The 57,671-nt window shown below is 48.9% G+C and carries 47 protein-coding genes (1 of these 47 only partly in view); 30 read left to right on the top strand and 17 right to left on the bottom strand.

Going from position 1 to position 57,671, the window contains the following annotated elements; translation table 11 throughout:
* Positions 1–135 precede the first annotated feature (135 nt).
* From IPF95_17500 to IPF95_17485, 4 genes are all read left to right on the top strand, one after another.
* Complete coding sequence (locus IPF95_17500; GenBank protein MBK6476479.1) at positions 136–1,917, top strand: tetratricopeptide repeat protein; 1,782 nt, start codon at positions 136–138, stop codon at positions 1,915–1,917.
* Between the two features lie 165 nt (positions 1,918–2,082).
* Positions 2,083–3,624 carry an aryl-sulfate sulfotransferase gene (locus IPF95_17495; protein ID MBK6476478.1) on the top strand — a complete coding sequence of 514 codons (1,542 nt, stop codon included), beginning with the start codon at positions 2,083–2,085 and terminating at the stop codon, positions 3,622–3,624.
* Position 3,625: 1 nt separating this feature from the next.
* A complete protein-coding gene (locus IPF95_17490; protein MBK6476477.1) occupies positions 3,626–5,899 on the top strand; it encodes a CotH kinase family protein in 2,274 nt (757 codons plus the stop codon).
* Positions 5,896–7,113: a T9SS type A sorting domain-containing protein gene (locus IPF95_17485; protein ID MBK6476476.1), complete on the top strand. Its 1,218-nt coding sequence runs from the start codon at positions 5,896–5,898 to the stop codon at positions 7,111–7,113. The genes IPF95_17490 and IPF95_17485 overlap by 4 nt, the downstream gene beginning before the upstream one ends.
* A gap of 18 nt (positions 7,114–7,131) precedes the next feature.
* Here the strand turns inward: IPF95_17485 and IPF95_17480 are convergent, their stop codons facing one another.
* On the bottom strand, positions 7,132–7,461 hold the full coding sequence (locus IPF95_17480) for a hypothetical protein (GenBank protein MBK6476475.1): 330 nt from the start codon (positions 7,459–7,461) through the stop codon (positions 7,132–7,134).
* Positions 7,458–7,811, bottom strand: a complete 354-nt coding sequence (gene ytxJ, locus IPF95_17475; protein MBK6476474.1) for a bacillithiol system redox-active protein YtxJ — start codon at positions 7,809–7,811, stop codon at positions 7,458–7,460. Before ytxJ ends, IPF95_17480 begins: the two co-directional genes overlap by 4 nt.
* A gap of 311 nt (positions 7,812–8,122) precedes the next feature.
* Here ytxJ and IPF95_17470 point away from each other — a divergent pair, with 311 nt between their 5' ends.
* Together IPF95_17470 and IPF95_17465 are read left to right on the top strand one after the other, a co-directional pair.
* Positions 8,123–10,402, top strand: coding sequence for an AAA family ATPase (locus IPF95_17470; GenBank protein ID MBK6476473.1), 2,280 nt, complete (start codon positions 8,123–8,125; stop codon positions 10,400–10,402).
* A gap of 262 nt (positions 10,403–10,664) precedes the next feature.
* Positions 10,665–10,856 carry a cold-shock protein gene (locus IPF95_17465; GenBank protein MBK6476472.1) on the top strand — a complete coding sequence of 64 codons (192 nt, stop codon included), beginning with the start codon at positions 10,665–10,667 and terminating at the stop codon, positions 10,854–10,856.
* Positions 10,857–11,470: 614 nt separating this feature from the next.
* Here the strand turns inward: IPF95_17465 and IPF95_17460 are convergent.
* Together IPF95_17460 and IPF95_17455 are read right to left on the bottom strand one after the other, a co-directional pair.
* Complete coding sequence (locus IPF95_17460; protein MBK6476471.1) at positions 11,471–13,051, bottom strand: DUF1501 domain-containing protein; 1,581 nt, start codon at positions 13,049–13,051, stop codon at positions 11,471–11,473.
* Between the two features lie 8 nt (positions 13,052–13,059).
* Positions 13,060–14,715, bottom strand: a complete 1,656-nt coding sequence (locus tag IPF95_17455; protein MBK6476470.1) for a DUF1800 domain-containing protein — start codon at positions 14,713–14,715, stop codon at positions 13,060–13,062.
* A 153-nt stretch (positions 14,716–14,868) separates the two neighbouring features.
* Between IPF95_17455 and xth the strand changes: the two genes are divergently transcribed.
* From xth to IPF95_17440, 3 genes are all read left to right on the top strand, one after another.
* A complete protein-coding gene (gene xth, locus IPF95_17450; protein MBK6476469.1) occupies positions 14,869–15,633 on the top strand; it encodes an exodeoxyribonuclease III in 765 nt (254 codons plus the stop codon).
* A gap of 48 nt (positions 15,634–15,681) precedes the next feature.
* Positions 15,682–16,101 (top strand): DUF4260 domain-containing protein, encoded by a 420-nt coding sequence (locus IPF95_17445; GenBank protein MBK6476468.1) that lies wholly within the window; start codon positions 15,682–15,684, stop codon positions 16,099–16,101.
* A gap of 125 nt (positions 16,102–16,226) precedes the next feature.
* Entirely contained in the window at positions 16,227–16,802 is a 576-nt protein-coding gene (locus IPF95_17440; GenBank protein MBK6476467.1) for an aminodeoxychorismate/anthranilate synthase component II, read from the top strand.
* Positions 16,803–16,824: 22 nt separating this feature from the next.
* Here IPF95_17440 and IPF95_17435 read toward each other — a convergent pair whose 3' ends face one another.
* A complete protein-coding gene (locus tag IPF95_17435; GenBank protein MBK6476466.1) occupies positions 16,825–19,293 on the bottom strand; it encodes an LPS-assembly protein LptD in 2,469 nt (822 codons plus the stop codon).
* A 169-nt stretch (positions 19,294–19,462) separates the two neighbouring features.
* Between IPF95_17435 and IPF95_17430 the strand changes: the two genes are divergently transcribed.
* The 8 genes from IPF95_17430 to IPF95_17395 all read left to right on the top strand — a co-directional run bounded on the left by IPF95_17430 (position 19,463) and on the right by IPF95_17395 (position 28,496).
* Positions 19,463–20,623: an N-acetylmuramoyl-L-alanine amidase gene (locus IPF95_17430; GenBank protein MBK6476465.1), complete on the top strand. Its 1,161-nt coding sequence runs from the start codon at positions 19,463–19,465 to the stop codon at positions 20,621–20,623.
* A gap of 18 nt (positions 20,624–20,641) precedes the next feature.
* The gene (locus tag IPF95_17425; GenBank protein ID MBK6476464.1) at positions 20,642–21,670 is read left to right on the top strand and encodes an MCE family protein; all 1,029 of its coding nucleotides are present in this window, start codon (positions 20,642–20,644) and stop codon (positions 21,668–21,670) included.
* A complete protein-coding gene (locus IPF95_17420; GenBank protein MBK6476463.1) occupies positions 21,667–22,992 on the top strand; it encodes a (Fe-S)-binding protein in 1,326 nt (441 codons plus the stop codon). The genes IPF95_17425 and IPF95_17420 overlap by 4 nt, the downstream gene beginning before the upstream one ends.
* A gap of 48 nt (positions 22,993–23,040) precedes the next feature.
* Complete coding sequence (locus IPF95_17415; protein MBK6476462.1) at positions 23,041–23,805, top strand: (Fe-S)-binding protein; 765 nt, start codon at positions 23,041–23,043, stop codon at positions 23,803–23,805.
* A gap of 203 nt (positions 23,806–24,008) precedes the next feature.
* Entirely contained in the window at positions 24,009–24,518 is a 510-nt protein-coding gene (locus tag IPF95_17410) for a hypothetical protein (GenBank protein ID MBK6476461.1), read from the top strand.
* Between the two features lie 221 nt (positions 24,519–24,739).
* Positions 24,740–25,147 carry a hypothetical protein gene (locus IPF95_17405; protein MBK6476460.1) on the top strand — a complete coding sequence of 136 codons (408 nt, stop codon included), beginning with the start codon at positions 24,740–24,742 and terminating at the stop codon, positions 25,145–25,147.
* Positions 25,144–26,340 (top strand): hypothetical protein, encoded by a 1,197-nt coding sequence (locus IPF95_17400; GenBank protein ID MBK6476459.1) that lies wholly within the window; start codon positions 25,144–25,146, stop codon positions 26,338–26,340. The genes IPF95_17405 and IPF95_17400 overlap by 4 nt, the downstream gene beginning before the upstream one ends.
* Positions 26,337–28,496 (top strand): right-handed parallel beta-helix repeat-containing protein, encoded by a 2,160-nt coding sequence (locus tag IPF95_17395; protein MBK6476458.1) that lies wholly within the window; start codon positions 26,337–26,339, stop codon positions 28,494–28,496. The genes IPF95_17400 and IPF95_17395 overlap by 4 nt, the downstream gene beginning before the upstream one ends.
* Here IPF95_17395 and IPF95_17390 read toward each other — a convergent pair.
* From IPF95_17390 to IPF95_17365, 6 genes are all read right to left on the bottom strand, one after another.
* Positions 28,490–30,007, bottom strand: a complete 1,518-nt coding sequence (locus tag IPF95_17390) for a hypothetical protein (protein ID MBK6476457.1) — start codon at positions 30,005–30,007, stop codon at positions 28,490–28,492. The genes IPF95_17395 and IPF95_17390 overlap by 7 nt on opposite strands.
* 133 nt (positions 30,008–30,140) lie before the next feature.
* Complete coding sequence (locus tag IPF95_17385; protein ID MBK6476456.1) at positions 30,141–30,689, bottom strand: DUF4924 family protein; 549 nt, start codon at positions 30,687–30,689, stop codon at positions 30,141–30,143.
* Between the two features lie 102 nt (positions 30,690–30,791).
* Entirely contained in the window at positions 30,792–31,448 is a 657-nt protein-coding gene (locus tag IPF95_17380; protein MBK6476455.1) for an OmpH family outer membrane protein, read from the bottom strand.
* A 63-nt stretch (positions 31,449–31,511) separates the two neighbouring features.
* Positions 31,512–33,620: a T9SS type A sorting domain-containing protein gene (locus IPF95_17375; protein ID MBK6476454.1), complete on the bottom strand. Its 2,109-nt coding sequence runs from the start codon at positions 33,618–33,620 to the stop codon at positions 31,512–31,514.
* A gap of 148 nt (positions 33,621–33,768) precedes the next feature.
* Entirely contained in the window at positions 33,769–34,503 is a 735-nt protein-coding gene (locus tag IPF95_17370) for a response regulator transcription factor (GenBank protein ID MBK6476453.1), read from the bottom strand.
* Between the two features lie 98 nt (positions 34,504–34,601).
* Complete coding sequence (locus tag IPF95_17365) at positions 34,602–35,696, bottom strand: histidine kinase (GenBank protein MBK6476452.1); 1,095 nt, start codon at positions 35,694–35,696, stop codon at positions 34,602–34,604.
* Positions 35,697–35,831: 135 nt separating this feature from the next.
* Between IPF95_17365 and IPF95_17360 the strand changes: the two genes are divergently transcribed.
* The 3 genes from IPF95_17360 to IPF95_17350 all read left to right on the top strand — a co-directional run bounded on the left by IPF95_17360 (position 35,832) and on the right by IPF95_17350 (position 39,848).
* Positions 35,832–36,407 (top strand): DUF479 domain-containing protein, encoded by a 576-nt coding sequence (locus IPF95_17360; protein ID MBK6476451.1) that lies wholly within the window; start codon positions 35,832–35,834, stop codon positions 36,405–36,407.
* Positions 36,408–36,412: 5 nt separating this feature from the next.
* On the top strand, positions 36,413–37,984 hold the full coding sequence (locus tag IPF95_17355) for a transglycosylase SLT domain-containing protein (protein MBK6476450.1): 1,572 nt from the start codon (positions 36,413–36,415) through the stop codon (positions 37,982–37,984).
* 91 nt (positions 37,985–38,075) lie between these two features.
* Positions 38,076–39,848, top strand: coding sequence for an agmatine deiminase family protein (locus tag IPF95_17350; protein MBK6476449.1), 1,773 nt, complete (start codon positions 38,076–38,078; stop codon positions 39,846–39,848).
* A 32-nt stretch (positions 39,849–39,880) separates the two neighbouring features.
* Here the strand turns inward: IPF95_17350 and IPF95_17345 are convergent, their stop codons facing one another.
* Positions 39,881–42,049: a T9SS type A sorting domain-containing protein gene (locus tag IPF95_17345; GenBank protein ID MBK6476448.1), complete on the bottom strand. Its 2,169-nt coding sequence runs from the start codon at positions 42,047–42,049 to the stop codon at positions 39,881–39,883.
* A 156-nt stretch (positions 42,050–42,205) separates the two neighbouring features.
* On the opposite strand from IPF95_17345, the gene IPF95_17340 reads away from it, so the two are divergent.
* From IPF95_17340 to IPF95_17330, 3 genes are all read left to right on the top strand, one after another.
* Positions 42,206–43,537: a SprB repeat-containing protein gene (locus IPF95_17340; protein ID MBK6476447.1), complete on the top strand. Its 1,332-nt coding sequence runs from the start codon at positions 42,206–42,208 to the stop codon at positions 43,535–43,537.
* On the top strand, positions 43,537–46,584 hold the full coding sequence (locus IPF95_17335) for a T9SS type A sorting domain-containing protein (protein MBK6476446.1): 3,048 nt from the start codon (positions 43,537–43,539) through the stop codon (positions 46,582–46,584). The genes IPF95_17340 and IPF95_17335 overlap by 1 nt, the downstream gene beginning before the upstream one ends.
* A 423-nt stretch (positions 46,585–47,007) precedes the next feature.
* The gene (locus tag IPF95_17330) at positions 47,008–48,117 is read left to right on the top strand and encodes a T9SS type A sorting domain-containing protein (GenBank protein ID MBK6476445.1); all 1,110 of its coding nucleotides are present in this window, start codon (positions 47,008–47,010) and stop codon (positions 48,115–48,117) included.
* Positions 48,118–48,140: 23 nt separating this feature from the next.
* Here IPF95_17330 and IPF95_17325 read toward each other — a convergent pair whose 3' ends face one another.
* Together IPF95_17325 and IPF95_17320 are read right to left on the bottom strand one after the other, a co-directional pair.
* Positions 48,141–48,908 carry a PorT family protein gene (locus tag IPF95_17325; protein ID MBK6476444.1) on the bottom strand — a complete coding sequence of 256 codons (768 nt, stop codon included), beginning with the start codon at positions 48,906–48,908 and terminating at the stop codon, positions 48,141–48,143.
* Positions 48,909–49,057: 149 nt separating this feature from the next.
* Positions 49,058–49,645 carry a nitroreductase gene (locus tag IPF95_17320; GenBank protein MBK6476443.1) on the bottom strand — a complete coding sequence of 196 codons (588 nt, stop codon included), beginning with the start codon at positions 49,643–49,645 and terminating at the stop codon, positions 49,058–49,060.
* 171 nt (positions 49,646–49,816) lie between these two features.
* Here IPF95_17320 and IPF95_17315 point away from each other — a divergent pair, with 171 nt between their 5' ends.
* Entirely contained in the window at positions 49,817–50,830 is a 1,014-nt protein-coding gene (locus IPF95_17315) for a T9SS type A sorting domain-containing protein (GenBank protein ID MBK6476442.1), read from the top strand.
* 87 nt (positions 50,831–50,917) lie between these two features.
* Here IPF95_17315 and IPF95_17310 read toward each other — a convergent pair whose 3' ends face one another.
* Positions 50,918–51,325: a hypothetical protein gene (locus IPF95_17310; GenBank protein MBK6476441.1), complete on the bottom strand. Its 408-nt coding sequence runs from the start codon at positions 51,323–51,325 to the stop codon at positions 50,918–50,920.
* 123 nt (positions 51,326–51,448) lie between these two features.
* On the opposite strand from IPF95_17310, the gene IPF95_17305 reads away from it, so the two are divergent.
* Positions 51,449–52,483, top strand: coding sequence for a tetratricopeptide repeat protein (locus tag IPF95_17305; protein MBK6476440.1), 1,035 nt, complete (start codon positions 51,449–51,451; stop codon positions 52,481–52,483).
* 9 nt (positions 52,484–52,492) lie between these two features.
* A complete protein-coding gene (locus IPF95_17300) occupies positions 52,493–53,374 on the top strand; it encodes an SDR family oxidoreductase (protein MBK6476439.1) in 882 nt (293 codons plus the stop codon).
* A gap of 11 nt (positions 53,375–53,385) precedes the next feature.
* On the opposite strand, the gene IPF95_17295 is transcribed toward IPF95_17300, so the two are convergent.
* Positions 53,386–54,228 (bottom strand): hypothetical protein, encoded by an 843-nt coding sequence (locus IPF95_17295; GenBank protein MBK6476438.1) that lies wholly within the window; start codon positions 54,226–54,228, stop codon positions 53,386–53,388.
* A 232-nt stretch (positions 54,229–54,460) separates the two neighbouring features.
* On the opposite strand from IPF95_17295, the gene IPF95_17290 reads away from it, so the two are divergent.
* Positions 54,461–55,258 (top strand): hypothetical protein, encoded by a 798-nt coding sequence (locus tag IPF95_17290; protein MBK6476437.1) that lies wholly within the window; start codon positions 54,461–54,463, stop codon positions 55,256–55,258.
* Between the two features lie 3 nt (positions 55,259–55,261).
* Here the strand turns inward: IPF95_17290 and IPF95_17285 are convergent, their stop codons facing one another.
* The gene (locus tag IPF95_17285) at positions 55,262–55,654 is read right to left on the bottom strand and encodes a DUF1987 domain-containing protein (GenBank protein MBK6476436.1); all 393 of its coding nucleotides are present in this window, start codon (positions 55,652–55,654) and stop codon (positions 55,262–55,264) included.
* Between the two features lie 118 nt (positions 55,655–55,772).
* Between IPF95_17285 and IPF95_17280 the strand changes: the two genes are divergently transcribed.
* The 3 genes from IPF95_17280 to IPF95_17270 all read left to right on the top strand — a co-directional run.
* Entirely contained in the window at positions 55,773–56,573 is an 801-nt protein-coding gene (locus tag IPF95_17280; GenBank protein MBK6476435.1) for a universal stress protein, read from the top strand.
* Positions 56,574–56,724: 151 nt separating this feature from the next.
* The gene (locus IPF95_17275) at positions 56,725–57,072 is read left to right on the top strand and encodes a DUF1883 domain-containing protein (protein MBK6476434.1); all 348 of its coding nucleotides are present in this window, start codon (positions 56,725–56,727) and stop codon (positions 57,070–57,072) included.
* Between the two features lie 61 nt (positions 57,073–57,133).
* Positions 57,134–57,671, top strand: the 5' portion of a protein-coding gene (locus IPF95_17270) for a hypothetical protein (GenBank protein MBK6476433.1). The gene runs 155 nt beyond the window's last position; only the first 538 of its 693 coding nucleotides appear in the window; the start codon lies at positions 57,134–57,136; its stop codon lies off the right edge, out of view.

The raw sequence follows: 57,671 nt of genomic DNA, 5'->3' as shown, positions 1-57,671 counted from the left end.
AGATCGGAGCATAGTATCTTTCGCATTATGAATTACGCACATCGGCTCGTTCTGTCGTTGTCATTCTCTGCGTCCGTTAGAACATTTTTCTTGATCCTTGCGTGTTGCAGTTATCTGTTCTCTATGGGGCAGAAAATGCCACGTCCTTTTGATGTCATCTTGGATCAAGTGTTCGAAGCGCGTTCTGATGATCGGATCAATGACGCATTGGTGCTGATCGATTCGGCTCGGGTTATGGCCACGACGCATGGAGACAAGGGAGATCTAAGTCGCGTAATGATCCAGGATGCGTTCATCAAGCATATGCTTGGGGAATACAACACTGCGCTTTCAATACTCTTTGCAGCCGAGGACATTCGTAAGGAACAAGGTGATCAACAAGGTCTCGCTGAAGTGTATAACAATATTGGTGCGGTCTATCAACTTCAGAAGAGCTATAACAAAGCGGAAGAGTATTACCGAAGAAGTGTTGAAGTTTACGCGAAATTGCAGGATCAACAGATGTTAGCTAGATCCTATAACAATTTCGGCGCTCTATATAGTGATATGAATGAACCTGAAAAGGCACTCATTCAGCACCGGCGTTCATTGGCGATCTGGACAAGTCTGAATTCGGATGTATGGATGGGAGTGAGTTATATGCACATGGGTAATTGCATGGAGCAGATGGACCAATTGGACTCAGCTCGTTTTTATTTTCAGAAAAGTTTGAAGGCGATCAAGGGACAATCGAGCAAATACATGGAGGGCATAGTGTCGATCGACCTTGGGAATAATTCTCGAATGACAGGGCGGTACAAGGAAGCCTTACAGTGGTGTAAGGATGCATTGGATATCGCTGATGAGATGGACGTGGTCCCCATGCAACAAGGAGCTTGTGAATGTCTGTATCAGGTCCAAGAATCCTTGGGCAATGGGAACATGGCTCTGTCCTATTATAAGCGATACATTCTACTTCGTGATTCCATATTCGGGCAGGAGAATGTCAAGGAAATGACGCGGATCGAATTGACACATGCTTTTGCACAGGAACATTTAGCTGATAGTTTAGCCCAAGTGCAACGATTGGTCGAACTTGAACTTAGGCGACAGGAAGAAGTGGCGAAGGAGCGCGAACACCGGAATATTGCTTTTTTCGTTGGTATAGGTGTCTTTGCATTGGCCATCGGATTGTGGAGCCGATTACGCTATATCAATAGATCGCGGAGAGCCATACAATTGGAACGGGACCGATCCGATGACCTGTTGCTCAATATCCTACCTGAAGCGGTTGCCCAGGAACTGAAGGATAATGGTGTTGCCGATGCAAAGCTCATGGAGCAGGTCAGTGTGATCTTCACGGATTTTGCAGGGTTTACTCAATATGCGGAACGATTGAGCCCAAAGGCAATGGTCAAGGACATTCACGAATGTTTCAGTGCGTTCGATCACATCATGGAAAAGCACGGTGTTGAAAAGATCAAGACCATAGGTGATGCGTACATGGCCGCCGGCGGTTTACCCACCTCTAATGTTACTCATGCTAAAGATGTGGTCGAAGCAGCGTTTGAGATCAGGGATTTCATTGCTGAAGGGAAGGCGCGAAAGATCGAAGCGGGTCTACCCTATTTCGAGATCAGGATCGGTATCCACAGCGGGCCGGTGGTTGCGGGGATCGTGGGCGTAAGGAAATTCGCGTATGACATTTGGGGCGATACCGTGAATACAGCGAACCGTATGGAGTCAGCCGGTTCGGTCGGCTGCGTTAATATCAGTGGAACCACGTACGAATTGTTGAAGGATAAGCCGGATCTACGGTTTACTTCACGTGGAAGAATTGAAGCGAAAGGCAAAGGAGAAATGGAGATGTATTTCGTGGATAGTATTACCACCGATCGCTATAGGGCAGCGAGGTATGACGAACTTCGGACCCGTTGAGGGATTCTTCCAGTGAAGGTCGTCCAAGAAACCTGCTATGACCTTTAAGAGCGAATTACATTGCCGACCCTTAAAAGCACTTGGCCAATTACGTTGCACCCTTAAACCTATGTTCATAAGCGTTGTCTGAACGTTAATGATCCAGCCCACATCCGTAGATAGACAATGAAGAAAACACGTTACTCGATTTTCGGTGATAAGCACTCAATCCTGTCGCGAGCTGCTTTGTTCTTCATCGGCTCCTTAGCAATGTTCGCAACCCAAGCGCAATTCGACGGGTATGCACTGTATAACAACCAGAACGCGAGCACGGCCTATTTGATCGATGCGAGCGGTGCCATTGCGCATAGTTGGTCGTTGCCTTCGAATGCGAACTATGCGATGGCGATCAAGCCGAACGGGAATTTGGTGAGAGGAGCTGTGAACGTTGGAAATCAGTTGAATGGCGCGGCCGTGGGAGGTAAGGTCCAAGAGTTCACGCCAGCTGGTGCGCTCGTTTGGGAATTCGTTTATTCCACTTCGAGCTATGTTTCGCACCACGATATTTGCTTGATGCCCAATGGCAATGTATTGCTAACGGCTTGGTTCGTTCAGACCAATGCGCAACTACAAGCACTCGGTTATACTGGCACCTCAGCGAAATGGCCTACCCGTATCATTGAGGTACAGCAAAATGGCAGTGGAGGTGAAGTGGTGTGGGAATGGAACATGCTTGATCGTTTCATCCAATACGTTGATGCGAGCAAACCGAACTACATGCCTATTGCGGAGCATCCGGAACGCATGAACATTAACGTAGCGATACAAGGTGGCGGCGGCCCAGGTGGTGGTGGTGATTGGTTCCATTCGAACGGTATCGATTACAATGAGGGGTTGGATCAGATCGCATTCAGTTCCCGTTATGCGAGTGAGATCTTCGTTATTGATCATAGCACCACAACCGCGGAAGCAGCAGGTCATTCCGCTGGGAATGCAGGAAAGGGCGGCGACTTCCTATTCCGATGGGGAAAACCAGCGAACTATGGCACTATGGGCACACAGACCATTGCAGGAGCGGTGCATGATGTACGATGGATCAAGGACGGTCGTCCCAATGCTGGGTATCTGCAATTCGTGAACAACGTAGGGGGACCAAGTGGGAACACGGTAATTGATGCCATCGACCCACCATTGAACGGTTACAACTATGACCGCACTCCAAATACGGCCTTTGGGCCAACGGTTTACGATTGGAGGCATGTGTGTCTTGCTAATTCATCGGGGCAAAGCGCATCGGACCGAATGCCGAACGGGAATATTTTCGTCGCACTATCGGATGAATACATGTATGAGGTTGACGAAAGCGGTACCATCGTTTGGCAATACAATGCTAGCCCGCCAAAAGCCTTCCGGTATTTGTGTGCTGATCCTGGTATCATAGCCATTTTGGGTACGAATGTCTGCACCCTTACTACGGAAGTGAATGAGATCGGATCCGAAATCCTTGAGGTGTATCCGAATCCATCCAATGGTGCTTTTTTACTGAGTGGAGTTGATGCTTCACAAGTCGCTTCGATCGCGGTTGTTGATGGCATAGGTCGTTCGGTACGCTCAGTCCGGAACACACTTCTAGTTGATCTCAGCGATCAAGCGGAAGGGATCTACCACATGCAAGTGACGCTGGGTTCTGGCCAACGGATCATGGAACGCATCGTAGTTCAGCGCTAACGTGATACGGCACATTGCCATAGCCTTGGCACTATTCGGTTCGTATTGTACCGGTGGGGTTCTTCACGCGCAAACAGGACTATATGATCTTGGTTCCGTGCGAGAGGTACGTCTGTATTTCGCCGAACCGGATTGGAACGATCTCTTGGATACGCTGTACCTGGCCGGTGATGAACGACTACAGGGTGATCTCATCATTGATGGAACCTCGATACCCGATGTCGGTGTGCGTTACAAAGGGTTCAGCTCCTACAGTTCCTCGCGTGAGAAGAACCCATTCAATATTAAACTGGACCATGTCCATGCGGGGCAGAACTACCAAGGCTATGAAAAGCTGAAGCTGAGCAATGTGATCCAGGATCCGTCCTTCTTGCGTGAGGTGCTTTCTTATGAGATCGTACGGAAGTACATGCCCGCATCTCAGGCCAATTATGCCAATGTGTACGTTAACGATATCCTGATCGGCCTGTACGCGAACGTTGAGGATGTGAGCAAGGAGTTCGTGGATTCTCATTTTGGATCCCGTGGTAATCCGTTCGTGAAGGGGAATCCGACTACCGTTGATCTCAATGGTGAAAATTCGAATCTGAGCAATTCTCCGGGCACCGACATAGCCGATTATTATGACCTCTATTCGTTGGAGTCCGATGAAGGGTGGGATGAGTTGTACACGTTGATCGATGTGCTGAATAATGATCCGGAGAACGTGGAGGAGATCCTGAATGTGGATCGCACGCTTTGGATGCACGCGTTCAATTATGCGTTGATCAATTTTGATAGTTACGTTGGATATGCGCAGAACTACTACCTGTACATGGATGATAACGCGCGTTGGAATCCGATACTCTGGGACATGAACATGTCGTTCGCAAGTTTTCGATTGACCGATGCCTCGACCCATTGGAATGGATTCAGCATTGCCCAGGCCATAACGATCGATCCGTTGGAGCACCTCAATAGCGTATCGGTCCAACCAAGACCGCTGATGCGGAATTTGTTCCAGAACCCGACTTACCAGAGAATGTACCTGGCGCATATGCGTACCATCGTGGATGAGAATTTCGCGGATCACAGTTATTACAGCAGGGCTGAGGGTCTACGGGACATAATTGCCCCTTACGTTCTGGCCGATACCAATAAATTCTATAGCTACCAGGCGTTCCTTGATAACTTGGATGAGACTTTCGTTGACCTGATCGATTACCCCGGGATCGCTGAATTGATCGATCAACGCACGGTCTATCTGTATGACTATCCGGGATTCACGAACCAACCGGTAGTCAGTGACGTTGCACATTTTCCGGTGGAGATCGCAGTTGGAGAGGAGGTCGCCATTACCGCTACCATCGTTGGTTCGGACAGTGCCTTTCTTGCTTATCGGACTTCCGAGAACGGACTGTTCGAGCACATTGAACTGAAGGATGACGGATTGAACGCCGATGGTTCAGCGGGTGATGGTGTTTTCGGAACACTGTTAACTGCAAGTTCCAGTTTGATCCAGTTCTACATCTATGCAGAGAATGCAACAGCTGGCGTTTTTGAGCCTGTGCGGGCGGCAAATGAATTCCATTCGATATTCACACAGATCAACCCAGGAGATCTGGTGATCAATGAATTCATGGCGCTCAATGGCGGGACTGTAGTTGACGAGAATGGAGATCCTGATGATTGGATCGAACTATACAATAGAAGCACATTCGCATTGTCCACTGCAGGGCTGTACGTCAGTGATGACGCATCGGATCCGACGAAATGGGCAATGCCAACACGCGTAGTTCAGCCGAATGAATACCTGATCATCTGGGCCGATGGTCAACCGGATCAAGGAGATGATCATGCCGATTTCAAGTTGGAAGCGACAGGAGAGACGGTGATGTTGTCCTATGCGGATTCGACCGTCATCGACCAGGTCAACTTTGGTAACCAGTATGAAATATCCTCAACAGGGCGGTTCCCTAATGGTTCAGGGGTGTTTCGCGAGCTTTATCCAACGTTCAACGCATGGAACTCACAAGAAGGGATCGATGATCTCGATCGCTTTCTTCGGCTATTCCCGAATCCCACCAATGGTGACATTACATTGATATTGGATGAGGATGATCCCTATGAAATGGTGATCTTTTCTCCTGATGGAAAACGGATCACACCGGACTTTGCACTGATCGGTGATCATGCGGTTCGCATCGGAACGCTTGGTCTAACACCCGGTGCTTATGTCCTTGAAGTACGCACATCGAATAGAACCTCACATCAAACCTTTATCTTGTCAGAATGAAGAGCGCTATCTCCTTACTAACACTATGTCTTTGTGCGTCACTAACCGCGCAAACAATTACGAACTACAACACGATTACGGGTCTGCCATCGAATGATCTACGCGATGTCGCGATCGATATTTCAGGGAATGTCTGGTTGGCCAGTCAAGCTGGTGTTATCAAATTCGATGGTATTATCGCCGAGAACCATACACCGATAACGCATCCTGGTCTGGTCAGTAGCAATGTGATGGCGATCGCGGTCATGGACAATGGTGATGTTTGGGCAGGAACCGACAATGGTGTGAGTGTATTTGACGGGATTGCCTACACCACGTATTCCACAGCCGATGGACTGAGCGATAACCAGGTCACCAATATCAAGCAGGCTCCGAACGGTGATGTGTGGTTGGCAACGATCAATGGGGCTACACTTTACAGCAATGGTGTTTTTACAGCATTCGGTAGTCCTGATATTCCGTTCGGTGGAACAACATACATCGCATTCGCTGATGATGGTGACGTCTGGTTAGGAACAGGACTTGCAGGCATTAAGGTCTATGATGGTAGCTCCTTCACATCGATCGTTGAAGCGGATGGATTGATCAATAATAAGATACGGTCCATTGCGATCGATGGCGCACAGAACAAGTGGGTGGCAACGGCAAAGGGTATCTCAACATTCGATGCCAATGACCAACATACCGGAAACCATACGCGCCCGTTCATCCTACCCGCACCTGATACGTTGAATCCTGTTACGGATGTGGTTCTGGATCCACAAGGTCTTGTCTGGGCAGGTGTGTACGTGGATTACCTCGTGACCGAAGGTGGCGTTTCCATGTACGACGGGAACAACTGGGTACAATTTGAACTTTCCAATGGGTTGGTAGGCCCCAATGTGCGTCGGCTTGCAGTGGATGCTAATGATGCCGTTTGGGTTACGACAAGTTCGGGTTTGAGCAAGATCACCGGAGTACAGATCGGCATAGACGAAGATCATTCTAGTTTCGAATTCGCACTCTATCCGAACCCTGCGAACACCGAGTTGAATATCGTATTGACCTCATCGTTTCAGGATCAAGCCCAGTACCAATTATTTGACGCGCAATTGCGACTGGTTGGTAGCGGATCCGCTCGGAACGGTAAGGTTTTGATCGATGTATCCGGTTTCGATCCCGGCATGTATATCGCAAAGGTGGGCAGTGCGACCCGAAAGTTCGTGTTGCAGTAAAAGCGTTGTGATAGGTGTTCAACGTTTCCGCAATACTCCTTTCCCTTCCCATGCAGCTATGCTTTGGGCATCCCCCAAGCGGAAGAACACGGGGATCTTCAGACGTTTTTCGAATTGCACATCCAGTTTACAGAAGAGTCCTAAGGCGTTATGATCATAGCTCGAAGGAATACGGGGTAGGGTGGTAGCCCCAAAATGTCCTGACTCATTTAAGCGTTGATCGTGCTGCAAAAGTGAGAACCGTTCGGTGTCGGTAGGTGAAGCCGAAAAGTTGAACTGAGCATTAGCTACACCGGTTGCCGACACCAGAGCGGAGCAGTATATGATGCGGACCAAACTGTTGTTCATTGCGTTTTTGGTACTTGTAACGCAGCGATGATATTTTCATAACCGATCCCGAAATGTGCATTGACCTGAACGCATTTCCCATTGCGGATCACTAATGCCTGCGGCGATTCATGCTCTATTCCGTATCGTTCTGCTATCGCGTTGGAGATCGGTCGGTAACGTAAGAGGTCGAGAAAATAGATGGCATGTGCTGTATCATCATCACCGGTCCATGCACGCTCCAGCCGTCCAAGCGCTGCACTACTAATGCTACAACGCGTACTGTGTTTAAAAATGAGTACAGGCTTCTCTTTCGAAGCTTCATCCATCGTGTTGAGTTGGTCAATATCGGTAAGTGGGATCCAGTTCATTTTGGAGTTCAGGCAATGAGCTTGTAAGATAACAAAGTTCTTTGGAGCCTTATTGTCGCGAGCGTGCTGAAGTACTTACACTTTGCTAACTATGGTCAGCCCATCTGCTGATCAAACCTATCTTACCCGCTTCGCCAGTGACGACTATTTCGTCAATGCCAACTGGAGCCGTTCTTCACACGTAATACTTTATGACCTTGGAAATTGGGAAAGTAACCTTGACCGCTAACCTGCGGACCCTTGCTTCGTTTCCATCGGATAATGCGATCTTGCAGCCTGCAATGGAACGTTTGGAACACGAGGAAACCGAAATGGCCACAATGGCTGCGCGTTTTGTCAATAGCACTTCGCGCCACGTATTCCTTACAGGTAAGGCCGGAACTGGTAAAACTACTTTTCTACATCGCCTTGCACAGAGCACGCACAAGCGGTATGTGATCCTTGCACCCACCGGAATTGCGGCGCTGAATGCGAAAGGCGTTACGATCCACTCTCAATTCCTACTTCCCTTCGGCACCTACATTCCCGAACGGAACTTGCCAGCGGATATACCGGCGTACGGCAATTTCCACGACCGTGATACGCTTACGAAAAGACATCCGCTCAATGCCATCCGCCGCAATGTGCTGCGCAGCATCGACTTACTGATCATTGATGAAGTGAGCATGCTCCGTGCGGACCTGTTGGACGCTATCGATCACAGGATGCGCAGTGTTCGGGGTGTTTACGATCGCAGTTTCGGTGGGGTACAAGTGCTGTTGATCGGTGATCTGCATCAGTTGCCACCTGTAGTGAAGGATACGGAGTGGAGCATACTTCGCAAATATTATGCGAACGCTCATTTCTTTGAGTCACGTGTGATCAAGGAAGCGGGTTATGCGCATATCGAACTGGACAAGATCTTCCGGCAACAGGATGGTGAGTTCATCGATATCCTGAACAATTTGCGTAACAACACGGTAACCGCAAAAGATGTGGAAACCTTGAATGCGCATTACAAAGCCAATATCCCCAAGAGCGAGCAAGACGGCGTAATAACGCTCACCACCCACAACCGGATCGCTGATGAATTGAATAATGAGGCATTGGCTGCTTTGCCAGGAAAGTCACACGTTTTCAGCGCCGATGTGGAAGGGAAATTTCCGGAAAGCATGTTTCCGGTGCTGACTGAATTGGAATTGAAAGTGGGGGCGCAGATAATGTTCATTCGGAACGATATGGAGAAGGTATACTTCAATGGAAAGTTGGCCAAGGTCACGGACATAACGGAGGAAGGGATAGAGGTGGAGATGCTCGATAACGGACTGTCCTACACGTTGAAGAAAGAGGTCTGGGAGAATAGACGGTACGTCGTGAATGCGAGATCGAAGCAGCAAGAAGAAGAGATCGAAGGCACCTTCGAGCAATACCCGGTCAAGTTGGCTTGGGCAATTACAGTGCACAAAAGTCAAGGACTGACATTCGATAAAGCGATCATTGATGTGGGCAATGCATTCGCTCCAGGGCAAGTGTATGTTGCGCTATCGAGATTGCGTTCATTGAAAGGGCTAACGTTACGCACCCGAATAGATCCTTCCGTTGTTTCTACGGATAGGGATGTAATGGCCTTCAGTGAACGGCAACACACGCAGCAACCATTATCGCAACAATTGAAGGAGCAACAACGCCATTACCTACAAGCTGTATTGATCAGCACATTTGATCTTGGCGATATCATGGTGAAGGTCGGTTTTGTGCAAAAGGACCACTCGGATGTGGACGAGTTCGAGGACGCCAGCATGAAGACCGCACTGGCTCGATTCAAGCTGAAGTTGGAAACCGAAGTTCAGAACACCCGCACATTCCAGAATCAATTAGTGCGGTTGTTACACAGCGATGACCATGAAGCACTCCTCGGAAGGATCGAAAAAGGTGGTGCCTATTACTCGGCCATATTAAAGGAGAGCATAAAGGATCTTCTACAGCATCTGGCCCAAGTGGAAATGGTGAGCAGGAGCAAAGGGTATGCGGATGATCTGCGTGAGATCGATACCCTATTGGCGAAGAAGTTGCAAATGATCGTTAAAGTGGGATATATCACAACATGCATCCTGAATGGAGAAAGCATACAACGTAAGCCGGAATTGCAACAGGATCTTGCTGATCAGCGCACGAGCTTGGTTAACGAAATTGCCGAATGGGCGGAATCCAATAAGCCAACGACCTCTAATAAGACCGGCCGCAAACGTGTCCGGAAAAGTGCCGAAGGGGTATTCGCAAAAAAAGGATCGAGATCCAAAGTTCTGAAAGGGGGGACGTACAAGGCAAGTTATGCCCTCTTCAAAGCCGGGAAGAGTATTGCCGAGGTTGCTGCCGAACGAAAATTAACGGAAAGCACCATAGAAGGACATGCAGCAAAAGGGATCGCCGCTGGTGAAGTAGAGATCGGTGCTGTATTGGATGATGCCACGCGCAATGTTATCGCCACTTACATAAATGCGAACCCTGAACATGCTAGCAGCGAGATCTTCAATCATTTCGGAGGAAAGCATGGGTATGGAAAGCTGAAGATGGTTCAGGCATGGCTCCATCTGGATAAAGGCGATGCCTAGTGGACCGCCCGATCTTGGACGGTCTTATCTTGTTATCTGATTCACTTTCAGTCAGTTGACGGATCTGCAGTAGATCCGATCCTATCCTGGTCGAGTGAATTTATATCCGAATGTTAGGGCTAAATGGACCTAAGAACCACGTTGGATAGGGGTATGACTGAGGTCGCCGGAATGGTGATCACTGGAAATTTGCTGGTCAAATGTCGGTTGCATTGTTCAAACTACCTATCTTGCGCTCTCATTAACAACACAGTACAGTAAAATGCCAAGTGGTAAAGTAAAATTCTTCAACACGGAGAAAGGTTTTGGATTCATCACACCTGACGAAGGAGGAAAGGACGTTTTCGTCCACAAAACCGGAACTCGTGAAGCGCTCTGGGAGGGCGACTCTGTTTCTTATGAAGTAGAGGAAAGCCCTAAGGGCCTGAATGCAGTGAACGTACAGAAGGCGTAAGCCCAACAGACGATCCAATTTAACGAAGCCCCGACCTAGGTCGGGGCTTCGTTGCGTTCAGGGGTTTCGCAATTGGGATGGTTAGTTCATGAATGAAATATCGAACGACTTCATTGATGTTTAGCGCGGAAGCCTTCGTACACATTAAATGCACAGAACCTGAAAAGATGACCTAACTGGGTGTAGCCTGGAGCTATGCTTCAACTGAGCGTAGCCTGTGGCTACGCTCTCATGCAGTAAACATCGTAGCCTTTGGCTACGCTAAGAAACGTAGCCTTTTATGGCTCAGCGCGCGAACTGCCATGTTTTTAGCGGCTGTTGGCACCAGTGCTTTTTTATTTCACTTTACTGATCTTGATCGTCTACCTAACTTGGCGTAGCCTGTAGCTAAGCTTCAACTGGGCGAGCCTGTGGCTACGCTCTCATGCAGAAAAAATTGTAGCCTGTGGCTATGATCAACTGAGCATAGCTTGTGGTTACAATCACAAGCTCAAGCTGTGCGTAGCCTGTGGTCCAACTAAGCGTAGCCTGTGGCTACGCTCTCATGTAAATTACATCGTAGCCTTTGGCTACGCTTAATGCTTTTCGATACTGTTGCTACGAACAAACCAACCTCACCGCACCTTCAGCATATTCTTCACTTGCTGGAGACCTTCGTTCTGGAAACGTGCATAGTACACACCGGATGGTAGTTCGCCAAGATCCACATCAGCAGTGTAGGAACCAGGGGCCATCACACTGTTCAATACGGTTCTCATGAGTTTGCCTTGCTCATCAAATACTTGGATCAGCACACGGCCGCCATTGCTTGTATAGCTCAACGTAGTACGCTCTACAAATGGATTCGGGTACACGCTTAGAAGGCTGTTGCCAGCACGTTGGTTGGCCTCATGTACGCTGGTACCAAGACATCCTGCGGGATCAATGATCGAAAGCGGCTGGTACGTATCCAGTAATACCTGATCAACCTCGCTCGGTTCCAAACAGAACCAATCCGTTAGTACGGAAGCATAGACCGAACGGAAATCATACTGCATCGCCAGGTTGGTTTGATACGTACTGTTCACAGGGATATCCGGATTGGTTCCTGTCATTCCGGGAACCACTTTGGTACCGAACATGAACATGGGCAACGCGCTACCATGGTCCGTACCACCGGACGCATTGTCCACGATCCTTCGACCGAATTCGCTGAAGGTCATGCCAAGCACGCGGTCTTCAAGGCCAAGTAGGTTAAGGTCATCCTGGAATGCGTGGATCGAATCACTTACACCTTGTAAAAGCTCAGCATGGTTACCGGTAGTGTGGTCACTTGCTACCACTTGTTCCGCATGTGTATCGAACCCGCCTACGCTTACCCAGTAGATCTTTGTCTTCAGGCCACCGCAGATCAACTGAGCAACGATCTTCAATGCTTGGGCCAATCGAGCACCCGGTTCCGTGCCGGTAGGATAGAGGGTGCTCTGATTGCACCCCGCCGCAGCGGCTGCATTGATCACATCACCATAAAGATCCGTTTGCCGTTGCACATTTCGAACGAAGCCAAGTTTATCTCCAGTGCAATCAGCAGATAGTGGATCATTGAAAATGTTGCCGGTCAGATCAACGGTATCATCTGTATTGTTGATGGCAACACCCATGCTAACGCCCATGTTCTGTAAGCCGAGACTTACCGGACCACCGACACGGATCGCGAGCGGATCGGGCATGTCGTCATTCGGATAACCGGCTGGATAGTTAGGATACTCGATGTTCAAGTAGCGTCCTGTCCATCCGGAATTGAGTTGTTGGTCCGAGTTGGCCCCGGTCTCCCAAATATCCGTTGAGCGGAAGTGCGAATAATTCGGATCCGGATAACTCACACCTTGTATGATGCCGAGTTTGCCGTCTTCCCAGAGATCACGCATTCCACCCATTGCTGGGTGCAGACCAGTACCACTAAGACCGGTAAGCGGTAGTACTTGTGTTTCAGGTATCAGTACGTTGGTCCTGAATTGGCTGAGTACGTCGTATTGATCCAAGGGGATCACGGTATTGAGACCATCGTTGCCACCGATCATTTGTACAATGACCAACACACGGTCTTCCAGAGCGCGTGATTTCAGAGCCTGCATCAATGGACTGCTGAAGCCCCGTACGCTAAGGCCACCCAAAGTTACCAAGGACGAGTTCCGGAGGAAATTTCTTCTGTTCATGGCAATTCTTAATGAAGGTGGATCTCAGCGGCCTGTGCCATTTCTCCATACATCCAAAGAAGTATGGTCGGTACAAGTTGTGCGGTCATATTTGTCGTGTTCGGGTCAGCGGCGTAGAGATCGTATGCATCACTCCAGTATATATCTGACTGTTGCCCCAAAAGCAAGTAATTGGTTTTCAATTGGTCTTTTACCGATTGTGAAATAGGGACGTTGTATAGCAGGTCAACGGTCTCCGATACGAGTACATTCGGGTCACTGGGATTGCTGAATTGAGCAACCACCGCCATGAAGTCCACTTTATGCGTCAAATTCTGGCTAACCGGCTGATACATGACGTCGTCCGTGATGAAACCGGAATATAGAATGCCTAGGAGTGTGTTGACCCGTGTAGGGAACGTCGCAGTATCCATCCACAGATTATCATATTGAGGATACTGGTAATATGCGGGCCACCCAGCTACATTCGGCGGATTGAAAAGGTTCTGTCCTGCATAGTCGACCAGGTAATATACATCTCGCCATGCTGCATATTGCGCCTCGAACTGTGCAGGGGTCGGCAATGGCATATCCAACATGCGGACCGCACCTACTACAAGATCAACCGGACTCTTGATCATGCAAGCTTGCACTTCAACACTGTAGAAGTGAGCACTTGTCAATAATGCATGCATAACGATCCTGATCTGGTCCGGAGCACTGGCGTTCGCGCGGAACAACTCAGCAAGTGGCACAATAACATCTGCTTCGATGGTCGGTGTGATCTCCCCGTGAACGAAGAAGCGATAGATCTCCCTGCATATGGACAATGAGACCTCGTCCTTTGTGAAGATCATATCCAACAGCGCATTCATTTCCGAAGGCCCAGCGGTTGGTCCGGTTTGCCCTTGGATCAAGGTATTATTGAAGAACCCACTGAATGTTTTGTCCGTGGTGTCATGATTCACTGCGTAGAAAGTTGTTTCCGGAATTATTGGCTGCCCCCCTTGCTGTAACAATAAGCTCCAACCGGTCAGCACCCGTGCAGCAGCTTGCACATCCGCTTCGGTATACCCACTACCTTCCCCTAGGGTGAATAGTTCCATGACCTCACGGGCAAAATTCTCATCCGGAGCCGCAACTGTGTTCAAATAACCATTCAGGTAAACAAGCATAGCACCACTGGTGGAAACACCGTACATCATCTCCCGGAAGTTGCCCATGCAGTTGTCACGCAGTAATTGATCGTAAGTGTAAAGGAGTTCGGGGATGAAAACCTCGAATGCCTGATTAGGCATGTGGTTGAACCAGAACAAGGTCAATTTCTCACGTAAATTCCGTTCCTGCTCAACGAATAATCCTGTTCGCCAAAAAATAAGATTTGCAATACGGTTCGTGGCGATGTCAGCGTCTTCAAAATCACGAATGGTGTTGATCCAAGTAGCTCCGAATGGTACATCAGGATCTACCAATGAAGGGTCCGGCGTTGCTCCATTCAGACCCCAATAGGTCTTGATAGGAGGGGTCGTGTTATTCGTGAACGTCAGTAGCTCTTGAACTGTTTGTTCCAATGAGTAACCGCTAAAGTGGGCAAGATCCGCATTAGAACAACCAAAAAGCGAGCGCCGAAGCAAATGCCGCAGCTGTGGAGTTCCGAAAGGGCCAGCGTAAGGTTCTAATGGCATGGTAAGGTTGTTCTGGGTATGACGTAAGGAACATGTAAAGGTTTATCGATCAATGTGAAAATGCAAGTATTTAAGACGAACATTTCAATGTGAACGGCAAATTTGTGGTATAAGAAACTGCTCCTTGTACTCGAATAACGAGATTTGTACACCATGAAACTGATCTCATTCAATGTGAACGGCATCCGTGCCAGTGTAAAAAAAGGGCTTGTCGATTCGTTGAGAACGATGGATGCGGACATCTATTGTTTCCAAGAGACCAAGGCTACACCGGATCAAGTAGGAACAGCGCTACAGGATCTGGTGGGCTACCATGTTCATGCACATGGAGCAGCGAAATTGGGATACAGCGGTACCGCGATCGCAAGCAAGGTGAAACCGGTTAAAGTTGAGTACGGTATACCCAACGGTGAAGAGCACAATTCCGAAGGAAGGGTCATTACAGCAACCTTCAAGGACTTCATAGTAGTGAACACGTACGTACCTAATTCCGGGCAAGAACTGAAGCGGTTGACCTATCGAACGGAATGGGATGTAACATTACGCGCCTATTTAGTGGAGCTATCCGCACAACAACTCCCGGTCATTTTTACCGGCGATCTCAATGTAGCTCACCAGCCCATCGACATTGCGCGACCTAAAGAGAACTACAATAAAACCGCAGGTTACACACAGAAAGAGATCGACGGGATGTCTGCATTGCTTGCAACCGGATATGTGGACACCTTCCGTAAAAAGCATCCTGAACTAGTTAAGTACAGTTGGTGGAGCCAGCGCTTCGGAATGCGAGCAAAAAATGTGGGATGGCGGATCGATTACGTGCTTGTAAGTCCAGGATTCGAGAAAAAGATCAAGGACGCATTCATCTTGAATGAGGTCATGGGCAGTGATCATTGTCCTGTAGGGATCGAATGGTAGCGGCCCTTTGGGAATGAAAAATGATCAATGAAAAATGTAGAAGTTAGAATGAAGAACCTACTTCGGCTTGAAGAGCTTGCGCAGTTCATTGTTTGCATCCTTGCCTTGTTCTTTTTCGACGTTCCTTGGTGGTGCTATTTACTACTGCTCTTTGGTCCAGATGTGAGTATGATCGGTTATTTAGTGAATTCGAAAGTAGGAGCGACCTCATACAATTTACTACATCATAAAGGAATCGCTGTGCTTATAGCTGCGCTTTCATGGATAACTGCATTGCTTAGTGTACATGCCATTGAAGGCGAGGGACTCGCGTTGGTTCTCTATGTCTCTGCGATCATACTATACGGCCACGCTAGCATGGATCGCATTTTCGGTTACGGCCTCAAATTCGGAGATAGTTTTCATCACACGCATTTGGGCTGGATCGGTAAAGCAGCTCGTATTCAGAAAGAACAAGAAATTACATAAAAGACCCTTGCACGAGCAGAAGAGAGAAGGCAATATCAATCACCTCAATCGACCAACAACTGTTTCTGCGTTGATCAATTCTTTCAGTGTCATCTGTGTTCTATTCATCCATCACGTGTCCCCCAATGCGGCTCCTCCTTTTAGACAACTACGACAGCTTTACTTGGAACCTGCACCATTTGTTGGAGCCGTTCGCGCAAGTCGATGTGGTACGCAATGATGCGATCACGGTGAATGAAGCATCTCAGTACGATCGGATAGTGCTTTCTCCGGGACCTGGATTACCGAATGAAGCGGGTATCATGATGGAGCTTCTGGATAAGCTCATGCCATCGCATTCAATACTCGGGGTCTGTTTGGGTATGCAGGGTATCGCAGAGCAATGCGGAGGCACCTTGTACAATCAGCAACGTGTGATGCACGGCGTAGCGGTAAATTGTGAAGTGATCGATCCTACCGATGCGCTCTTCGAAGGAATGCCATCTCAATTTGAAGTGGGTCTTTATCACAGTTGGGCAGTAGATCCAATTGTACTACCCGGGGCGCTTCGGGTAACGGCCAAGAGCAATAGTGGGGTGGTGATGGCGTTGCGTCATGTGCAGTACGACACTTGCGGCGTGCAATTCCATCCAGAGAGCGTGCTTACACCAAATGGTGATAGGATGATCGAGAACTGGGTAAAAAGCTCAGGAAAAAAATGAACTGGTCACCAAGCCGGAGAGATCAATAGAGCAAATTCCTGTTGTTTCCATAAGGCTTACGCAATTCATATTTCAGATCTCGCAGAACACTTGCTTTAACGTTGATACGGAAGCTGAAGCTCTTCCGAACTCCAAGAGGTATGATGTTGAAGTTGAATTCCCAGCAATGGAGATCCCAGTAGAGGTTCAATGAGGTTGGTGTAATTTCTTGTGCTACCAGATCATAACCACTACTGATCCCGAGTTTCCAATATTTCAGGATGTTCACGTCGCCATTGAAGAGCACGCTCTGACGTTCACTGTCCGTACTTGTCCCGCCTGCATAGGACCGTGTAATGTCATAACTATAATTCACACCCAACCTCCACGGCAGACTGAAGTTGATCTTTGCTCCTTTGGACGGGTCGCTGTCCTCTACGACCTGCGCATCGTTCGTATCGCTTGTGCTGCTCACGGTCTTACCATATTTCTTACTTTTCAATTCAAAACCCAAAGCCACGTTGGTATAGGTCATGCGTGCCAAACGACCGGTAACGGAGCGCTCACTGCGTTCGATACGCTGGCCTAACGTGTCCACGGCATAAGGGTCCCAAAGACTCACCACATTCACGTTGACAATGTTGAACAACTGTGTGCGCGCGGCAAGGTTTACCGGCGACCAACGCAAACTGTCCTTAAGGATGTCATAGCTCGATGTGATCCCGATATAATCGAAGAGCTTGATCTTTTTGAATACGGTACTGTCCAACCCCGAGTTCTTTATGTCGCGCACTTTGGCCTCGAGGTTCTGGATCACACCGAGGTTTACTGATCCACTTGCACCTGCAGCGGGCTTGCCATATATCCCAATGTCCATTGGTGAATAATTCGAAAGCGCACCGTTCACACCGAATGGTCCTTCGATCTGCGTGCTTTGGTCGGGTCGGTAATTGAATCCCACGGAAGGGGTTATCGTATGTCTGATCGCCTGTAAGTTCTTCCCACGAAAGGAGTACATGCCATACAGTTTGCTGGTCAGCGTGGCGCCTGTGCTCCATTCTTCCGCACGCTTGAATCCTGGGACGGTATCCGTTACCGTGTAGATCGTATCGGCCGATGTGAAGGTCGTTTTTTCCAAGGACATGAAATACCAGCGTTCACTGATACGGAAGTCCGGATTCAACGAGAAGAATTTATTCTTGAGACTGGTTGTTATTGCCGCAGTGTGTCGAATACCATTCTGCATATCGCGGGTCAGTGCTGACAGGTTGCTGAGAGAAAGCTGTTCCTCCGTTGTGCTGAGCTTATTATCGAAATTGGCCGAATAGTTCACTCCTATCTGATCATATAGTTGATCGTACCAATGCCGCTTTGTTCCCGGTTTCTTGATATTCTGGAAAGGAAGTATGCGTGTAACATTGAAGGCTATGGCAGGAAGCGTTAGGTCAAATGTGCCGTTCAATGTGTTCTGGCTATGACGCAAATTGGCACTTAGGTTGTACGGCTTTCCTATCCATAGATGCGTCCAGTTAATATTGCTCTGGAATGTATTGCTCAGGTAATCGGAGGTATTGCTATTGAAGTTATTCGTGAAATTGCGGCTCGTACCTACGTTGACACTTGCAGTGAATCGATCGGTAAGACTTGCTTTAGGGTCGACGTTGTGATTCCACCTCAGGAAGAAGTTGTTCTGTTTACTGAAATCCGGGTATTCAGGGTCGCCATTCAACTGCGTGCTTCTGCTGATATCCAGATTACCACTATACCGATACCGCGTACTGTATCGCGTAATTCCACGTAGGCCCCAGGAGCCTCGACTATAGATGTCTCCGGTCAGTTGCAGGTCCAAGTGGTCATTGATAGGCAGGTAATAACCACCGTTCAGCAAGAAATAGCCCAACTGGGCACTGTTTCCATATACGGGGATCAAGATCCCGCTGCTACTTCCTTTTTTATTCGGGAATAGACCAAAGGGTACTGCAAGAGGGGTTGGGATCTTTCGGCCCAATTTCATGTAAGCTGCTCCCGTAACGATCTTTTTATCCGGTATCACCATCATCCGGTTCACTTTGAAATGGTAATGAGGATATGGCCTGTCACATGTGGTGATCATTCCGGCCCGGCTATGCACTTCGCCATTACTATGCCGCTTGCTAAGTCCTGCATGTAACCACGTGCCTTCCTCTTGGGTGCGCACTTCCCGTATGATCCCCTGCTTTGTCGTGAAGTTGTACCGGATGCTATCGGCCTCGATGGTTTTGCCATCCTGAACAAATTCAGGCTTACCGATCGTTTTGCCAGTCGAGTCCAGCACACCAAAGGCCCTTGCTTCTTCGTTCTTGAAGCTGAAGGTGATGCGATCAGCAGTGAGCTGTACATCTTCATATTTTACGGTAGCTGCGCCAAAAAGGTATACGGTTTGCTCTTGAATGTCATAGCGGATGCTATCACGTGCAGTATAGAACACTTCGCTTTCCAATGCTTGTCCATAAGCACCAAAGGAAGCCCACATCAACATGGTAGTGAGGAAAACTGAAAATACACTAAGGAACCTGCCGGAGATCCTGCAATTAGATTCGTACCCGGAAGTCCGGAAGCGTGGCGGTGCCTTCATAAGTCTGCAGTTCCCTTTGGAAAGCGGGCCGAAAATTACACAACGCCGACCGGGACCATTGGAACGCATGATCAAACAGTTAACGTATGTAAGTGTGGTAGCGGCCGCACTAACGTTGTTCTGCTCGCAAGCATTGGGCCAAGGTCGCGATGCAAGCCGTATTCGAACAGTGGTTCTGGATGCTGGGCATGGTGGAAAAGACCCCGGAAATTTGGGCACAGGTCGGTTCAAGACCACTGAAAAGGATGTTTCGCTGAATGTTGTCAGGCTTATAGGTAAGTATATTAAGGAGGCATATCCGAATGTAAATGTGATCTACACCCGCGAAGATGATCGTTTCATTGAGCTGATGGAGCGTACCAATATTGCAAATAAGGCCAAGGCCGATGTCTTCATCAGTATACACTGCAACGCGAACGAGAACCATTCACCGAACGGCTGCGAAACATATGTTATGGGTCTGCACAAGACCGAGGCCAATATGCGAGTGGCACAAAAGGAGAATGCTGCCATTTTGATGGAAGATGGCCACGAATTGAAGTATGATGGCTACGATCCGAAGGATCCCGAGAGCATGATCGCTTTGGGCTTGCTCCAGAATACGCACATGGACCAAAGCCTTTTACTGTCGTCATTGATCCAGAAGCAGTTCAGGGAACGCGTAGGCCGCCCGGACCGCGGCGTGAAACAAGCAGGGTTCCTGGTGATCAGTTACACCACGATGCCTGCGGTTCTGGTGGAGTTGGGATTTTTGACCAATGCAACTGAAGAGGAATTCCTACAAGGCGAACTTGGTCAGGATTACATGGCATCGGCTGTATATCGGGCATTCAAGGAGTATAAGGATTCCATGGAAGGGGTGGATACCACCACTGCTTCGATCCTTCCGGAAAAGCCTAACGATCCGGAACCTGACCCGGCGTCAGCGCCACCAGAAGAGACACCGTCACACTCCAAGGATGCGATCAGATTCAAAGTACAGATCGCCACGACCAGTAAACACGTTGATCCCAAACCGAGGAATTTCAATGGACTGGAAGGCGTTGAAGAATACAAGAGTGCTGGTCTGTTCCGCTATTCCATCGGTAATGAGCATTCGCTGGAAGGTGCACGTGCAGTTCAAAAGCGGTGCAGGGATGTCGGATACGATGGGGCTTTCATCGTTGCATATAGGAATGATCAACGCATGGATCTGCAAGAAGCGCTTAAATTGGCCCAAGGTCAGTGAATAAGGACAACGAAGTAGATGAAGATGCGCCGTGAGTATTCGATTGCACTATTGGTTCTTGGTGGCATATTGTTATTGGTTTTTGGGGTGAATTACCTCAAGGGTATTGATCTTTTCCAAAAACGGAATGTTTACCATGTGGTATACGACGACATTTCGGGAGTTACTGAAGCAACACCGGTTTTTTTCAATGGATATAAGGTAGGTCAGGTCATTCATCGTGAACTGATGCCGAACGGAAGTGGTTCGATCGCGGTTACATTCCAAATGGATGAGGATCGCCTGATGCTTACCGAAGGAACCAAGGTCCGTATCTACAGTGCAGACCTGTTCTCTCGTTCCCTACAGTTGATCCTAGGGCCAGGCCCTGCAGAGGTCAGCCAAGGTGATACGTTGTTCGGTGATGCGCAACTTAGTCTTACGGATGCAGTGAGTGGCCAGATCGATCCATTGAAGAAAAAAGCGGAGAGCATGTTCTCCAGTGTGGATTCCGTGCTTACTGCCTTGAATTTGATCCTGAACGATACGACCCGGGGTGATATCAACGCAAGCTTCTCAAGTATACGTCATACGTTGGAGTCATTCGATAAAACAGCAGAAAGGCTTGATAAGCTCATGGCTTCGGAAGCCATTTCGATCCATGCAACATTGGAGAACCTGCGCAAAGTGTCTGAGAATCTTGCCGCGTCCAATGCGAATATTTCAAATATCCTGCAGAATGTGGATACGATCACAAGCACCATGGCGAACGGACAAATAGAAAAGGTGCTTCATGACCTGAGTGCGAGTAGCGCCCAACTCAAGAACATCATGGATCAGCTGAATAGTGGCGAGGGCACGCTTGGTCTATTGATAAAGGATGATTCGTTGTACAATAATTTACGCTCTGCCAGTAGTGAATTGGATATGCTCATGGAAGATCTTCGGCTCAACCCGAACCGATATGTCCATTTATCTTTGTTCGGCAAGAAGGATCGTTTACCTAAGTTGAGTGATAGCGATATCGATCGGATCCAGAAAGGCCTACAAAAAGAAGAGATCAAGTGAGTATCATCTCCAACATTATTTTTGCGGTTATTGTCGTTGCGGCATCTTGGTTCTTTGCACGTAACGTTAAGCGTATCGCACGGAACATTAATTTAGGAAGGGATGAGGGCCGGAGTGACAGTCCCGGAGAACGCTGGGGAACCATGGCACGCGTTGCTCTTGGCCAGAGCAAAATGGTCGTACGGCCAATTGCTGGATTCTTGCACATCATTGTGTATGCAGGTTTCGTGATCATCAATATCGAGGTGTTGGAGATCATCATCGATGGCCTTTTCGGAACACATCGCGTACTCAGTCTCCTTGGACCGCTCTATGATTTTCTCATCGGTGGTTTTGAATTACTAGCCTTAGGCGTACTACTGGCTTGTGTTGCATTCCTTGTGCGCAGAGAGGGCCTTCGCCTCAAACGATTTTGGATGAAGGAAATGGATGGATGGCCACGCAGCGATGCCAGCATCATCCTGTTCACCGAGATCGCACTGATGACAGCGTTCCTGACCATGAATGCTGCCGACCTTACCTTGCAAGAGCGTGGTGCGGACCATTACATTCAAGCGGGTGCGTTCCCTGTCAGTGGGTTTATAGTGCCTTTATTGTACGGGCTCAGTACTACAGGTCTGATCATCGTAGAACGCGCGTGCTGGTGGTTCCATATCATTGGGATCCTTGCCTTCCTCAACTACTTGCCATACAGCAAGCATTTCCACATACTACTAGCGTTCCCGAACACATTTTACAGCAACCTCTTTCCGAAAACGCAGCTCAAGAACATGGATCGTGTTACCGGTGAAGTAAGGTCCATGTTGGACCCCTCCGTGCCGCCACCGGAGCCTGTTGTGTTGAAAGTGGGTGATATTGAAATGCCCGAGCGTTTCGGAGCAAAGGATATCTTCGATCTTTCGTGGAAGAACCTCATGGACGCATACACCTGCACTGAGTGTGGGCGTTGCACCAGTGAATGTCCCGCCAATATCACCGGGAAATTATTGAGTCCACGCAAGATCATGATGGATACCCGTGATCGCTTGGAGGAAGTGGGAAAGGTGATCGATGCCAAAGGCAAATGGGAAGATGATGGAAACAGTCTTCATTCCAGGATAACCGAAGAGGAATTGTGGGCATGCACAACCTGTAACGCTTGCACGCAAGCTTGTCCAGTGAATATCGATCCAGTTGGAATTATCATCGATATGCGCCGCTATTTGGTCATGGAAGAAAGTCGTACCCGGCCAGCACTAACGACTATGTTCACCAATGTGGAGAACAACGGAGCGCCGTGGGCATTCGGGCCGGATAAACGAATGGATTGGACGCAGGATTAGTGGTTCGCGAAACGCATTAGCATGACAGATAAACTTTCCATTCGCACCATGGCCGACTACGCTGCAGCAGGCGAGACCCCAGAAGTGCTTTTCTGGGTAGGATGTATGGGTTCGTTCGATGACCGTGCGAAAAAGGTCACCAAGGCATTCGCGAAGTTGCTGAATAATGCCGGAGTGAAATTCGCTGTGTTGGGTCAGGAGGAAAGCTGCACCGGCGACCCGGCGCGTAGAGCAGGAAATGAATTCGTGTTCCAGATGCAAGCGATGCAGAATATTGCGGTGTTGAATGGATACGCAGTGAAGCGGATCGTCACGGCTTGCCCGCATTGCTTCAATACGTTGAAGAACGAATATCCGGTATTGGGCGGTATGTACGAGGTGATGCACCACACGCAATTCCTGAACACCTTGCTGAAGGAAGGTCGTCTAAAAGTGAAAGGTGGAAGTTTTAAAGGCAAGCGCATCACATTCCACGATCCATGCTATCTGGGCAGAGGGAATGGCGAATATGAAGCACCGCGTGAGGTCCTCATGAAACTGGACAGCGAACTGGTGGAAATGAAGCGCAGTCGTGCAAAAGGTTTGTGCTGCGGAGCGGGTGGCGCGCAAATGTTCAAGGAAGCGGAGCCGGGCAATAAGGAAGTGAACGTTGAGCGTACCGGTGAAGCCGTAGCAATGGAACCACAGGTCATAGCGGCCGGCTGTCCGTTCTGCAACACCATGCTGACCGATGGTGTAAAACACTTCGGTAAAGAAGGCAGCATCGTGGTAAAGGACATCGCGGAACTGATCGCTGAAGCTGCGGATCTTTGATCGGTGGCTGATCCTGATCTCCTGTTTTTCTGGATCAGGGACCGAGTTCCTCCCAGATGATATGTTATTCTTGAATACCTAGGGGATCGCAACCTGTGGGCGTATCACAACTTAATTCACACAACCATCGTATATAACTTATACAAAGTTTCATTTGGACTTTGGTATATGGTTTGCAACTTGCACTTGAAATGACGATCACAATGGAAGCTACAGAGACTGCCCCCATGATCTCAAAGCGATTGGCCGATATGGCGCCGACCGCGCGAATATGGGTGTATAAATCAGTTCGCAATCTGAGCAATGCGGAACAGAAGCTTGTTCGCGAGCAAGGTGGATCCTTCACTAGCACATGGGCGGCACATGGTGCGCCTTTGGACGCTACGGTCGAAGTGCTATACGATCGATTCGTTGTGATCTCCGTGGATGAGGAACAGGCCAAAGCATCCGGTTGTAGTCTTGACAAAAGTGTAGGCTTCATCAAGGACCTGGAATACACGTTGAATTTGATGCTTACGGATCGCATGGTCGTTGTATTCGAACAAGATGGTTTGATCACGAGCTGTAGATTACACGAGCTTCCCGAGCTGATCGCCGAAGGCGTAGTAACCGGAGATACGATAGTTTACGACGATCAGGTTTCGACGTTAGGTGATCTACGCGAGAACTTCCGGGTGCCATTGCGCACGAATTGGATGGCGCGTTTCATGTGAGCTTGCGGCTTGATCTGAAATGGCTGTAATGGTCTAATGCCTTGAGTTGCGCTCAGCAAGCCCATGGTTCATCACCTTTTCTTTATGAGCAAGGTCTGATGGGTCCATCAAAAGGCTCCATTAACCAATTTAGTCCCCATTTCCGTCTTGAAAACTAATCTGAACATGGGCCGCGAACCCGTTGCAAAGTCCTCAATTTAGGCCATTGTAACGTATAATGCATGTCCCCAGATACTGATCCTTGGCTTGGTGCTCTTTTCCACGGTTGGGTGGAATTGGTCACGTTATTCGCCATGCTCGTTGTAGCATTGGTGCTCATCGGATTTAGTTGGAATCGTGGATTCCGACCTGCGGATCGTGGACCAATGGTACCCTGGGCACTATTGCTGGGAGGGTATGGTGTCCTACTGCTATTGCATCATTTCAGAGATCATCTTGTAGCAGCCATCATCATTGCGGTATCGGTCATTATTGCTGGGTTTTTGAGTCGCTCTACCCAGCCGAAAGGACTGTGGCTTCCTGCGATCATTATTGCATGCTTGCTCGGCCTTGGCCTGAACCTAAGCGCAATGGTAATGACCTTGGCCACAGCGTTGGTTTTACTGCTTAGCACACGACAGGGCCGATGAACCGCGCACCACAGGGCAGTGCTGCGGTAGGGCTGGTCGTAGTTGCATTAATAGCGATCTCGTTCTTGATCTTCGGTGTGCTCTTAGGCCCAAGCAGGGCATTGACCATTGCAAGCAGTTCGATGGCCATGACAGCGCTTGATGGTTATGCAGAACAACCCGCGCCGTCCAGACTGCCACTTGTGATCATTCAAATGGAAGCCAGCGCTTATTATGCCGCAACAGCAAGTGAAGGTGGGGGTGAAGTGCTCGGTACTTTTCTGTTGGATGGAAGCGAATACGAAGCGAAATTCACGTTTGAGGGTCCACCTTCGAACCATAGGAAAAGATCATTTGGTGTTGCGTTTGAAGCACCTCCGAATGAGCTGCCATTCAACAAGATCGAAATTCGGAACCCTCGATCCACGGATATGCTACAGGAACATATGGCGTTATGGGTCGCTGGTGAAATGGGTGTCGTTGTTCCCTATGACGGATTGTTCGAGGTCCGTATCAATGATGAAGCAATGGGTGTTATGGAGATCCGCGAGGTAATTGGGTCGGATCTGGAGCAAGCACGTGGTTTTTCGCCTACCACCATTGCTGTTTCGGACATAGGACGGTATGCGGTGTTTCCTTTTTCAGACAGCCTGGCCGCAGCACGTTCTGGATCCTTGATCAGCGCCCTGAACGATACATTGCTAACAGCGTATGCCCGTCGGGATTCGATCGCTACTGCGTTGGATGTTGATGCGTTACTTCGATACACTGCAGCTGTTGAGGTTCTTCGGATGAAAGACCCTGAACATGCTTGGGCCCTCGGTTCGCGAAGCGGCACATTCTATCCGGTGATGTGCAGCGCAAGCATCATGGAGGATGCGCAAGTGAGCATCGCAGACAGCACGATCACTTCACCCATGTTGCGATTACAACAGTTAGTTGCGAACGAACCTGAATGGACGGCGCGTAAAGAGCAATACGTCAGTGAGGCAAAAGCACATCTTCTAAGCAATGATCTGTTCCTGGATAAATGGCGCCAAGCGGAAGCCAGATTGATCCCGTCGCTATTGCGTGATCGACAGAAACATGCGCACATCATCGTTGGGGATGGTAACACCTACGGCTATTCGATCCGTCGAGCGGTACGAACGTCTGCTACGTTCCGGGATAAAGCTGTGGCCTTTTGGAGAGGTACTGAAAATTCATCGCAATGAGGCGCGTTGTCCGCAGAGCATCAACACGCCCACAGGCCTGGTTCTTAGGTTTGATGATCCCATTGGGCTTGATCGTTGGTGTTTTCGCACTGGCTTCACCGAAACTTCTCACCGGCAAGTGGCCGTTCGGGATCAAGTCAGAAGAAGTGCGCATATTCGCCGACTTGAAAGGGAGTATTCTGGAGGATGCAACAAATTCAGAGATCGCTGTTCTTCGTATCGGTGGACAGTCGCTTGTTTGTCCGACCGATGGCTACGACGATCAATGGCGTAGTGCTCAATTCGAATCGGATAATTATAGTTCACAAGCTGAATTGGCCCATATAGGTCCAGTGCCAGGATCCTTCTCTATACGCTTCCCGGAACTCGATCCGTACGAACAACAACACCAGATCAACTTGGTACCGGCCACTATTGGGAATATTCGCTCGATCTACTTGGAGGTGTTGGCCACCGAGCTCGAATTGCCGGTTGCAGCGGTCTCATTCGTACGCGTCATTGCTTGTGGTAAGGATCTGGGCGTCTTTCAAAAAGAAGAAGCCTTCGATCGTGCGTTCTTGGCCAAGAAGCGCTTAGCGGATGCAACGTTGTTCAATGCATCGGCGGACCCTGATTGTCCGCAAGGCATGTTCCCGAACACATTCAGTGATCCAATGATGGAGCCGGAGTTAAGGGTGTTGTGGTCAACGCTATATGCTGGTTTGGCGAAAGGCGACCCTGAAGTTCTTAATAACGTGTTGGACAAGGATGCTGCCATATCGTGGTTATTGATGCGATGGTTGGAGAACGGGGATCCAACAGTGAACGGATCAGTGCCGTACATCCATCGGCGTACAACAGGAAAGATCTCACCGATCTTCCATCGCGCTCCTGGATATACGGTAGGCCGATCCGCATTCACCATGGACCCGGTAAGTGCATTATTGGAACAGGAGGAATTCAGGAATTCGTTGGTCGAACGACGCGTGCAATTGAATGATCTTCGGTGGCGCATAAAGGAGAAATTTGCCGCAGTGGATAACACATGGTTACCTATACTCGCGGAAAAAGGTGATCTGGCGTGGGCACGTGCCACGGCGAACCGTGTAGCCAATGTATTATTGGAGGATCATTTGGAGAACGGCGATCCTCTTGCGTATCATGATGCGCACTGGGTCGCGGGTCCGGGACGTGCCACGTTTGTAGGTATTGCCGCGGCTTCCGGCCCTGTTCTAGTGCAAGCAATGGAAGGAACGACACCGATCGAAGATGTTGCGAGGTGGTTCTTCTCTGCAAGAACGGAAGGTGATACATTGGTTCTGAACAGAGGAAAGTATTACTTCAAGGATGAGATCCTACTTCCGCCAGGTAAAGCACTTGTGATCAATGAAGGCGCGCGGATCACAATGGCTCCTGGAAGTGGCATTATGGTGCAGGGGCCTTTGCACATTCGCGGTTCGCGTTTACGTCCCGTGTTCATACGCGCCGCAAATGATGCCCAACCATTCAAGGCCATAGCCATGCGAGGGGATGGTAAGGCATTGTGCCATGTCTCAGGGTTGTACATCAGCGGCGGAGGTGCGGATGGTTCTCAAGTATCCATTCGCGGAGCGCTCAACGCGGCATTTAACGGCTGCGAGATCGAGGCTGCTGAGGGTCACGGTTTGGAGGTGAGCGGTGGTCATGTAACGCTTGTTGATGTGAATTTCTATGGTGGTACGGGGCCATTGCTTGCATTGGAGCATGCACGCAGTGAGGTTCGTGATTGTGATTTCCGGAGTTCGCGCAAGAGTTCCGTCGGAAGCGCTGTGCTGATCAACGGCGAACGTGCCATGATCCAGGAATGCAGTTTTATTGGAATGACCAATACGGCGATCACTGTCGGGTCAGCGGGTCAATTGCTGCTTATCGAAAGCACGTTCGAGGGTAACAACACGGTCGTGAATGGATCCGATCTCGCCTTGATACATGCATCCGGAAATAGATTCAATAGCAATGGAACAGTGTTCAAATTGCAACGGATCGATCCGATCCAGGGTGGGGCACGGGTGATCCGATATCCCAACGAATTCACGAACAACAAGCAGGAAGGCGTAGTTGATGATCATTCCGGAATTGACGAGAAGGAGGCGCTCGACCCGAAGATCATATCCGATTTCGGTGGAAAGATTCACTGATCAAAGATCGCCTGCCGATCGATAGGCCGCTCGTCATCGCGCCAATCCGATCCTTCCATGCGTAGCTCATTCAGTGGAGCCTTATCAATGGGGTAGAGGATGGCATCCGGTTGTTCCATGAAAGTGACAGTGCCAACTTTGCCCTCTGCGAGTTTTACAGAGATCCTACTGCAGTCTGCTCGGTTCACACCAATGATCGATTCGATCCCATCTTTTTCCTCTCGTGCAAAATAGACTGTGCGCGCATTGCCTTCAGTAAGGATCCGATCCAATTCGTTGTTTACGAAGAATCCTGTCATCGTGGTTCCAGCTACCTGGTCGAAATGCACACTATCCGCTTGGGAAACAAGGAATGCATTGTCCTCCACGAACAGTCGATGCGCCTTTCCATCCTTCATCGCTATACGGATATGATCTCCAGTGATCTGATCCGATCCGCTCCACAATACCGGAGCATTGAACATCCGGATCAAGCTGTCGGCATCCGTGTAGATCAGCGTATCACAAACGCCTTGCATATCGCTTTTGAAGAAACGCACATTGCGATGTGCCATTACTCGTTTCCCTAGGCTATCCGGTGCCGTGAAGATAGAGTCGCCGTGCAGGAAAAGGCTATCCCCATCCATCAGGATCACAAGTTCGGCATGACCTGTGATCATGGATCGATCGTTGATCTCGTCATAAAAACCTTGATCACCATTCACGATCATATCACTGGCCGTATCCGTAACAGCAACGTTTCCCCAAGCACGCCCGATACCCGTTGGTTCATCATAGTGCAAGCTATCGCCCTCGAGCGATCGGCCACCGCTTAGTATGCGGGATCGTTTTGTGAATCGTGCCCGTTCATTCCGTGTGTCGTATGTGCCGCGTAGTGTATTGATGACCGTGTTATTCTGTATGATCTGCGTGGGTCCAAAGAATTCCGCGACACCAGTGCCCGTTCCGTAGTGCATGGTATCGCTGGTGATCGTATGCTCCGGATGTTCAAGCAATACGTTGTGACTAAAAATGAACGATCGCGAATCAGCCAAGTACAGGCCTATGTCACTGGTGAGCGTGTTGTTCTCTTTCGTACTTACAATACGGCCGCCGCTCGTGTACAAAGCACGTTTTGCATTCATGTCATAATCCAACGCAGGAGTGGTCAATTCCATATCGGCATTACGCAGATGCACGTTGCCTTCCAACCGAGCCATACGGGTACTGCTTTCATATTCCAGGACGTCGCCATCCACGAACAACGTATCACCTTGGTTGATGTTCACACGCCCCATCGCACGTACACGTTCATCCTCGAAGAGGTAGGCGCTATCGCATTTCATGATCGCCTGTCCATGTTTGAATCGCACATTCCCTTTCAGAACTTGTGCCCCTTGGGCTCGCGCCTGATCGAATTCCCAGATATCAGCGTTCAAGATCTCCACACCCCCGGATCTGGACCCCTTGCTATCCTGTGCATGCATAACACTTGCGCAGAACAATAGGGCTAAGACTGTCAGAGATCGCATGGAATAGGAAGTGGAATTTGGAATTCCGTCATCAGGTTTGCAATGATCTTGTCAACTATCGTTCCAAATGTATCTGGAATTGAATGCAAAGTATTTGATGGGCGAAGGTCTATACGGTGCCCTACCGATCGGACTAATTCAAAGAGATCCCAGGCAATTTCCGCATCTGCTTGTAATGCATGCTCAAATACTCCAACAGCCGTCTCATGGACGACTCTGCTTCAAGTGTGCTTTTGGCGATCTTGGCATTCTTCGCCCGTAGGACCATAAGACCATAGACTGCGGTAAAGCATGTCTCGATCGGTGGTAGTGCCTCTTCTCCGGCTTGTTTCTGAAGGTCTATGATCCCTTCACTGGCTTGGACGTACAGAGCAGTGTACTTCTCATCGCTATCACCTTCCACCAACGAACGGTGGAGCATTTCCAGTTCGCCAAGTACATCGTTCACTTCGGGTAAATGGCCGCTTTGTTCCAAGCCATCCTCTTTCATTCTGGCAATGATATCGGAGTACCACTCGCGCACATTCTCACGGGTTTCGTAGTCCCCATCGATCGGCTCGATCAATTGTTCCTCAATGATCTTCATATCGAACTTGCTGGCCCGCATCAGATCCTCAATGTGCCACATGCTGATCACGTAATCGCCAATATTCTCTTTCTTTTTTCCGTCCAATAGATCCATTCACGAGCTCGTTCGTTTACGCCAAAAATGAAAATCATTAAGCGGCAGTGCTTTGGGTCAGTCCGTATTGAATAACGCACTGGAAACCTGCACAAATACCGATCAAGGCTTTGCCACGGGTTTCTTGGCCCTATGCCGCTTGTTGAGTTCTTTGACCACCGTTTCCGTGATGTCCAAGTTCTCGTTACCAGTCCAGATCTGGCCACCATTCTGCACGCTGAATATATAATCGAATCCCGCAACTGCGTTATAGTCCTGTAGATAATCCTCGATCTCTTTGGATATCAGGTTCAAGCTTTCGATCTCCATGCGACCCAGTTGTTCCTCACTGCTTGCCTGCAATCCTTGGATCTTTTCACCCAACTTCTGCAATTCCATTTCGTCTTTCTGGATGTCAGCTTGTGTGCTATAGGTATGGTCCTTTTGCATCAGCTCCTGATAGCGACCCTGTGCCTTATCCATTTCACGCTGTAGGTTGCCTTCCAGCCGTTTTCCTTCGCCACGCAATCTGTCACCTTGTTCTTTGACCATTTCGTATTTCGATTGCACTGAGTCCATTACGAAATAGGCTATTCGCGCATCCTTGATCGCTGAACTATCTCTTGGGGAGATCACCGCTTTCATAGCTTCTTCGGAAGATCCAGTTGCAGGGACCGCTATGGTCTGATCGGTTGAGGATGTGCGCAAAAGGCTCCATGCCAGCAGAGCAGTTAGTACTACGTTCCAAACGATCAAAAGGGCAGTTGTATTCTTATTCATGAGCAGACACGTCCTTGGCAATTTCGCCCAAAGAGCGCACGAAGTTAGACGTTGAGGGCAGAGTTATCGCTCGATCGATAGGAGTGTTCTGAAACTGCCTTCCTCAGAACGCATATGCAGGACATAGAAACCCGAACGAACATCCGCTACGGAAATATGAACCCCTTCATGTGCCACATTCAGTCGTTCTAGATCAATCAATTTGCCTTGCATATCGTGCAATTCCATTGAATAGGAACCGATCGGTAAACCCGATATCCGGACGAACTCATTCGCTGGGTTGGGACCAACGGTTGCGGTTAGTATCGGAAGTTCCTCAATTCCGATCCACGTTGAAACGGTCAAACAAAGCGTGTCGTTGTTCGAGATAACGTCAGTTGGTTCAGCTGTCCAAGCGCAAAGATCTCCCTGACCATCCATGGTGGGAATGAATTGTTGCGTGAACGTGACCAATGTTTCAGCACCTGGCGCAATGGCCGCTCCAGTATAGGTCTGAGTGAACACAGGGTCCGTTCCGAACCGATAGCTCAAGGGGAAATTCGTGATCGCAGCATTTCCGTAATTGTGGACAAAAGCACGAACGGCCAATGGGCTTCCGATATCATCCATGGCGGCAACGCCGAAGAATCCGGAGCAACCAATATCATATACCGGTACTTGTTCCAATCGAAGACCAATGAAGAAGTCAATATTCTCTCGATCGCGGAATTCTGCCCATGTTCCACCAAGTACTTCGTAGGTCTGAAGTGAAAAGGGTGGTGAAATATCCTGAGCGATGTTCACCCCTTCGCCCTCCATGTACCATTGGACATATACGCCGCCATCGGCAATTGTAAGCGGTGATGATAATGGAACCACATGGTTGCCGGCCGCAGCATTTGCGCCGGACATGTAAACCGAATCCAATAAGGTGCCGGGTGTATTATCAGGTCCATCATCAGCGAAGACCATCATCGTGAACGCGGCCAGAGTGGCGTTAGCCGCGATCCGCACTGTCGTCGCTGTTGCATATGCAGGGTAGTAGGGGGGGATCAAATGCACACCAACTCCGCCGTTTCCGCCACTCCAACCAAGGCCAAGACCATCATCCGCGTTGCCATGGTATTCAAGATCATGAGTTGTAACTGTGGTATCCAACACCACAAGCTCTTGTATCTGAGTATTGTTCAGTGTTACCAGCTCATCCATAACGCCGCTTATGGTAGTACGAAAGCGGTATGTACCCGCTGTGGTCGGGTCGAAGGCATTCTGATAAGTGATCAAGGTGTCTCCGTAAGGTGCCATGTAGCCAACGGATTGTTGGTTCGTTACCACAACAGCTCCCGCAGCATTGAGCACATCACCCGTAGTGAGGAAATCGGCCACATCCACATTTCCGATATTCCCGATCACTGTACTCAAAGGAAACTGTGATCCACCTCGGGAAAGGAATTGCCCACCACTACCAACGGCAGTGTTATAGGTGATCGTAGCATCGCTGATATCCAACAGGCCCACTGGCGGTTGGTAATAACGAATGGCATAATTGGCAACCGGATACACATTGGCAGAGTGCTGTAGACCAATGCTGCCAGCAACGCTTTCGATCCCCAATTTCAGATCGGTATTCTGTGTTAACCCAGTCTGCGCTTGGTATTGCACTGTGATGGTACTGTCGTTCGTATCCAGAATGATCTGGAATGTATTGGAACCCTCAAAATTATTGGGCGCTGTTGCGCTCCAGAATGGAACGTTGATGTATGATACAGTGGTTATGAGACCATCATCGTAGATATAGCATTGTGCCGGGTTGCCAGCACCCAAGAATGTAAGGTCACTCATCATGGCAGCTATATAATCATTGGTGCCGCCGGATGTTGGAATGGTTGGGAAGGGTGAGGCGATGTTACCACTGTTGAACGCTATATAACCGTTGCTACCCACCCAAATGAATTTGCGGGTATACCAGTAATACTGAAAACTGGTCTGCATCACGATCGGCCCAACCGAATTGTCATCGGCAAGCCCACTGACCAACGTTCCAATACTCGTGATATCCTGCCAAGCATAGACCGGCCCATCCGGTTCGTTACTGTCCTTCCAGATATAACCATAGGCATCCGGTCCACCTTGGCCAGCGAATAATGTAGATGTGAAAAAGGCGAGGAGCAATAGAGTAATGATGCGGATCATGAGCGTATGGTTTTCTGGTATGCGGAGGCAAGATAGGATTGATCGGGCGGAAAACGAATGACCTTTTTCTTGGGGGCGCGATCTATCTTGGTGACTACACTATTTGCATAGCGTTATTCCTCGTTCAGGAAACGGTCGGAATCCAACGTTACAGGCTTAGCAGTTCCTTGAAACGACTGGCTTGTCTGCGTGACACTTCGATCTGTTCGGGTTCTGCGTCGGGTTTGTCGGATGTTGGTTTCAGTTTCACCATAAGGCCACCACTGAACCACGGTTCGATCTTATCCACCCAGCGCAGGTTGATGATGTGTTTGCGGTTAGCTCTGAAATAGATCCTGGGGTCTAACTTCTCCTCCAGTTTGTTCAATGAACGGAGTACCAAAGGTTTTTGATCCTTAAAGCGGACCCGGACATAGTTGCCTTCACTTTCAAAATACCGCACATCCTTCAACGTAACGAACCAACATTTCTCGCCGTCCTTTAAAAAGATCTGATCGTTCTCGTGCAAGGTTTCTCGGTGCGATACATCCGATTCGGTCGTGGTCTGTAACTTATTGATCGCTGCATCCAGTCGTTCCGGGTCGATCGGTTTCAATAGATAATCCAAAGCATTTACCTCGAAGGCTTTTAAAGCGTGCTCGTCATAAGCGGTAACGAAGATCACATGCGGAGCTTGGTCCAGTGCCTCCAAGAGGTCGAAACCTGTTCGTTCCGGCATATTGATGTCCAGGAACAATAGATCGGGATGCTTTTCTGCAATAAGCGTTTCAGCCTCATCGGCGTTGGTTGCTTCACCAACTACCTGAATATTATCATACTTCTCCAACAACCCGGCGAGTTCCTTCCTTGCTAAGCGTTCATCATCAATTATCAAAGCTTTCATAATGGGTCGGTTGTTTGTTGCAGGTTATCAGTTGTCGGTCGTTGTACAAAGGTTCGTTATTCACTTAACGCATAACGGACAATGAACAACTTGCATCATTAACTATCAGGAATTTCCACCTCGGTCACTACCATTCCATCACGGTTCTGGATCTTTAAATTCGCTTCTCCTTTATAGAGCATTTCCAATCTACGCCGTGTGTTCCGCAACCCGATCCCAACACGCGATGTAGTGTTGGATCCGCCGTTCATCTGTTGGGTTCCTGGTGTTTCAAAATGTCCACTGTTGCGAATTGAAAGTACGATGCCGTTCACGCTTTTCTGAGCACTGATATGGATGTCGCCACCATCCGCATATTTCGCTACACCATGCCGTACAGCATTCTCCACAAGGGTCTGTAGCAACATCGGTGGAACTTGTATGCGGTTCAGATCCGGTTCAATGTTCCATTGCACACGTAACCGTTCTTCATATCGGATAAGCTCCAATCCAAGGTATGCTTTCACGATATCCAATTCTTCGCCCAAGGGTACCGTTTTGCGTTTCACGGTTGCTAAAGCATTGCGGAGTATGGCACTCAGTTGAGTGATAGCAAGTTTTGCCTGATCAGGGTCTTCGTCGACCAGCGCACGTATGCTATTGAGCGCATTGAACATGAAATGCGGGTTCATCTGAGCGCGTAAATTCTGCAACTGATTCTCGTGGTTAGCGGTCTCGAGCCTTAGATTCCGTATCTCCTCTCGCCGATGCCGGATGAAATACGTGTATCCCAAATAACAAAGTGACCATAGGAAAAGCAGGACCACCCAGTTCAGAATACGTCCGAAAAGATCTGATGCGGATCCGGAAAGCAACGGCTCGAAATCGAATGATAGATCGTGGATGATCCCGAGTACCAAGAACGCGGAAGATCCTAGAATTACTGACCAAAGCGCAAGGCGGGGCAACACCCAGCCCAAGTCCTTTTCCAACCAGCCTTTTCGTAAGATGATGCTTCTGAAATAATGGCTCATTAGGATCCCGATCACGAAGACCACGAAATTCACTCGAACACCGTCCGGTGTTAATCGATCCTCCAAGTAATTCCAGAACAGGAATAAGCCGGTGAATAGCCCCCAGCCGATCAATTGTGTAACCCAATACACGACACGTGTGCGATTGAAAAGGTTTAGACTGTGGGCTTTGGATGACATTTTACGGAGCTAAAGTACCCGAACGGAGCTGAGCAACAATAGGGAATACATGAACGGCCTGATCCATTGGTGGGAGGCTTCGTTCGACTTTCTACTTTCGATGGTCCACGAGTCACGGGTTCCTATCTTTCCGCAATGAATTTTCTAGGTCATCTCTACGTCTCGGGCAATACCCCGTTAGTGATCGTTGGGAACTTCATGGCGGATGAGATCAAAGGCCGGGACCTGAGCAAATACCACCCTGATGTGGAGCGTGGAATACGCATGCATCGGGCGATCGATTCGTTTACGGATAGGCATCCTTTACAGCTTGAGGGAAGAGCGCGAGTTCGACAATATGCAGGTCGTTATTCGGGAGTGGTCATGGACATGTTCTATGATCATTTATTGGCGAATGATCCGTTCTGGTGGGAGGATGAGACCTTGCCCGATTTTGCGGCACGCATGTACACCTTGTTGCCTGAACATGCGGAGCTTATGACCGAACGTACTCAGCACCTGTTGCACTACATGGTAAGCCGGGATTGGTTGAATTCATACAGCACAATTGACGGGATCGGCAAAGCCATAAGCGGTTTGGCACGCCGTGTGCCGAAGGGAGAGTCCATGATCGGTGTGGAACATATACTGGAAGCCCATTTTGACCAGTTCAACGAAGAATTTCGTTCGTTCCTCCCAGAGTTGGAACACCACATTGCTCAATACGTATGATCCTTATGCGGCGTAAAGTCTTGCTGGCCTTCGGTATTGTGCTATTCAGCGCAGCCTGTTTCCTGGCTTTGCGAAATTTTGATAGTTCATTGCCAGAAGAAGGTGTGGCTTGGGCGGAACCCAAAGTTCTGCGTGACCTATCAGATATTCAAATAGATACATTGCGTATTCTGGTTCTGGAAGATCCACTTACCTGGGAAGTGCGGCCGGGTGCCGTATCCGGACTGGAACACGACCTCATCCGTCGTTTTGCGAAGACCGCTGATCTGAACATCTCGTTCATTCCGATGAACGATCCGGATTCAATGTTATTGGCCTTGCAGCTTGGTAAGGGAGACCTGATGGCGGCCCAACTCGTAATGCGGAACGACTATAGCAAGTGGGTCAAATTCTCACGTCCCTACCGCGAAGTGCGCCCCGTACTAGCTGTCCTGCGCGAAGACCCGATCCCGGCGCGGGCCATGGATGGTCCTAGTGTCCGCACCGCGCTGGATACAATTGAAATAAGCCATTGGTCACCATTCGCGATACCAGGGTATGATCTTGCAAAAGGCGTTCTGGCGGATCATTATATACGGATCGAAAGGAATATTACTCCGGAAGACCTGCTGATGGAAGTGGTCATGGGGAGGCACCATGCGGCGATCATCTCTGATGCACGTGCTGCATATGAGGCAGGTAGATTCCCAGTATTGGATTTTGAACCGTTGGACTGCCCTGATCAAAAACTACGTTTTGCTATGCGGAAGAATGCACCTGAATTGCGCAAAGCCCTAGACTCTTGGTTGACGGATAAGATCGTTCAGGGCGAGCGTGAACTCTTCATGAAAGCATACGCTAGTAAGATCCCGGAACAGGGCCCACTGAGAATAATGAAAGGTATTCCGGTCAGTGGTGATAGCATTTCTCCGTTCGACGCTGAATTTCAACGACATGCCGCAAATAGCGGATGGGACTGGGAGCTGTTGGCTGCGCTGGCATATAAGGAGTCACGTTTCGATAGTAACGCGGTCTCACACAAAGGAGCCCGCGGTTTGATGCAGATCATGCCACGTACTGCTTTGCGCCTTGGCTTGGATTCGTCCATGATGGCAGGCGATCACATAGAAGCGGCTACACGATTCCTGAATAGATTGGATACACTATGGATGCGTGCTGTTCCGGATCGAACCCAACGCATGCGGTTCATGTTGGCCTCATACAATGCAGGTCCCGGTCATATTGTCGACGCGCAGCGGCTGGCAGAGAAACTTGGATTCGATCCTGAACGTTGGGATCATAATGTGGAACGAGCCGTGCTGCTATTATCGAAGCCGCGGTATTACATGGATCCAACGTTGCGTAACGGCTATTGCAATGGCAGTCAAGTATTCCATTATGTGCGCGATATTGAATCGCTGTATCGCAAATTGAAACAGCGTAAACGCGTTGTCACTAGAGCACCAGAGCAGATCGCTTCAGGAACGATAGGAGATCTGGATGGATCAACCTCCTCGGGACCGTCGATTGAGGTGTCCACAAAAAGCGTGGCAGCAAATACGATCAGTACGGTCACCGAAGAAGAGCTTGCGCCATAGGCTGCAGGCGGTTGGGCTTGCAATTGTCGCTGAACGTATACCATCACCGCCCTGTAATTGACCGTAACTTCGCGGATCAGAACCCTCTTTTATGCGTCAAATTGTACTTCCCTTTTTCGTATTGTTGAGTTTCACGGCAATTGCTCAACACGATCTACCGCACGAACTTGCACCCGGAGAGCAAAGCCTGATCCCTGCTTATCGGGATTCTCGTGCTGGAACTTCACGTGGAATATCAACGCCTCCCGCGTTCCCTGTGCGAACCATGGCTGAATGGGAAGAAGTGCAAGCCGTGGTGGTTACGTGGACCTCGTATACGGGGATCCTGAAACAGATCGTACGTCATGCCAAGGAGGAATGCGAAGTGATCATTGTCTGCGATGACGAAGCAAGTGTTTCGGATTACTTACAGAACAGCCAATATGGTGGCCCTATTCCGGACCTGAACAATATCACGTTCCTAGAGGAGGATTTCAACAGTATTTGGTGCCGTGATTTCGGACCAGAGACCATCTATCGGAACGAAGTGGATTCCGTTATGTTACTGGATTGGATCTATAATCGTCCGCGGCCGGAGGATGACGGCCTGAGTGATGCACTTGCTACCCAAATGGGCCTGCCGATCTACAGCACCACGCAAGCGCCTTATGATCTAGTACATACGGGAGGGAATTTCATGGCCGATGGGTTCGGAACGGCGTTCAGCAGTGAGTTGGTCCTGGATGAGAACGGACCGAGTGGGCAGTTCAATCAAACGGTGAAAACAGAAGCGCAGGTGGATGATATCATGGAACAGTTCATGGGCATTCAACAAGGACGTTATGTAAAAATGACAACATTACCTTATGATGCCATCCATCACATTGATATGCACATGAAGCTGATCGATGAAGAAACGCTTTTGATCGGAGAGTTTCCGGTAGGAATTAGTGATGGACCTACGTTAGAGAGCAACATCCAGAGCATAATTTCGAATTACAATTCTGTTTTTGGCACACCTTACAGGATCGTGCGGGTACCCATGCCGAGCAGTACAGGAGGAGCCTATCCTCCATCAGCAAGTTATCGGACATTCGCCAATAATATCTTTCTGAACAAGACCATTCTGGTGCCGACCTACCGTGATGAATACGATACCACGGGACTGCGGATCCTGCGTGAAACACTACCGGGATATAATATCGTGGGGATCGATTGTGACGATAATGATCAGAATATCATCAGTGCAAGCGGGGCTATCCATTGCATTACCAAGGCAATCGGTGTCGACGATCCCTTGTTGATCAGCCACCAACGGTTGAGCGATACGTATGAGACCGTAATACCCTACACGGTAGAGGCTTATATGCGGCATCGTTCAGGGATTGCAAATGCGCAGCTTTATTGGACAGTGGATACCACCCAAGGCTTTGCTGCTTTGCCAATGACGGATCAAGGTTCTGGAAATTGGGCTGGTGCGATTCCCGCGCAAGCGGCGGGAACGGAGGTGTTCTATTATGTTGAAGGGACTTCAGTATCCGGTAAAACGCAGGTTCGACCAATTGTAGCGCCGGAGGGCTGGTGGAAATTTGATGTGTTGGATATCAGCGCCGGAATTTCTGAAACGGATGGACCTTCGATCGTTGATGTTTTTCCGAATCCGACGTCATCACTGGTCATGATCACGATTTCTTCGGCTGCGAACGAACGTGTTGTCGTGCGGTTATTGGATGCTTTGGGTCGTGAGGTCATGCGTTTGCATGAAGGGGAGGTCCCTAGCGATAAGCGTGTTTTCGCGGACATTAGCGCATTGAGTGAAGGCGCATACAGTGTTGTTGTGGAAAGCAAGAATGGTAGAATAACGGCACGCGTCCTGAAGCGTTGATGGCAACCACCGTTCACCAATTCTGCGGTCAACTAGTTCTTCACGAACCTTCCCAACAGGACCCCGTCACCGCTTTTTAGCAGATATATCCCGGGCGCAAGTCCTTGGATGTCGATCACCGTAGGTGAAGCAATCAGTGTGGTATGCATGACGGATCGACCTTGCGGATCCAGGACGACGACACGGCCTCGTAGATCTCCCGTGATCTGCAAAAGCGCATCTGCTGGATTAGGCCACAGTTGAACGTTTTGATCGATCATCTGCTCGTGCACACCGATCGTGATATCAGCTTCCACACACAAAAGAAACGTACCTGCGTCGCTACCACCGGCATTCCAAATGCGGATATAGTGGTCGGTATATAGATCAAGCCCTGTAAGATCCAATGGCGCGTCCATCTCCACTTCACAGATGATGTATTGAAGCGCATTGCATGCTGAATAGATGGCGACGCTGACCGGTTCGGCTGTGACACTTTCCACGGTGATCGTACACGTTGATGAAGGTCCGGAGTTGAACGAATACCAGACATCGGATACGGCACCATAAGGATCACAAGCAGGATTCACTGCTGGCGATGAATAGGCACATTCCAGCGTACCGCTGTGCGGTTTACATGCTCCAATTGGTGTAGGTGTAATGGCTTCCGCAGCAGTGCAATCGTCATTAGGAACAACTGGTGAACACGCAGGAGCGCAGGTCATATTCATCGTAAAATTTCCCGCATTCTGCTGATACCCGTGTACAAGAACCAAATACTGTACGCCAGTTACAGTTGGTAGAACAACGCGCGTTGAATTCCCTGGGCATCCGGGTTGGTCGTCGCCACCCGCAGCACAGATGAGTGAGGAACACGATCCGGTGAAGACACTGATCTTGGTATCGAACGCGGCTTGTCCACAGGTACTTAATGTTACTTCGTCTCCATTCCCAGTAAAGGTGTACCAAAGACCTTTTGAAGTAATGTTCGCTGGTCCGCAGGTCGGGCCTGTGGTTGCAATGCCGAACGAAGTATCTCCTGTAACGGATGAGTCACAGACCAACGGTGTGGCACCTGAACAAAGCGCGTTTGCCAGTATCGGGGTGCTCAGTGTTGTGAAAGGGATGGGTCCTGTGTTGCTGCTCACATTTCCGTTGCTACATAGCTCTCTGAGATAAACTTCGTAATCGGTTCCAAGCGTTAGTCCACCAAGAGTAAGCGGAGGGCCATCAGTGCCAACTACACCTGTTACCGTAATTCCGGAGCCGGGTGTGAAACCAGCTGTTCCGTACTCCAGGTTGAACGATGCTCCGGTATTCGTTGATGTCCAATTCACCATTGCGGCGGTGTCCGTTGGGGATATGGAAATATTCATTGGCGTACCACACGATGGGCAGCTCATCAACAGGTCGAATTGTCCTGTCTCACCATCGTAGCCTTGCATGAGGATGAAATACGTCGTGTTGGCGTCAGCAGCGAAGGCCACCTCCGAGCAATAAACATCCTGCATCGCATCATCGTTGCCGGTCACACAGATCAAGTTTCCACAGGATCCGCTGTACACGTTCATGCGCGTATCGTAGTTGTACGTTTCGCAGGTGCTCAGTAGCACGGTGCCTTCCACACCCGTGAACGTGTACCAGATACCCGGTGCATCAATTCCGGTAACACAAGCGGGTGCACTATCCAATGTTGCCGGTACTGTGTTCCCGGAAGCTGTCTGGTTACAAGCGATCGGTACGGCACCAGCGCAATCGTCGTTGGGAACAACAATACATTGCAGTTCAAGATCGAAGGTTCCTGTATTTTGCTGGTATCCATGTACAAGGATATAATACGTGGCAGCGTCCTGTGCTATGAATGCGTACGATGAACCATAGTTGCAACCCGTGCCATCATCATTACCACCTACACAGACAAGGTCATCGCAAGATCCTGTGAATACACTGATCTTGGTATCGTAGGAATGTGTTTCGCAAGTGGAAACAAGTATTTGCCCGGCAGTGCCTTCGAAAACGAACCAGACGCCTGGAGCCGTTATTGTTGTGCCGCAATCATCAAGGCCATCCAGCGTTGCCTGTTCCGTAGTGGCGCTAATGGTCTGGTCACATGCGATCTGTGTCGCTGATGCGCATACATCGTTTGCAGGTACTTGGGCACTTGCGGAAATCGATCCCAAGAGAATGTATGCAGATAGACAGAATAGAATAGAAGCGCGCATGGTTCGGATTATGTGGCGGTGAAGATATCGGACAAGTGTCTATGTGCAGGTGGATCCTGCATGGTCCAACAGAATGTGATCATTCGCAGAAATCTATAGGAATGATCAAGAACAACACTTAGGTTTACTTGAGCAAAACCAATAAATTACTCTCCCATGTCTAAAAATTTCCAGATTCGTCGCGTTGGACTTTCGATTGCTTGCGTTGCGATCTGTCTATGTGGTATCGTCAATGCACAAGGGCAACTCACTCTCACGCTCACACCAAGTGATTTCAATGGGTACAGTATACAGTGCTTTGGTGGCAAGAGTGGTTCAATAGACCTTACTGTGGGCGGCGGAACCGCACCATATACCTACCTATGGACATCCGGGGACACGATCGAGGACTTAACCGGATTACCGGCCGGATACTACCGGGTTTCCGTCTTCGATGTGAACAACCTCATGGGAGATGGTTCGATCACGCTAAAGGAACCCGAAGCGCTAAAGGTTTTGGCGGAACCATTCAAATACCCGAATGGAGCTAACATAAGTTGCCACGACTGTTACAATGGAAGTATTGATGTAACTGTGGCCTATGGCGTTGGCCCATATTCATATAATTGGGGAGACGGTGTGTTAACACAGGATAGATCAGGCTTGGGAGCACAGAGTTACACCGTAAAAGTTACCGATGATAATGGATGCGTAGAAGGATCGAAGCCGGTCTTTTTAAAGCAGCCCGACAGCGATGATTGGAAGAAGGGCGGCAATGCCAACACCGATCCGAATAGCCAATACATTGGTACCAGTGATAATACCGATGTGGTTTTTAAAAGCAATAGCAATGAATTGTTAAGGCTCAAGTCTGATGGCACCATCAAATTAGGTGGAACAATTTCGGGTACCGGACCATTGCAGGTAGATGAAGGTGGTGTTCTGCGTGGAGGAGGTTTTCCGAATTATGGACCTATGTACCCACCAATACTTTGTAGGACGTTGGATTTTTTCCCGTATTGGGAAACACGGGGTAACAGCTTCCCGGAACTCTGCCCAGGCTCTGAGCCGTTACTCGGCACGTTGGATAATGTTAAGCTCCCGATCGTAACGAACGGAGAGCAACGCATGGTATTCCATACCAATGGTAAAGTTGGTATTGGAACGAACCCGTCTGCAGGCGCCATCGTGGGGTACCGACTCTTTGTTGAAGATGGAATTGCATGCAGGGATGTGCTCGTAAAACCAGGTCCATGGCCGGATTTTGTATTTGAAGAGGCATACCACCTCATGCCACTTACTGAACTAAAAGCGTATTTAAAGTCCTATAAACACCTGCCGGGAATACCCTCTGCTGGTGATGTGGCTACAAAAGGCGGTATAGAGCTCGGTGACATGCAAACACAGGTTGTTCGGGTCATGGAAGAACAAGCGCTGTACATCCTGCAACTTAAAGACGAACTGGATGAATTGAAAGCGCGCGTTCAAACGTTAGAAGCCACCAAATAATGGCAGCGCGCGTAATGCTCAGTAGTATGCGCAGTGTTGCATGTAGCTGTGCACCATTAGGTCCAAGGAAGGTGTCTTCGGCAATCGTGAAATGTTTTGTCATTTTACTATTAGGTGGTGCTTATTCCTTGGAAGGATATTCGCAAACACCAGCTCCTGATCAAGGTGTAGTTATCGATGATGGTTTATGGACATCGGATGCTCATTATCACTGGTACGCCAATACTATCATAGCTAGCTCCTCATCCTCACCACTGACCATAACGGCCGATGCGAATTCTGAACTCATCTCCGGTACGCAAGTTCATTTAACAGAGAATTTTCATGCTGGTGGCTTCGGAGCGAACGGACACTTCAGAGCATGGATCGATGATGCGCAAGGCACTGCTGCGGACCTTGTGCAAATAACTCCGGACCCGGCAACACATGTGATCAACAATGTAATGCACGTTGAAAAGTGGGAGAAGTTGGAGTTGGGGTTGAAACCGCCGCAGGACTTTGTGGATGCCATTGAACACTTCTTTGCAAATTTCTATTACGATGGAGTTCAGCAGACAGCCACGCCCAGCATGGTAGATCTACAACACGACCTGAATCCGTATGCAGATGATTCATTACTTCTTGTAATGCGCTTGACAAGCCCTACAGGAGTTCAGAAAATGAAATGGGGCTTTTACATGCGCGAGGCTGAATGGCCGGATACACTAGACCATTCTATGCTCGTGGAAAATATCGATGGTCCGTTAAGTCCATATCCGGTCCGATTCCGCATTGCGCCGGATGAAGTTGGTACTTGGAATTTCTCCATAACCGTAAGTGCGCCGCATACTACCAATGCGAATGGGGTCCTACCCGAAAGGACCTTTGGCAATTACAGTTTTGTATGTGATCCACCGCTGCCGGACAACCACGGCCCCTTGCAAGTGAACCAAACGAACCACCGCAACTTGCAGTTCAAGGATAGCACTGCCTTTTTCGGTTTGGGAACCAATATGGCCGATGTACGCGGTACAACCCCTGGGCTAGATTGGTATCTTTATGGGCAACGTGATCACAAGACCATGTTGAAAACCATGGATGATTTGCATTCCGTTGGCGGAAATTCCCTGCGTATGTGGTTAATGCGGAATATTTTCGCACCCGAATGGGTGAATGCAGGTGTCTACGATGCCTTCAAGGCTGTACCACCACCAAATTGTGGTTATGCACTGACCTATACCGGCAATTGCCAAACGCAGTGTTGGACTTTTGATCGAATGCTGGATGCGGCCAGGGCTAATGAGATCTACATTCAACTTGCGTTACCGCTTGGGCCGGGGGGAGCGTACGAAACGTATATATGGGCAGGTGATCCGTACGTGATCAGATTCTTGGAGAACAACCGGGATACTTCGGGTTTGTTCGACGTTGAACACTATTTCTTCACGGACGGAGATCCCTCCAATACGGATAGTGGTGTTTTTTATTACTGGAAGCGAAAATACAAGTACATCATGTCCAGGTGGGGATATTCCGTGAATATCAGTTCGATAGAACCGTTCAATGAGATGGATGGAATGCTTACGTATGGAGTTGATCGTAATATTACCGACAGTACAAATATCGCTCTTTGCCCCAACAATTTTTTGTTCTGGCCAGAGGACCCGGATCTCCCTGGCACGATCAGTAATTGGTTCAGCAGCATCTCCCATTTTGTAAGGGATCCTGTCAACTTTTCTGATCCTGCGCATTCGCCGTTGGGTGAAAGTGACAAGTTGTTTTTGGCCAGCTTTACGGATGGTGGCGGTCCAAACGACGCGGCCCATTATTTACCCTTCACCAACCCCGATATTGACTTGATCGACGTACACAAGTATTCCTATAATGGAGAGGAGCTACTCCGAAACAATTTTAATGACAGCCAAGCGTACCGGGACAATTTCCAAAGCAACGGCCAGAAAAAGCCCTTCCAGAATGGCGAGGTAGGTACATGGGGTTCTATTGATCATGACAATGACACAATTACTGGGAACTATGACACGTACACGGTATTCAGCAACTACGATGTTTCCTTCCACAATGCGATCTGGTCCAGTACCTTCTTTGGCAATTTCGCTGCGGGCAGCGATTGGTTCTGGAATCGCGTATTCTGGTGGCCGAATTCGTTGCCGCATGGGGCAGGGCCCCAGGGAATTCCATTAGACGTATCTAATCCTGACCAACCGGTTCATTCGGGCATTTTAGGTGCAACGAATATACTTAGAGTTAGACCTGACACAGCTCTTCTGGTGTCAGTTAAAAACCAAACGTTGTACCACCACTTCAAACCTTTGCATAAGTTGTTGACTAATCCCAACTGGCCAGGGTTTGATTTCTTCAATGGGAACTACAACCCTCAGCTTGTCTATGATAATTTCGGTAAGATCGAGTGTTATTATTTGCAGAGTGATGATGGCCTTATGGCTGTGGGCTGGGTGCATAACTTGAATGCCTATTGGGAGAACAACTACTACTTGACCGCAGACACACAGAATTTTCTAGGTTGCGCTGCGCCCACAGTTCAGCTCCTTACCATCCCAGGTTTCCAAAGCGGCACTGATTATCATATCTCTTGGTTCCCGACCAGAATGGATACCACGATAGTGCCGGAAAACGGAATCGACTCTACTGGTACTGGGTCGGTCATCTTAGACCTGTCCACCGCTCCATTAGGGGATACGATACAATATTTCTTAGATACCCTGCGGGCTGACTACGCGTTCATAATCTCACTGAACCCGGTTCCCAAAAACCTTACGCTGTCGCCCGAACCAACTGCTCAATCATTATCTTGGGAGTTCAACTTGTTCCCGAACCCAACACGCACCGAAGTGAACATCGTTTTGCCCAGCGACGATGTATCTAAAGAGGTAGTGATCTATGACCTTTCAGGTAAGCGCATACGATCCTTCAATAGTAATGGTACGCAACTGTTGCAAATATCCACAGAAGGATTTGCCAAGGGACCCTATTGTGTGCGGGTTTCGGACCAGAAAGTTACGAGGATGAAAACATTGATAATACATTAACTGATGAAAGACATTACTTCTTTTTTGATATTCATAGCAATGTTGAATTTTCAGACTCAGGGGCAGTCAACATTTCAGAAGTATTATTACGGTTTCGGCACATACGGCCATGAAATATTTGAACTGACGAGTGGGAATCTATTGACCGGGATGGCATATCAATCAGGCACTTCCGTAATTAACTCTCAAGGAGACATCCTGCACACTCAATGTTATGCAATCGACACATTTAAAGTAGTTCAGGCAATTAAGAAGGTCAATGACAATAAATTCATTTTTATAGGTGCGTATGGTTTAATTAATACGCCGTATGACCCCGTAATTGGAACAATGGATTCTTTAGGCACAATATTGAATGCTTCATACTATGATCTAACAAATCTGAATGCCAATAGAATTGCAGGGGGAGATATTATTTTGACAATGGACCACGGCATCATAACAACTAACCGACCCATAGAAGCTGACTATAATTTTTTCATCCTAAAGATCGATTCGCTCGGTGATCCTGATTGGTGCAAGGACTTTGGTCAAGGGGGCTATTTCCAGTTCGTCAAAGAACTCCCCAATGGGGATCTGCTCGTGGGAATGAATATGGATCCGGGTGGTGCAGCGGTTGGCCGAATGGATTCCAACGGGAACTTCCTTTGGCTCAAGTCCTATATACGTCCCGAGGGAGTGATGCGCGATTGCGAGGTGGAGAATGATAGTTCCTTCACGGTGATCGGCTATACCGATAAGGACAACGGATCGGGTACCAATCTCTTCATGATGCGTTTGAACGGTATTGGTGATGTGCAATGGTGTAAGGGGTATGACGCCCCCACTGGCTGGAACGCTGATCGTGCAAAGATGGATGAGACCCGAGACGGGAATTATGTAGTTCTGGCGGAAATTAGAGGACAAGGAGGAGGAAAGGCTTTCCTGATGACGACGGACCTGAACGGCGATACACTGTGGACACGTTCCGCTGGCGTTACAAGCAACTCCTATCAAGTGTACAACCTTCATGCTCACTCTGATGGCGGCTTCCTGTTCAACGGCTCCAGCCTGGGCTTGGGCACGTTCCTGTTCAAAGCAGATTCCTTAGGCCACCTGCCCTGCCCTGAGCACGAGCATCACTATTCGGTACAGGTGCAGAACCTGTTCCCCACTGATAGCAGTTTTACACTTACTTCCATAGATGGGGCGGTTCGGTACCCTGCATATATCAACGATACCATATACCCTCCACTTGAAGTAATAGACGGTTGCACGATCACGCAGGTCCCGAACTACCCACTAAAAAAACCACCTCCGCGCATCCGACCCAACCCAACTGCCGGCCGTTTTACGATGGATTTCGTTGATCCCTTACGCTCGGATTCGTTCTATTCGGTCTATGATAGCATGGGCAAGTTGCTCTACCAACGCCCATTGCCAAGTGGCGCAACTACAGAAGAAGTTGACTTAGCGCGTTTCGGAAAGGGCGTTTACTTGCTCAAGATCAGCGATCCGGAAGGTGTGCGAACAGAACGGGTTGTGGTGGAGTAGAGTGAGCGGCCAGCGCCTGCTCGTTATTTCTTAGCCCGCTTCACCCGTCGCTTTTGTGGGTCCTCGTGGAAATAGTACCGCAGGTCCACGGTCAAATAACTACCATCAATGGTGCCATCCAAATTATACGCAGCACCACCTACTTTTCCCCAGATCAATCGGAACGGTGCCAGGTCATTGAAGGGCCTATGAAAGGTGCCTCCTAAATAGATCGTGCCGCTTTTACGTGTTCGGTATTCCACGCCGAGGTTTCCTAGAATGCCAAGCTGTGCCCAATATCTACGGGCAATATCTATACTCCCTTCATCCACCAGCGAGCGCACTTCACTGGGGTACATATCAATGGAGGCGCCCAACGCGGCATTCATCCACATCTGTTCGCCAAGGCGGATATGGACCAATCCAGTTATGGGAAGTTCATACCCCAAGTAACGCACCTTGTTGCTCTCTGAGTAGTTGCTCGTATCGTTGGTGATCGAATATTCGTAGCGGCGTTTTATCTGGCCGAGGCCGGTCTCGAAAGAGATGGCATTCGTAATTCCCACCCGGACGGTCATACCAAAGGCGAACCCACCAGTAAGTTCCACACTTCCTTTCAAGTGTTCGCGTTCCACGGTAACGAGTTTGTTGAACATGTCCAACGGGATCACTGGTTTTACCTGAATGCCGAATGTGGTTGACCCCGCTTGTGCATGAACGGTAAGACCAACAAGGACCAAACAAGCTACGAAGGTCAGCTTCACTAAAAATGAACTGACCGTCCGAATACCGGTATTTTTTTGATTGATCAAGACCGTCGAATAAGAGACCTGACTGGAAGTGTTTATTTCAGTGCAAAGATGAGCACCACGCAATTGTCCCGCAGGAGTACTTCACCATCGGTCACTGCTAGAAAGGCTAGGTTTATCTCGTTCGAGGAACAGTTCATGTAGATCGATACCTAAGTGGTCTTCCACGTTACGAGTTGATCAATCGGCTTACGATAGCCTTTCGGCCATTCAATTGCAGGGTATCCAATGAAAAAAAGTCCGAGTGAACTATCCTGTTCGCCAAGTCCAAGAAAGTTGCACATTCCGTCTCCGATCAACGGTCCTCCAGTAGCCCAGAACGCACCTAATCCGTATGATGCACAGGTCAAATGCATGTTCTGAACGGCGCAACCCATGGCCAGCAATTCATCACGTTCAGAGATCTTGCCATTCGGATCGCGCACCATACCCAAAGCGATCACCACGGAACTCTGCATCGGACGCAGCGTTACGTTGTCGAATTTCCGTTGAAGGAATTTTTCCGTTGGTACCGTTCGGGAATATTCTTCACCAAGAAAGGTGGAGAGCGTTCTGCGCCCTTCACCAGTAAAAACCGTGAACCGCCAAGGTTGGGTCATGCCGTGCGTGGGAGCATAGGTGCCATTGGTAAGCACACGCTCAATGATCTCCTTATGAACCTCACGATCCGTATAGTCCTTCGGATAGATCGTCCGTCGTTGCCGGATCAGGTCCGTAGCTTCACTAACACTGAATTTCATGGATGAAAGTATAGGGCTACAAAGTGAAGGAAAGAATTGGGTTCCGAAGGGCTGAATGATCAAAGTTTTGAGCACCAGAGCCACATAATGTAGAGAACTAGATGTATTAGGCAGCGTTCGGGTAAGAAATACCGTCTTTCTTTGCACAAGCCAAAACTGAACTTGCAGAACATGAACATTCGTACACTACTATTTACCACCTCCGTATTCGGCGGAAGTATGTTGATCGCTCAACCAACCTTAACGGCCACCAACAGTGTTGGCGCATCTGGCTCTGAGTTCCCTATTGATAGGGCAGATAATTTTATGGACGTTGGCCCTTCCGGAGCTGCGCAGGCCTATGGTTTTTGGCCTGCTAGTGTTGGAAATCGTGACTACAAGTACCTGGCACCAAGCGTAACCCCAACAACTGTAGCATCCGCAACCTTGCTTACAACGGACGGTGGTACCGATACACTGTTCTTCTCATTTGGAACGGATGGCCTTGAGAGAAGGGGCGAAAAGAATTCGTTGGCTGGTCTGGTCACGTATAGCGATCCGGTTCTGGAACTTAAGTTACCATTGGACTATGGTGATACATGGACGGATAATTTCGCTGCTTCCTTCAGTGTTCAAGGAATTGCGAACACGCGCATCGGGACGATCGCTGGTGAGGCCGATGGATATGGATCATTGGCACTGCCTGAAGCTATTGTGGATGATGTACTACGCGTAAAAGTGCGTAAGGTGATCAATGATCAGAATCCATTCGCTGCGATCTATTGGAGTTTTGATACGTATTACTTTTTCGACGGAATGACAGGTCATCCGGTCATGAAAATGTCCATCGACACGGTGATCATTGGTGCCGGAAACCCTGCAGTTACACGCACGGCGGAATGGATGTTCGGCCCCGGCCAGGTGGGTGTCACCGAATTGAGCTACGACGATGTACAGTTCACGGCATATCCGAACCCGGCAACCGCTGAAGTAAACCTGAGCTTCAACAATTCCGAGCGCGCTGCACGCAGTGTTGAGATCTTTGATGCTAGCGGACAACTGATTCAACAGCAGGCCATTGCGAACACGGGTGGAGGCCTCATCGCTTCCGCTTTCGATGTGAGCGGTCTTGCGCAAGGTGTTTATCAGGTACGTTTATCCTTCTCGGACGGAACGCGTTCCACACAACGCTTGGTCGTGCGCTAAGCGATACACAACAGACCCCAAAAGCCCTTTCCGGATCCTCGGAAGGGGCTTTTTGCTTTTCTAGGGATCAGTGAGAGGCCACTCTTGTCAATCACGTGCAAATTTGTGTGGATCACGATAGTCATCGTCCATATCGCTTTTGACACGGTGCATCTTCTTGCCGATCATGGCCAACTCACGATGCCCTTGTTCAAGTAGCCAGCGAAAAGCATCTTCATCACCATCGCCGGTCAATGCGAGCTGTTTCAGGACGTTCATGTTATTATGCTCCAACCAAGAGAGCGCGTTCGTATCCCCTTCAATTCCGGTTATTACGGCCAAAAGGTGGGGTTGCCCATTATCCATCAACCACTGGCGCGCTTCCTTTTTATTGCGAAGTGCGAACGTAAAAATGCCGAGCTCGGGGTAACCGTTCTTCATGAGCCAATCCCTGAGTCCCACATGACCGCTGATCGCCTCACCCCATGCCAGCAGCACTTTTGCTGGATATTCCATTTTCATTTGCAATACGGATCACCTTTTCATTATAGCTATTGTGAGAAGGTATAATGCACGAACAACGAACAAGGAACGAATATATTCCCTTGCGGGCAAGGCGGCTCGGAATAACTTCGCAGCATGCGATGGACCGCGGTGATCATATTTTTAGTTTCGCTCAGTGCCACCACTCAAGCACAGGATCAAAAACAGTGGGATAAGGTCTTGTCGTTCTATGCGCGGGGCAAAGTCTATCCAGGCATTCGGAAATGTGACCACATGATGGTGGTTAAACCACCACAAAAGGAGTTCTTGATCTTGCGGGCGGAGGGGAATAACAAGATCGGCGAATACGATCGTGCCAAGAACGATGCACGCGAAGCTTATGGCCTGTTCGAAGGTGAGCTCAGGCGATTAGCGGCACTTCAATTGGGTATATCCATGCTTGGCGTAGGTGCTCCGGATAGTGCACGAACATGGTTGGAGCGCTCATTGGGGTCTTCCAAGGACGCTGAAGCGTGGTACCGTTTAGGTTTATTGGAGAAAGCGAAGAAGGACCATAACGCTGCAATTGCCTATTTCGATAAGGTCCTGGCGATCGAACCATCGAATGCATTGGTTCTTAGTGAACGTGGTGGTAGCTATGCACTAATGGGAGATACGGTGATGGCTAAGGAATCGCTGGACAAAGCACTGGAGTTAGAGCCAAGGAATGCCGTTCTATGGAATGCACGAGGTTACTTTCTACATGCATCATCAGGCCATTTTGCGAAGGCTATTGCTGACTATGATCGTGCGATCAAATTGGATCCCAACTACAGTTATGCGTTCAATAACCGAGGTTGGGCCTACTACAAGTTGGGTAACCGGGACAAGGCATTGAAGAACATCAATTTGGCAGCCAAGAAGAGCAGGACCAACCCTTTCGTATATCGGAATTTAGGTGTAATAGCGCTGGAAAGCGGCGATACGACAAGAGCGTGCGGGCATTTCCATACGGCGCTTTCACTCCAATTCACCGCGTTCCACGGACCAGAGGTACGCGAACTTCTGAACGCGAATTGCGATAGGGGCATGCCGGATCCCCCTGTAACACCTGACCCTGATAACGGGAATGCACCGGTGATCCCTGAAACCCCACGGACCAATGCACCTACAAGGAGTAACGCTCCTTAATTCGAACAGATGGAACACAAACAAGGAATGATGCGCGAAGGCGCAATGAAGGGACAAGTGATCGTGATCACAGGCGGTGGAACAGGTCTAGGGCGGAGCATGGCTAAGTATTGTCTGGAGCTTGGTGCCGAGATCTGCATCACCAGCCGCAAAATGGATGTTCTGGAGAAGACGGCCATGGAACTCGAAGCGGAAACCGGCGGCAAAGTGTTTCCCATTGCATGTGACATTCGAAGAGCAGAGGAGGTGGACGCTATGGTCGCTGCAGTGGTGGGCCATTATGGAAAAGTGGATGGGTTGATCAACAACGCAGCAGGTAATTTCATCAGTCCAACTGAACGGTTGAGCAGCAAGGCATTCGAGACGATCATTGGCATTGTGCTCATGGGAACCGTGAATTGCACGTTGGCTTTCGGTAAGCATTGGATCAAGCAGAAAGAGCGCGATAAGGTGATGCTCAATATCGTTACCACATATGCTTGGACCGGATCAGGGTACGTTGTGCCTAGTGCGTGTGCCAAAGCAGGTGTATTGGCCCTAACGCGTTCACTTGCCGCTGAATGGGGTAAGTATGGTATCCGAACAAATGCCGTTGCACCAGGGCCATTCCCGACCAAAGGTGCATGGAGCAGACTGGTACCAGGAGAAATGATGGAAAAATTCGATATGCGGAAAAAAGTTCCATTGGGCCGTTTGGGTGAGCACCAGGAATTGGCTGATCTTGTGGCATACCTCGTTTCCCCTTACAGCGGTTATATCAATGGCGAAGTGGTTACCATTGATGGTGGAGAATGGCTCAAAGGTGCCGGCCAATTCAACATGCTGGACATGGTAGAGCCGGGCATGTGGGATGCAATTGAGCAGATGGTACGCGGAGCAAAAGGCAGTTGATCTTCAATAGTTCATTCCACCACGATCACCAAGTATTTGGATACGCTCCAAAATGCATTTGCATCGGTGATCATCAATTTTCCGGAACCCTCCTCGATCTTAAAGCTACCGGCCGGATGGGAAGTGCTTAGTTTGAATTTCTCGGATAGAACGGGGATCTCCTGCATTTCCAGGATATCGATCTGCTTGAAGTTCTCCTTTGCCAAATTCTCCATGTTCAGTTTGGTATTTGCGCCGATCCCAGCGAATCCACCTTCTTTGGTCAGTACGCCATTAGCGCGCAGTTCTTTGGATGTGCCGATAACATAATAGGCAGTGTTAAGATCATTGCGTTGCATATCGGAAAGCTGCGTCTTATCACGATACATCGCGATCAGCGTGGCCAAGGAACTATTGGAACTTGCTAATTCCTCTTTCAAACCTTCTATTTCCACATTCTTTTCGTTCGTGCTACGTTCCATTTCAGCGATGGTCCGCTCAAGCTCTGAAATACCATTTGCCGATACTTTTGATTGTGCCCTAAGCTTTGTGATCAGTTTCTGGTTGTCGGCCAAAAGATCATCGATACTTTGGATACCACCCATGATCCGGTCCTCCACGTTGCTGCTTTGTTCAGCACCTGTTCCGGTGGATCCCAATTCACCTTGTTTGACCTGTATCTCACGTAAATTCTCGTTGATCCTATTGAACGTACTGAACATTGCATTGATCGTGGAGTCCCTTTCCGCTACCTGTGCTCGTGCACGCGCTTCGTCCTGTTCCAATTGCTTGATCATAGGGTCTTGCTTCGGGTCCGCGGTGCAAGCCGTGAGTAGAATAGCGATGCTCAGTACAGGGGACAGAATGGCTTTCATATTCATGTTGCTATTTTATGGATCAACGCATCCAACGTTCGGTTCATGCGTTGTATTTGCCAAAATATCAGAATTCTTAATGAGAATTTCGGGCTAAAGGTATTAACAGCGTAGATCCGGATCGTAGCAAAGCCTGCGTGATATGAACCGTGAAGAACTTGCTATGAAACCATTTTTATCCGAATTTCGTAGGAACGAAGGCCGAACCTCCATGCGGCTGAAATAAAGACCAGTGAAACGCTATACTTTAAAATATCTGCAATACGTTCAACGGTTCACGTTGATTTTCGCATCCGCGCTGATAATCAGTAGTTCATACGGTCAGTCTGACACTAGTCTTACCAAGGAATTCGCGGACCTAAGTGCCAAAGAAAGGAACAGGATCGCAAAAAAGGAACAAAGTGAAGCGGAGAACGATGTTGCCTATCAGGCTGTTATGAATACAGCGGAAGCCCTATTTCGCGAAAAACGATTCGAAGAGTCACTGGACCAGTATCAGATCGCACGGAGCATGCGCCCGTATAACGTATTCCCGAAGGTGAAGATCCAGGATCTGAATGCATTGATCCAACTACGAACAGAACAGCAACTTGAACCGACAAGACCCGAAAACGGAATTACGTTCGAGAAACTGAAGCCACCCGCTGAACCTGTCATTGTAACGAAAGTACCCCCAAGTACGATTGAAATTCCAGAGGTACCGCCAACCAAGCCGACCCCGGCTATGGATACGGCGATCTCCACCGTAAAGGTGCCGACCAGTATCCCGGATCAGCAAGTTCGCTCAAATGTTCCTACGGAGGAGAAGGTTACCTCACCGTCCAGTACAAAGGCCAAGGAGCCGATGCCCGATGGCGTTGTTGAACGGTATAGTAAGGAAGGAAGGGCGTTGGTCTGTGAGCGTGAGGTTACCAAAGCTGGCAAGCAGTGCGTTTATCGCAGGGTGGTGCACCCGTGGGGTGAGATAACGTACTTCAAGGATAGCGTTCCCGTATCAGAACGCGCTTGGGCTGAAGCATTCGGGGATTGAATGCTACTCGTCCGGGTCCGGTAGTTCGATCAATTCAGTACGGAAATCCAGAAGTTCCTTGAAGTCCTCACCTGCTTCCTGTTGATCCAGATCACCTTTTATATAGCACCATTCCAAAAGAACTTCTGATAACCTAGAGTCATGGAGATCGTCGAATTTCTTCATGATCTCCAGCAGGAATTTTGCAGAGCTGGAGTTGAAATAGGATAACTCCACACGCATCGTCGTTTTTGCGGCAGGTGCTGAAATATATTTTTCAATGACGTCATGGATCGGCGCATAGAATTTATCCGCATTCTCCGGGATCGAGCAACCTGTTATTGACATATTGCCGTTACCACGATGGAAAACAACGTGCGGTGTTCTACTGGTGGGGGCTATTTCAAAAGGTTCCATGGTACGGATGAACATGGCGAAAATAGAGCAGATGGTCAATTTATTCGAGGGAGGTGGGGATTAAGTTTCCACATCACTTATCTTTCAGCATTGTTTGTAACTGAAATACAACTTATCAATGAGCATTAAGACCATATTAGTCCCCTATGATTTTTCCGATTGTGCGACGGATGCTTTGCGTGTTGCATCATTCATAGCCCAGCGCACGAATGCGGTGATCGATGTCGTTCATCTCTATGAACAGATGACGGATTTCCATACGGAGAACCAACGTGTCCGAGAAGAGATCGAGGAGAGGCTGGAGCTGGTTCGGAAATTGCCATTTCTTGAGGGTATTGAATTGAAGAAATTCATGTTACGTCAAGTAGGCCTTACGGATATGTTCAAGAATGAACGCTTAGCATCAGCAGACCTGATCGTCATGGGTACGCATGGTGCCAAGGGCGTTAAGAACTTGGTTGGGAGCAATACCCAGAAGATAGTGCGGTCTGCTCCAATGCCCGTGCTTGTTACAAAGAACCCGATAGAGGATCTTAACATTCGGGATGTTGTTTATGCCTCGAATTTCACATCCAGTGATATTGAGAAGTTCGATGCGTTCCGTCCATTCTTGGACATTTTCGATCCGAATGTGCATCTATTGAAGGTGAACACCCCGCGGTCATTCGAACGGAGCGAGGACAGTAATCGGGCGATCGACGGTTTTCTTCAACGGCATTCGCTATCAAAGTTCACAGCCACTATTTACAATGACCTCAGTATTGAGGAGGGTATTCTGAATTTTACGAGGGGAATAGATGCGGATATGATCGCGATGGCGACCCACGGTCGTACTGGCTTCTTTCAAGTAGTGAACGGGTCATTGACCGAGGATATAGTGAATCACACAACATTCCCGGTATTAAGCGTTAAGCTTTGAGGTACTCTTGGCTTGGTACGTAACGGAGACACATTCAATTGGATAGCCTTTATCGTACGGCGGATGATACCAAAGCGGATCTGGGTCGTAGTAGAATAACTATTGTTTTTTCTGGGATCATAGTAACTTTACACAAAACAAACCAGCATCAATGAAATTTCTGCACCAAAGTTTTGAAGCAAAAAGGAAAGAGATCATCGAGGTTGAGATCGATGTGGCCACGAGCGTAAAGTTCATGAGCGGGACTTCTCTGAAGGCGTATCGCATGGGCAAGACGAATACGTATTACGGTGGGCGCTTTGAAGAGTCTCCTGTGCGGTTCGTTATCCCGTTCGATGGCGTATGGAACGTGGTCGTGGAGAAAGGGACGTATAGCGCTCCTATTGAGGTGAATGCTGTTTGTAAATTGCTTAATCCGAACAATCTGGTGTACTCGTCCGTAGCTGTCGATGCACCCGATCATATACGTGAGTTATCTCAAGGTGAGGAAACTGAATAATGGTATGGCCGGAAACATGAAATACTGATCTGGTTCTCGATCACGTTCTAGAGCACGACCAATGGATCTATCTACAGAACAAGAACGACTACAGCGCATCTTAAGGGGGCAAGTTGAATTCATGGACCAGGTCCATGATCTTTTGGCCGAGGAACAAAAACGCGATGATATCCTTCGCGCCTTGGTGCTTAGTAGCAGGAAGGAACGGATCGTAACGATAGGAGAACCGGATCCGGACCGTGTTTTTCACCTATCCACGATCAAGGCTCTTTGCGTGAAATACCGGTTGCGGTTCTTGGATTCGGGTCTTTTTAAAGGCGAAATTCCATCGCAAGCCATACTTGGCATACGTGAATTGGAGCGGAACACGAGTAACCCGCTGATGAGCTTTAAGATCATGGCACCCGCTGAGCGGTTCAAGCTATGCGATAGCGAGGTGGATCCGCTGTTATTCGTTCCGATCGGTAATGACAACTTTTATCTCATCCATAAATGGGGAAAGGATCTATCCTGGACCCGTGAATTGCGTGGTTGGTCATTCAGGACGCCGGTCCATTTGGGGGTTACCGTATTGGTTGCAGCAGCGCTGATAACATTGG

The organism is Flavobacteriales bacterium (assembly GCA_016704485.1).
GTDB lineage: Bacteria > Bacteroidota > Bacteroidia > Flavobacteriales_F > PHOS-HE28 > PHOS-HE28.
This window is presented reverse-complemented; position numbering and strand designations above follow the sequence as displayed.

Coding starts and splice junctions, on each gene's coding strand:
- IPF95_17380 (MBK6476455.1), bottom strand. CDS start 31,448: ATGAATAAGAATACAACTGCCCTTTTGATCGTTTGGAACGTAGTACTA.
- IPF95_17355 (MBK6476450.1), top strand. CDS start 36,413: ATGCGGCGTAAAGTCTTGCTGGCCTTCGGTATTGTGCTATTCAGCGCA.
- IPF95_17425 (MBK6476464.1), top strand. CDS start 20,642: ATGAAGATGCGCCGTGAGTATTCGATTGCACTATTGGTTCTTGGTGGC.
- IPF95_17335 (MBK6476446.1), top strand. CDS start 43,537: ATGGCAGCGCGCGTAATGCTCAGTAGTATGCGCAGTGTTGCATGTAGC.
- IPF95_17275 (MBK6476434.1), top strand. CDS start 56,725: ATGAAATTTCTGCACCAAAGTTTTGAAGCAAAAAGGAAAGAGATCATC.
- IPF95_17485 (MBK6476476.1), top strand. CDS start 5,896: ATGAAGAGCGCTATCTCCTTACTAACACTATGTCTTTGTGCGTCACTA.
- IPF95_17415 (MBK6476462.1), top strand. CDS start 23,041: ATGGCCGACTACGCTGCAGCAGGCGAGACCCCAGAAGTGCTTTTCTGG.
- IPF95_17440 (MBK6476467.1), top strand. CDS start 16,227: ATGCGGCTCCTCCTTTTAGACAACTACGACAGCTTTACTTGGAACCTG.
- IPF95_17495 (MBK6476478.1), top strand. CDS start 2,083: ATGAAGAAAACACGTTACTCGATTTTCGGTGATAAGCACTCAATCCTG.
- IPF95_17280 (MBK6476435.1), top strand. CDS start 55,773: ATGAGCATTAAGACCATATTAGTCCCCTATGATTTTTCCGATTGTGCG.
- IPF95_17410 (MBK6476461.1), top strand. CDS start 24,009: ATGGAAGCTACAGAGACTGCCCCCATGATCTCAAAGCGATTGGCCGAT.
- IPF95_17500 (MBK6476479.1), top strand. CDS start 136: ATGCCACGTCCTTTTGATGTCATCTTGGATCAAGTGTTCGAAGCGCGT.
- IPF95_17340 (MBK6476447.1), top strand. CDS start 42,206: ATGTCTAAAAATTTCCAGATTCGTCGCGTTGGACTTTCGATTGCTTGC.
- IPF95_17460 (MBK6476471.1), bottom strand. CDS start 13,051: ATGAACAGAAGAAATTTCCTCCGGAACTCGTCCTTGGTAACTTTGGGT.
- IPF95_17465 (MBK6476472.1), top strand. CDS start 10,665: ATGCCAAGTGGTAAAGTAAAATTCTTCAACACGGAGAAAGGTTTTGGA.
- IPF95_17320 (MBK6476443.1), bottom strand. CDS start 49,645: ATGAAATTCAGTGTTAGTGAAGCTACGGACCTGATCCGGCAACGACGG.
- IPF95_17400 (MBK6476459.1), top strand. CDS start 25,144: ATGAACCGCGCACCACAGGGCAGTGCTGCGGTAGGGCTGGTCGTAGTT.
- IPF95_17390 (MBK6476457.1), bottom strand. CDS start 30,007: ATGCGATCTCTGACAGTCTTAGCCCTATTGTTCTGCGCAAGTGTTATG.
- ytxJ (MBK6476474.1), bottom strand. CDS start 7,811: ATGAACTGGATCCCACTTACCGATATTGACCAACTCAACACGATGGAT.
- IPF95_17435 (MBK6476466.1), bottom strand. CDS start 19,293: ATGTGGGCTTCCTTTGGTGCTTATGGACAAGCATTGGAAAGCGAAGTG.
- IPF95_17375 (MBK6476454.1), bottom strand. CDS start 33,620: ATGATCCGCATCATTACTCTATTGCTCCTCGCCTTTTTCACATCTACA.
- IPF95_17370 (MBK6476453.1), bottom strand. CDS start 34,503: ATGAAAGCTTTGATAATTGATGATGAACGCTTAGCAAGGAAGGAACTC.
- IPF95_17295 (MBK6476438.1), bottom strand. CDS start 54,228: ATGAAAGCCATTCTGTCCCCTGTACTGAGCATCGCTATTCTACTCACG.
- IPF95_17330 (MBK6476445.1), top strand. CDS start 47,008: ATGGACCACGGCATCATAACAACTAACCGACCCATAGAAGCTGACTAT.
- IPF95_17315 (MBK6476442.1), top strand. CDS start 49,817: ATGAACATTCGTACACTACTATTTACCACCTCCGTATTCGGCGGAAGT.
- xth (MBK6476469.1), top strand. CDS start 14,869: ATGAAACTGATCTCATTCAATGTGAACGGCATCCGTGCCAGTGTAAAA.
- IPF95_17310 (MBK6476441.1), bottom strand. CDS start 51,325: ATGGAATATCCAGCAAAAGTGCTGCTGGCATGGGGTGAGGCGATCAGC.
- IPF95_17350 (MBK6476449.1), top strand. CDS start 38,076: ATGCGTCAAATTGTACTTCCCTTTTTCGTATTGTTGAGTTTCACGGCA.
- IPF95_17305 (MBK6476440.1), top strand. CDS start 51,449: ATGCGATGGACCGCGGTGATCATATTTTTAGTTTCGCTCAGTGCCACC.
- IPF95_17360 (MBK6476451.1), top strand. CDS start 35,832: ATGAATTTTCTAGGTCATCTCTACGTCTCGGGCAATACCCCGTTAGTG.
- IPF95_17365 (MBK6476452.1), bottom strand. CDS start 35,696: ATGTCATCCAAAGCCCACAGTCTAAACCTTTTCAATCGCACACGTGTC.
- IPF95_17430 (MBK6476465.1), top strand. CDS start 19,463: ATGATCAAACAGTTAACGTATGTAAGTGTGGTAGCGGCCGCACTAACG.
- IPF95_17480 (MBK6476475.1), bottom strand. CDS start 7,461: ATGAACAACAGTTTGGTCCGCATCATATACTGCTCCGCTCTGGTGTCG.
- IPF95_17405 (MBK6476460.1), top strand. CDS start 24,740: ATGTCCCCAGATACTGATCCTTGGCTTGGTGCTCTTTTCCACGGTTGG.
- IPF95_17445 (MBK6476468.1), top strand. CDS start 15,682: ATGAAGAACCTACTTCGGCTTGAAGAGCTTGCGCAGTTCATTGTTTGC.
- IPF95_17395 (MBK6476458.1), top strand. CDS start 26,337: ATGAGGCGCGTTGTCCGCAGAGCATCAACACGCCCACAGGCCTGGTTC.
- IPF95_17300 (MBK6476439.1), top strand. CDS start 52,493: ATGGAACACAAACAAGGAATGATGCGCGAAGGCGCAATGAAGGGACAA.
- IPF95_17470 (MBK6476473.1), top strand. CDS start 8,123: ATGGCCACAATGGCTGCGCGTTTTGTCAATAGCACTTCGCGCCACGTA.
- IPF95_17285 (MBK6476436.1), bottom strand. CDS start 55,654: ATGGAACCTTTTGAAATAGCCCCCACCAGTAGAACACCGCACGTTGTT.
- IPF95_17345 (MBK6476448.1), bottom strand. CDS start 42,049: ATGCGCGCTTCTATTCTATTCTGTCTATCTGCATACATTCTCTTGGGA.
- IPF95_17385 (MBK6476456.1), bottom strand. CDS start 30,689: ATGGATCTATTGGACGGAAAAAAGAAAGAGAATATTGGCGATTACGTG.
- IPF95_17455 (MBK6476470.1), bottom strand. CDS start 14,715: ATGCCATTAGAACCTTACGCTGGCCCTTTCGGAACTCCACAGCTGCGG.